Below are 57490 nucleotides of genomic sequence, written 5' to 3'. Positions count from 1 at the left end.
ACTGGCCGCTGCTCAACGCCCTGGTCAACACCTCCTCGGGCGCCACTTGGGTCTCCATCCACCACGGCGGAGGCGTCGGCATCGGCCGGTCCATCCATGCCGGGCAGGTCTCCGTGGCCGACGGCACCGAGCTGGCCGCGAAGAAGCTGGCGCGCCTGCTCACCAACGACCCGGGCATGGGGGTCATCCGCCACGTCGATGCCGGCTACGATCGCGCCACCGCGGTGGCCGAAGAACGCGGCCAGCGCGTGCCGATGATCCCCGAGCTCGACAAACGCGACGAGGAATCCGCCGCACAGTGAGTTGCGTCGACGGGCGCGCTCGCGGCTGAAGCGAGCACTTGGGTACACGCTGCTCTGAAATGCTCACGTTCCTCCGTGGGCAATTCAGAGAAAGGTGTACCGAACGCGGAATCTGCCGAGCAGTAAGGCCGCTGAATAGCTCACCGAAAGGCGGATAGCCAAGGATTGAAGCCGGCTATCCGCCTTTCAGCGTGTCACAGGGAGTTGCCGACCGCGACTCGCGGGTGGCCGCCGCTCTGCTTGTCGGCAGATCGCGCGCACTCGCGGTCATTCTCCTCGTACCAAGTAGCTGCTCCCGCCGACTGTCCGAAATGTCGGACGAATATCTGCCGGAGAGGTTCTGCCCCGCCATCGTGCAGTCCATACTGAGAGGGAACATCTCTCGATCGGAAAGGCCCGACCCGCCATGCAGCTCATCACCGGCATCAGCGAACTGGTCGTCAACGACCTCGATACGTTCGGCGAACTGGGCGTCATCAACGACGCGGCGCTGCTCATCGACGACGGTCGAATCGTCTGGTCGGGGCCGTCCGCTCAGGCGGACACCGCTGTGTCGAACCGCCTCGGCGAGGGTGGGGCGAGCCTCAACGACGATGACATCGCCAATGGCGAAGTCGCCTCGGCGAATGATCTCAGCGGATTCGAGACGATCGACCTCGGTGGAAAGGCCGTCATCCCCGGCTTCGTCGACAGCCACAATCACCTCATCTTCGCCGGTGACCGGTCCGAGGAATTCGCGGCCCGGATGGCCGGGCAGAAGTATTCGGCCGGTGGGATCGCCACGACAGTGGCCGCGACCCGCGCCGCCACCGAGGCCGAACTCGAAGCCAACCTCGTCCACCTCCTCGAACAGGCGAAGCGACAGGGCACGACGACATTCGAGATCAAGTCCGGCTACGGGCTGACCGTTGCCGATGAGATCCGGGCCCTCGACATCATCAACCGGCACACCGAGGAATCGACGCTCATCGCCGCGCACGTCGTCCCGCCGGAGTTCAAGGACGATCCGGAACGCTACGTCGATCTCGTCATCGACGAGATCATCCCGGCAGCGACAAGCAAGGCGAAGTGGATCGACGTGTTCTGCGAAACCGGGGCCTTCACCGAAGACCAGACGCGGCGGATCATCGAAGCCGGCAAGGCCGTCGGAATGAAACCTCGGCTGCATGCCAATCAGCTCACCGAGGGCGGGGCACTCAAGCTTGGGGCCGAACTCGGCTGCGTGTCCGTCGACCACGCCACCTTCGCCTCCGATGAGGACCTCGCCGTCCTCGCCGAGGCGGGCACCGTCGTCACCCTGCTGCCGAGCATCGAGTTCTCCACCCGTCAGCCCTACCCCGACGCCCGCCGCTACGTCGACGCCGGAGTGCGGCTTGCGATCGCCAGCGACTGCAACCCCGGCTCCGGGTTCTCCAACAGCATGCCTTTCGTCATCGCCATCGGCGTCCGGGACATGCACTTCACCGTCGAACAGGCGGTGTGGGCGGCGACCGCCGGCGGAGCCAACGCCCTGCAGCGCTCCGATGTCGGCCACCTCGGAGCGGGAGCCCGCGCCGATCTGGCCATCCTCGACGCCCCCAGTTACCGACACCTGGCGTACCGGCCCGGTGTGCAGCTGGTCGAACGCGTCTACTCCGGCGGCGAGCTCATCGTCGACAACCGACCCCGCGACTGAACTTCATCTACGACGAACACAAGGAAAGGCTCTTCATGACCACATTCATCGATCTCGACCCCGACACACTGACCTTCGCCGAGGTGGTCGACGTCGCCCGCCGCGACGCAAAGGTCTCCCTGTCCGAAGCCACCCTGGCCCGGGTGAATAAGTACCGCGAGGCCATCGACGCTCTCGCTCAGGCTGAGAAGCCCGTCTACGGCGTCTCCACCGGATTCGGAGCGCTCGCCCAGCGCCACATCCCCGCCGAACTGCGCACCCAGCTGCAGAAATCGCTCATCCGCTCCCACGCCGCCGGCGTCGGCGAGCCGGTCGAACGCGAAGTTGTGCGGGCGCTGATGCTGCTGCGCGCCCGGACACTCGCCACCGGTCGGGCCGGCGTCCGCGCCGAAGTCCTCCAGACCTACGTCGACCTGCTCAACGCCGGAATCACCCCGGTCGTCCACGAATACGGATCACTCGGCTGCTCCGGCGACCTCGCGCCCCTGTCGGCGTGTGCCCTCGTCGTCATGGGCGAAGGCGTGGCCGAAGGGCCCGACGGGGTGGCGGGACCGGCCGACGAGATCCTCGCAAAGGCCGGGATCACCCCGGTCACCCTGGCCGAGAAGGAAGGCCTCGCTCTCGTCAACGGCACCGACGGCATGCTGGGCATGCTCATCATGGCACTGACCGACCTGGAGAATCTGCTCACCGCCGTCGACGTGTCCGCAGCCATGAGCATCGAAGGACTCTTCGGCACCGACGCCGTCTTCGCCCCCGAGCTCCACTACGCGCTGCGCCCACACGACGGTCAGGCCGCATCGGCCGCGAACATGCTCGCCTCGCTCAACGACTCGGGCATCACGGCCAGCCACCGCGACTCCACCCACCTCGTCCAGGACGCGTACTCGATGCGCTGCGCCCCGCAGGTCAACGGTGCCGCCCGCGACGCCGTCGCCTTCGCCACCCAGGTCGCCGAACGCGAAATGCGAGCCGCCATCGACAACCCCGTCGTGCTCACGAACGGAATGGTGTCATCGAACGGCAACTTCCACGGCGCACCACTTGCCCACGCGTTGGACTTCCTCGCCATCGTCGCCGCGGACGTCGCCTCGATGTCCGAACGCCGCACTGACCGGATGATGGATGTCGCCCGCAACCAGAACCTCACCCCGTTCCTCGCCGATGACGCCGGCGTCGACTCGGGCCTGATGATCGCCCACTACACGCAGGCGGCCATGGTCTCCGAGGCCAAGCGGGGCGCGACACCGGCGTCGGTCGACTCGATCCCGTCCTCGGCCATGCAGGAAGATCACGTGTCCATGGGCTGGTCGGCCGCTCGCAAACTGCGCAAGGTCGTCGACAACCTCGCCTCCGTCGTCGGCATCGAACTCTACGCAGCTTCCCGTGCCTGCGATATGCGTGACGCCGCACCGGCACCGGTGACCGGAGCCGTGATCGCGAAGATCCGTGAGACCGTTCCCGGACCAGGCCCTGACCGGTTCCTCTCGCCCGAACTCGCCGAGACCATCGCGAAGGTCAAGGACGGAACGCTGGTCGCAACCGCCGAGTCGGTCGCACCGCTGACCCACACCGTCACCCCCGCTGCCGGAACCTGGCAGCCGGAAGACGGCGGACCGGCCGTCAACGATCCCGAGTTCACTGCGCTGGGCAACCTCGAGGCCGCCGCCGAGGCCTCTGGGACCGACGCCGCCACCACCCACCAGAACTGACCCAGGGCCCGGGCGACCGTCAGACCCCGAGCACAGGATCGGTGCATAACCGGTCCCACCCATCAGGACTCGGCTGCCGAGGTCGACCGACCATGGCACCGACGCATCACCGGACCCGACCGATTTCGAACGGAGTGAACAGCCAATGAGCGATGTCGTCTCGCTGCTGAGCCAGATCGAGGACACCGGCCGCGACACCCGCGGCCCGGGCTACCAGCGGCCCGGATTCTCGGCCACCGAACGGGAGCTGCGCGAGTGGTTCCTCGCCGAGGCGGACCGCCGCGGCCTCGACACGGAGATCGACGCCAACGGAATCACGTGGGCGTGGGCGACCGCACCGGGCACGAACGCCGTGGTCACCGGGTCCCACCTCGACTCCGTCCCCGGTGGCGGCGAGTTCGACGGCCCGCTCGGCGTTGCCTCGGCGCTGGCGGCCTTCGACGAGCTCAAGTCCTCCGGCGCGCTCGAGCAGTCCACCCGGCCCTTCGCGCTCGCCGTGTTCCCGAAGAGGAGGGGGCACGCTTCGGAGTCGCCTGCCTCGGTTCGCGGCTGCTCACCGGCGCCATCGACGCCGACCGCGCGCTCGGGCTCAAGGACGCTGCCGGTGACACCTTCGCCGACGTCGCCCGTGGCTATGGCCTCGATCCGAATCGGATCGGGCGTGACCAGTCTCGGCTGGCCGGAATCGGTTCCTTCATCGAACTCCATGTCGAACAAGGCATCGGTCTGGCAGGCACCGACCAGGCCGTCGCCATCGGCTCCTCGATCATCGGACACGGTCGCTGGCACTTCGCCTTCTCCGGTCAGGGCAATCACGCCGGAACGACGCCGATGAGCCATCGCGCCGACCCGGTGGTAGCCGCCTCCCAGGTGATCGGGGATATCCCGACGATAGCGGCCGGCACTGACGCGAGTGCCGTGGCGACCGTGGGCCGCACTCTCATCCATCCGGGCGGGACGAACGTGATCGCTTCGTCCATGAGCTTCTGGCTCGACATCCGCCACCCCGATGACTCAGTCGTCAATCAGGTGCTCGAGGCGATCAGCCGTCGCGCCCAGGAACTCGGCGGCGATTCCGGAGTCGAGGTGAGCATCTCGCAGGAGTCGTATTCGCCGACCACCCACTTCACCGCCGACCTCAATTCGCGACTGACCTCGGTGTTGCCGGACGCTCCGCTGCTGCCCTCGGGAGCAGGACACGATGCGGGAATCCTCGCACCCCATGTACCTTCGGCGATGCTCTACGTCCGCAATCCGACCGGCGTCTCCCATGCTCCTGAAGAGGACTGCGAGGTCGACGACCAGAGAGCCGGAGTCGACGCGCTCGTCAAGGTGCTCGCCCGCGAACTCGGTATCGAAAACGCGTTCGCCGAGGCCAGCGCGGGAGGCCCGGCGACGGGAGGTGCACGATGAGCACCCGTTATTGGTGTGAATCCGCTTGGATCGACGGAAGCGTTGCTCACGGAGTCCTGCTGAGCGCCGACGACACCGGAACGCTCACCGCCGTCGAGACCGGAATCGACACCGCACCGTCCGACGCCGAGGCCGTGCGCGGGTTCGTCCTGCCCGGCGGAGTCAATGCGCACTCCCATGCCTTCCACCGGATGCTGCGTGGACGCACCCATGGCGACGGCGGCACCTTCTGGACCTGGCGCGAAGTCATGTACTCCGTCGCCGCGAAACTCGACCCGCAGTCCTATGAGACCGTGGCGCGCGCAGTGTTCGCCGAGATGCTCGCCGGCGGCTACACCTCGGTGGGGGAGTTCCACTACGTCCACCACGCTCAGGACGGAACGCCCTACGGCGCCGAGCATCCCCACTACCACGACACGGAACCTCGTGCCGAGGCGGGCGACCGTCCCCACGCGGACGCGAACGGCGATTCCGGCCTACGCGCCCACGAGATGGAACGAGCGCTGGCACGGGCGGCCACCTCGGCGGGGATCCGGATTCGACTGCTCGACACCTGCTACCTCACCGGCGGCATCGACTCCGAGCTCTCGGCCGAACAGGCCCGCTTCGGCGACGGCACCATCGACGGATACCTGGACCGGCATGCCGGCCTCATCGACACCTTCACCGACGAATTCCCCGTCAACACCCCAGGTGAGAGCTTCGTCCACGTGGGAGCCGCGATCCACTCGATTCGCGCGGTCCCGGCAGCGAACCTGCCGCGATTCACCGAACTGTCCGGGCCCGTGCACGTGCACCTGTCCGAACAGCCGGCGGAGAACGAGGCCTCCAAAGCTGCCTACGGAGCCACCCCGACCGAAGTTCTCGCACGCTCGGGAGTCGTCGATAACCGGCTCTCGGCCGTCCACGCCACCCACTTGAGTGAGGAGGACATCGCGATCCTCGGCGGCTCCCGATCGACGATCGTCATGTGCCCTTGCACTGAGGCGGACCTCGCCGACGGCATCGGACCGGCCAGGGAACTCGCCGACGCCGGGGCCGTGATCTCGCTGGGGTCCGACCAGCACGTCGTCCTCGACGCACTGCGGGAGACCCAGGGGCTCGAAGCCGGGGAGCGGCTGCGCTCCGGTCAGCGCGGACGGTTCTCCCCGGCCGAACTCATCACCGCACTCACCGAAGGCGGGGCACGCAGCCTCGACCTGCCTGTCGGGGCTCTTGAGGTCGGGAAGGCGTGCGACTTCGTGGCTTTGCGCACCGACAGTAAGCGCACCATGGGGTCACTGGACGAGCAGATCATCCTCACGGCCACCTCGGCGGACCTGCATCTGACCGTCAGCGGCGGCAAGGTCCGCGTGCGCGACGGAGTGCACACCGAACTCGGCGATATCGCCGAACTCTACGCGCAGGCCTTCGCCGCGTTGGAGATGGAGGGCTGAGCCGTGGCTGAGGTTCCGGCACTGCGGCGAGCGATCGCGATCCTGCGGCATATGGCCTCGTCGAACCGGTCGATCACGGCCGGCGCGCTGGTCCGGTCGCTCGAGATCCCGCGGTCGAGCGCATATGACATCCTTGCCGTGCTCGAGGAGCTCGGGCTCGTGGCTCGCACCGAATCCGGGTATGTGCTCGGAGCTGGTGTGCACGAGCTCGGGGCCTCCTACCTGCGGACGAACCCATTGCAGCGGTTGGCGCAGCCGATCGTCCGCCAGCTTGCCGAGGATACTGCGACGACAGCACAGCTGGCCGTCATCCGCGGCTGGGAGACCGAATACGTGCTCAAAGAGCAGTCGCTGAAATCCGTTGCGGTCATCACCGCCACCGGAGTGCGCATGCCCAGCTATCTCACGGCGACCGGGCGGGCGATCCTCGCTCAGCTGCCGAAGTCCGAGGTGCTCGCGATGCTGCAGTCCGAGACCGAGTTCGTCACGCGCACGGGCAAGGGGCCGACCTCGGTGAAGGCGCTCAACGCGGTGCTCGCGCAGGAGCGACGGACCGGAAGCGCGATCGAACACGGCGAAGTCACGCCGGGAATCTCGACGCTCGCGGCGCCGGTTTTCGACGTCTTGGGCCGCCCGATCGCGGCCATCGGCCTCTCGTTCGTCACCGATACCCTGCCCGAGGACACCGATCCGATCGTCGACCGGGTCAAGGCCGCCGCCGCCGAGGTGACCGCGAAGCTGCGGTGAATGTGCCGATCGCTCACCTTGCTGTCGCTGTACCGAGTTATGCGGTGAGCGGTGGACGGTAGCGTGAGCGGCCGGCGTGATCGGACCGCGCGTCAGAGCCCGAGCACTCGCCGCTCGCGTGCGACCTCCTCGACGATCTGGTGATCGCTGAGCAGCTCCTTGATCAGCGCGATTCCGAGGACGACCACGATGACGGTGAACGGAACCGCTGAGAGCATCGCGGCCTGTTGCAGAGCCTCCAGTCCACCGACGAGAAGCAGGACCACCGCGCAGCTTCCGGTGAGGAGACCCCAGGTCGCGATGACCGGGCGCCGGGGAGCGAAAGATCCGCGTGAGGACAAGGAGCTGAGGACGAAGGTGTTCGAGTCTGCGGAGGAGACGAAGAACAGGATGACCATGATGATCGTGAAGACCGAGGAGAGCATGGACAGCGGCAGCTGGTCGAGGAGGTTGAAGAACGCAGTGTCGAGGTTGTTCTGAGTGGCCTCACCGATTCCGGCCCCACCCATGTCGAACTTGATCGCCGAACCGCCCATCACAGTGAACCAGATGAAGAACACGGCGCTGGGGACGAGAAGGACTCCGGCGACGAATTCTCGGATGGTCCGACCCTTCGAGATCTTGGCCAGGAAGATGCCGACGAAAGCACTCCAGGACAGCCACCAGGCCATCATGAAGTAGGTCCAACCGAGCATCCATTGGCTGCCTTCAGCATCCGTCGGGGTCATGAAGCTGAGTTCGACGAAGTCTCCGGCGAAAGCGCCGATGGAGCGGACGAACAGGTTAGTGACGAAGCCGCTGGGTCCGGTGATGCAGACGAAGAGTCCGAGCAGAGGACAACGGTCCCCATGTTTGGGTGTGCTCGGCCAGGAGGATATCGACATAGAACTGCGCCGAGGCGGCTGGATCGGCAGCGGCGACGATGGTGTGGTTGAAAGTTGCTGACATGATCAAGTTCCTTTTCAGAAGGTTTCTGATTCGCTGATCGCCCGAGGCGTTTTCGGGCATGGTGAACTGAGAATTGAGAAATGGGCTTCATCATGAGGTGGGCCGCGAGCAGAACGCTCGTGGCCTCTGCGGCTCAGCTGTCGACCGGGTTACCGATCCGTGAGCGGCTGTTCTCCTGTCCGGTCATCGCAAACGAGCATACAAGCCGTGAGATCAAAGCGGAACAACTTTCGCGAGCGCAGTCTGGGGGTCAGGCACCTTCAGGATTCGACTTACGTGCGCATTCACGCCGTCGGCCGTGCACTTGTGCTCCAGGTGACTTCTGTAAGAGGTATGGTGAGACCATGCGCATTTCCGGACTCAACTGGTGGTGGCTGCTCCTCACAGCAGCCGACTGACGCATACCCGCGGGCTGCATGGCAGCCCGCAATTTCTGTGGATCTTCTCCGTGCGACCCGTGCAACTCTGACCGCATCACCGCACAATCGGGAGATCACATATGGATTCCTATTCCGCCACCCTCCTACGGATGCCGCAGCTCCGCAGTGAAGTCGAAACACAACCGGACAAATTCAGAATGCTCACGGGCGAGCGTCCGACTGGCCCACTTCATCTCGGCCATCTGTTCGGCTCGATCCTCGAGAGAGTCAGCCTGCAGAATCGTGGAGTCGAGACCTTCATCGTCCTCGCCGACTACCAGGTGATCACGGACAGGGACACCTCGGCGAATGTGAAGAACAACGTCCGGGAGGCGATCATGGATTACGTCTCGGCCGGTATCGACCCCACACAGACAACCATCTTCACCCACTCGGCCGTACCTGCTTTGAATCAGCTCCTTCTGCCCTTCCTCAGTCTGGTCTCGGACAGCGAGCTTCGGCGCAACCCGACTGTGAAGTCAGAGCTTGCCGCCTCAGAGCGCCCTCTGAGCGGATTGCTGCTGACCTACCCTGTTCACCAAGCCGCGGACATCCTCTTCTGCAAAGGCAATCTGGTGCCGGTAGGAAAAGACAATCTTCCGCACGTCGAGATCACCCGGACTATCGCGCGCAGATTCAACGAACGATACGGAGGCGTATTCCGCGAACCGGAAGCAATGCTGACGCAGACTCCCGAGCTTCCCGGACTCGATGGAAGGAAGATGTCGAAGAGCTATGGAAATGCCATAGCGTTGGGAATGAGCGCTGACGAGACGGCCGCCGTCATTCGTAAGACGCAGACAGATTCTCAGCGACAGATCACCTTTGCCCCTGAGAGGCGGCCTGGAGTTTCGGCACTTTTAGCGACCGCGGCCGTCTGCACTGGCGCCGAGCCGGAAGACATAGCTTCGGAGGTAGGAGAATCTGGTGCGGGTGCGCTCAAGTCCTTAGCCACAGAGGCGGTGAATGAATACCTTGCAGACCATCGTGCGCGCCGTCGAGAACTTGAGTCGGACCCGACGACGGTTGATCGAATACTCGCGGATGGCAACGAGCGCGCCAATGTCATCGCAGATGCGACGTTAGCGGAGGTTCGTGCGGCTATGGGTATGGATTACTGAACGAAGTGGGACGCGAGTTCACCGCCGCTGGAGCAGGACCGCGACCTCGAGGTGCTTCGTGTGCGGGAACATGTCGAAGATCCGCGCCTGGGCCACTTCGTAGGCGGGCATTCGCACGAGATCCTTCGCCAGAGAGACGGGATTGCAGCTCGAATAGACGATGTGCTCGATGTCCGATTTCTCCAGTGCCGCCGCCAGCCGTGCACCGATCCCTCGCCGAGGCGGGTTGACGATCACGCAGTCCGGTCGTCCGCCGCCGGCTGATGCTGCCAAGTTCGCCTCGGCGAACTCCGTGGCATCGCCGGCGAGGAATCGGGCGTCGATGCCGAGCTCGGCGGCGCTGACCTTCGCGGACTCGATCGCCTGCTCGCTGACCTCCACGCCGGTGACCCGTTGCGCAGACCCCGCGCAGTACAGCGCGAACCCACCGACCCCGCAGTAGAGATCCCATAGGTCCGATGCGTCAACGGCGTCCACCCACTCGGCCACCTGGTTGTACAGCCCGATAGCCACGTGCGTGTTCGTCTGGAAGAAAGACTGCGGCCGCAGATGCAGATCCACCCGATCGAGGTTCATCCGCAGCGATTCGCCGCGGAGCATCTCCTCGCGACTGCCCTCGAGCACGGCCTTGTGCTCGGGCAGCAGATTCACCGACACCACGGAGGCGTCCGGGACGAGCGCAAACAGCCGATCCTTCCGCGACCGCATCACGTCCAGCCCATGCTGAGTGCGGACGACGAACCGGATCATCAGCTCACTCGACGGCGCCGCCGTGACATGCACGAACTTCAACTCACCTTTGCGGGCAGGGACATCATAGGGCTCGAGTCCGGTGGCATCGAGGAAGTCCGCAAGCACCGGGATCACCGTACGGATCGCCGGGGACTGAATTCCGCAGTCACGCAGATCGACCCCGTGGAACTCCTGGTCGAGGATGCCCAGGGTCACCTGTCCGGCTTCCCCGCTGACCGCGAGCTTCGCCCGGTTCCTGAAGTCCCGCACTCCGCCTGCCAAGGTCGGCAGCCACACTCGCGGAGCCGCCTCGGCGAGGGTCTCTCGGCACCAGGCTTCCTTGTCCGTGATCTGCTGCCCATAAGGGGTTTCGATGAGGGCGCAGGAGCGGCATTCCCCACGCTCGAAATACCCGCAGTGCAGGTGCCCATGATCTGCCGAGGCGGGGGAGAGCGGGAAGGTCGTCATTCCCTCATTCTAGACGGCGATCCGCCCCGGAAAATCGTTGACCCGGACCGTCCGACAACCGTAGACTGAACGTAGCCAAATCGATTTGGCCCAGCCCTCGAAGTGCGAAGGACCCCATGACTCAGCTGCGCAGCCTCCACCAGGCCCCTGCCCTCCTCGTTCCGGAGAAAGTGCTCCTGCCCGAAGGCGCGCAGACCGGCCATGCGGTGCTCGTCGACGACGGTCGGATCCTCGCCGTCGGTCCCCTCGCCGAGGTGGCCGCCACGGCCACATCGCTGCTGCACGATGCGAACGCCGCCGGTCCGAATCCCGAGGGCGACCGAGCAGTCACCGAACCTGTCCGCATCGATCTGCCCGGACGCCTGCTCATGCCCGGGTTCATCGACGCCCACCACCACCTGACTCAGACCTTCGGCAAGTCCCTCGTCTTCGGCGAACCCTCCGAGATCTTCCAACGCGTCTGGGTGCCGATGGAGTCGAACATGGACGCCGAAGCCATCGACGTCGCCACCCGACTGGCCGCTTGGGAATCCCTGCGCGGCGGCTTCACCACCGTCACCGACGCCGGCACCCGATCCAGCGTCGATGTCTCCGCGATCTCCGACGTCACCACCGACGTCGGACTGCGCTGCGTGCTCGGCGTCATCTGCAATGACCTGGGTGGGGGAGTGCGCACCTCGACTGTCGCCGAGGTGGTCGCTGCCGCCGAACGCCACCTGAGCCGGTGGGACGCTCAGCCCCTCGTCCACCCCTCCCTCGCGGTGTCCATTCCCGAGGTCGCCTCCGACGAAGCACTCGTGGCGATCACGCAGATGGCCCGGGACGCGGGAGTGCCCTTCCAGGCCCACCTCAACGAACACATCGTCGCTGTCGAACGCTCCCTCATCTCCGGTGGTGAGCGCCCGCTCGAACGTCTCGCCCGCCTCGGGGCGCTCGGTCCAGAGCTGCTCGCTGCGCACGCCACCCTGCTCACTCCGCGCGAGATCCGGCTGCTCCGCGACTCAGGAGGCGCGATCGCGTACAACCCGGTCGCGAGCTCATGGAAGGGCAACGCCGTGGCACCAGCACTGCTCATGCACGAACTGGGAATGCGCATCGGGCTCGGCACTGACGGTACCCGTTCGGATGCCTTCCGCCTCCTCGACGCGGCCGAGACCGCGCAGCGCCTCACCGGCGGCATGGACGTCATCGACTCCTCGGCCGGCGGCGGCTGGACCTGGCTCGAACAGGGTCTGCGCGGCGGCGCCGACGCCGTCGGGCTGGGCGGGCAGATCGGTGAGATCTCGCCCGGTGCCCGTGCCGACCTGCTCGTGCTCAACATCGACACCCCGGAATTCGTGCCCTCCTGGGATGTGCCGTGGGAACTCGTCCGCCTGGCCAACCGCGACCAGCTCGAAGCGGTCATCGTCGACGGCAGGCTGCGCCTCGAGCACGGCTGGCCGGTCGACTGGGACGGCCGGGCATTCCTCGAGCGGGCAAAGGACGTCTCCCGTCGCGTCGTCGAGAACTCCCCGATCACGCGCATCGACCCCTACGCGGCCGAGCATCGAGCACGGTGGATGACCGAGCACGGGAACACCTCGGTCAACGGCAGCCCCTCCTCGGTGAACGCGCCGCGAAACGGCGGCACCGCCTCGGCGAGGGACGACTTCTGATGTCGATGCTCGCCTTCGGGGTCATCGCCGCGGTCGTCCTCATCTCCGCATTCGTGCAGGGATCGACGGGGATGGGGTTCGCGATGATCCTCGCGCCGGTCGTGACGTTCATCGACCCGAGTCTCATCCCGGTGATGCTGCTCGTGCTGATGATCCCGCTCAATCTCTACATCGCCGCGCGCGAGCGTGAGCACATCGACTGGACCGGCGTGAAATGGATCAGCGTCGGACGATTCGCCGGCACGTTCGCGGGACTGTGGATCCTCGTCATCGTCAACCTGCACCAGCTCGCGCTGCTCATCGGCTGGTCGACGCTCATCGCCGCGGTCGTCGCACTGCTGGCGCCGAAGTTCACGCCGAACAAGCCGGTGCTCGCGACGGTCGGGCTGGTCACCGGTGTCACGGAGACCTCGACGGGCATCGGCGGCCCGCCCTATGCGCTGGCCTATCAGCACAGTCCCGGCCCGGAGCTGCGGTCGACGGTGGCCGTATGCTTCCTCGTCGGTGAGATCATCTCGCTCATCGTGCTCGCCTTCAGCGGGCAGGTCTCGGCGGACACGATGGTCACGACTGCTTGGATGCTGCCGTTCCTCGCGGTCGGTTCGTTCCTCTCCCGCTACGTCCACCACCGCCTCGACGGGCCCGTGCTGCGCTATATCGTCCTCGGCTTCGCCATCGTTTCCGGCATCATCGTCATCGTCCAAGCGTGAGGGCCGGGCGCGGCAAATTTAGGTCAGCATCGGATGCTTTCAGGGCTGAGAAATGTCCGATTGCGACCTGGGTTCTGTCGGCCCGCCTCCCGTCGCTGTGTGAAGTAGGGTGAGTCCATGACCGATCTCCCGCGCGCGCACCGCGTCACGATCGCCGATGTGGCGCGTGAGGCCGGAGTGTCGCGAACGACGGTCTCCCATGCGCTCAGCGGTCAGGGCAAGGTCAATGCCGACACCCGGGCGAAGGTCAAAGAGGTTGCCGAACGCCTGAACTATCGGCCCAGCGCCCGCGCCAGAAGTCTGCGCTCGGGCAAGTCGCAGACTCTCGCCCTGCTGTCCTCGATGCCTGCCGCCGTGTCAGCCGGGCCCTCTCAGCTGGGCTTCTTCACCGAACTGGCCATGGGATGTGCGCGCACTGCGCTGCTCGAAGGCTACGTCTTCGTCCTCGCCCCACCCACCGAGGCGGCCGACCCCGTCGATCTTCTCGACATCGACGGCGCGATCCTCCTGGAGCCGACCGGCGACGACCCCCTCGCCGAGGCGCTGCGTGACCGCGGCATCCCCTACGTCACTATCGACGGGCCGAGTTCGAGTGATTCGGCTGCGCCCGCGGGAGCAGCGGCGCCCGCCGGAGCCGATAGCACGTGGACCATCGACCTCCACCACCGAACAACCGCTCAGCTGCTGCTCGACCACCTTCTCGACCAGGGGGCCACACAGCCGGCGCTGCTGGTCAGCCGCAGCCGGCGCGGAGCACAGATCGCGGCCCGTGAGGTCTACGCCGAGACCGCCACGGCCCGCGGGTTCACACCGCTGATCGCCGAGGCGGATGAGACCTCCGGAGAAGACGGGGCCTTCGTCGCCGCAGAGAAGATGTTGGCCGAGCACCAGCACATCGATGCGGTCCTCGCCCCATCGACACCTTTGCCACCGGTGCGGTGAGAGCCGCACAGGAATCCGGTCGAACGGTCGGCGGCGACCTGCTCATCGCCACCCGCTACGACGGTCTGCGCGCACGCACGAGCAGACCGCCGCTGACCGCCGTTGACCTCGGCCTCGAGGCGATCTCGAGTGCGGCGGTCGAGATGCTCGTGGTTGTTCTCGACGAAGGCCATTCATCGAATGCGGGCGCCGCCGCGGATGGCCGGGACACGGAATCCGCCGCCGCGGATGGCCGCGACCCGGAGCCCGCCACGGCGGACGCGTCGGTGGCGGCCGCCCCGGCGGGGTCATCCGGTCCTGTCCTCGTCGTCAGGGAGTCGACGGCGGGGGTATCGCCGGACAGGGGCCGGGACTGAGCAGGATGCTCGGACCGGGGATCCGGCTCAATCCAGAACCTCAGATCCGGTAGTCGGCGGGCCTCTGGTCGAGCTTGCTCGGATCTGCGATCGGAGTCCGGGCCTTCGGGTGCCGATTGCGTTTGCCGGTGTGGTGGAAGAGCAGGTTGAGCAGTACCGAGACGAACGCGGCCATGGCAACACCGCTTCCCAACAGGGACGACGCCGACTGCGGCAGCTTCGCGTACATTCCGGGAAGGAGCACCGGCATGAGGCCGGCGGCCAGGCCGACGGTGGCGGTGATGAGGTTGCCCGTCTGATTGAAATCGATCTTCGCCAGCATCTGGATGCCGAGGACAGCGATGATGGCGAAGACGACTACCGCGGTGCCGCCGACGACGGCCGAAGGGACGCCGTTGAGGATGCGAGCGACGGGGCTGAGCCCGATGAGGATGAGGAGGATTCCGGCGATTGCGGTCACGTAACGACTGCGCACACCTGAGGCGCGCACGATTCCGACGTTCTCGCCGCTGGTGACCATCGCCGGGGTGCCGAAGAGGCCGCCGAGGATGGTGATGATGCCGTCGGAGCGGATGAGGCGGGGGACCGCACGGTGGGGTTCGACCTTCTGGCCGACGACCTCGCCGTTGATGATCGTCTGTCCGGTGGCCTCGGCCATCGATGCCAGAGCCCACAGCAGCATGGGGATTGCGGCGATGAGATCGAACTTCGGTGAGCCGAACGGGAAGAGAGTCGGGACGGCGAAGAGCGGGCCGTCGGTTTGGCCGGAGAAATCGGTGGCTCCCATGAACGCGCCGACGATGGTGCCGCCGACCAGGCCGACCGCCACGGAGAGTTTGCCGAGCATCCCTCGGAAGAACCGGAAGCACGCGATGGTGATGAGGATGGTGATGAGGCCGAGCAGCAGGTTCTGCGGGTCGCCGAAGTCCGGCGAATCCGGCTCGCCGACCATGAGTTTGCCGGTGACCTGGACGAGGTTGATGCCGATGACGATGACCATGATCCCGATGACCAGCGGCGGGAAGAACTTGAGCACCTTGACGAACAGCGTCACGGCGAGGATGTAGAAGACGCCGGTGAGCAGGACCGCGCCGACGGCTGTCTCGACGTCGGTGCCCTGCGAGATCGTGATGAACAGTATCGTCGCGGCCCCGCCGGGGAGCATGACGAACGGCAGCCGGACGCCGATCTTCCACACGCCTACCGACTGCAGGATCGACCCGAGACCGGAGAAGACGAAGACTGCCGACAGCACCGCCGAGGTGGTCCGCGCATCCAGCCCGAGCGCGGTGGCGATGAGGAACACCGATGAGATCGGGGTCGCCACCATGACGAGCACGTGCTGGATGGCGAACGGGACGAGATTGCGGATCGGCCGCAGCTGATCGACGGGGTGGACCGTCGTGCCGGATGCCGTGGTGTCCGCAGATGGGGTCGTGTCGGTGTCGACGGCGGCGTCGGCGTCGTTGCCGACCGTGCTGTCGGATTTGTCCGGATCGGGTGTTGCGGGCATGGCACTGCTCCTCGACGCGCATCGTGATCGGCCTGAAATACGGCGGCCAAATCGATTTGTTCAATCGTGCATCGAGGGAGAGGCGGTGTCAATAAGCGATTCGGAATTCGGACAGATGGCGCGGGGAGGTCGTGCACATCCGACGCCGAGAATATGGGAGGAGGGCGGGGAGGGGCCGTCAGCGTCGGGGGAGGCTCTCGCGGATGCGGAAGGGAAGGGCGGGGCTCAGGCGGCGATGAAGCTGAGGGCGATGAAGGTGCCGAACGAGACGAACGGAGCGATCGCTGCGACTGAGATGGCGATGTTGCCGGGAGTTCGGCCCCGCCCGGTGACGGCTGCCGTGATGCCGAGGATGATGCCCGTGATGCCCAAGCAGGTGCACAGCCCCTGGACTCCGACGAGCACGATCGCCAGGGTCTGATACCAGTCCGGAGTGTCGGTGAAGAAGTAGCCGGACGCGGCCTCGGAGGGGCCGACGGTGGCGCCCAGGATCACCGAGGCGGCCAGGCTGAGGACCATGGCGACGATCGACAGCGCCACGGCCGCCTTGCCCAGCGTCGGCGACTTCGCCGAAGCGGCGCTATCCGTTCGTGCGTCGGCGGTGTCATGCGCTTGAGCCAGGTCGTCGGATAGCGGTGTGGCATAGACAGGATGGGCGGGAGCTGCCGGGACCCGGGGCTGCTGTGCCGCGAGCTCATCATCGGTGGGCTGAGGGAACGAGAAGTCCGTCGAAGTCATGCCTCGACGCTATCGACGCGGACCGGCCGCGCCCCATCCTGCTATCCCACGAGCGGGGTCGGGAAAACCTCCCTGCGGGAACTGCCCGGCCAGCCGCCGCAAACGTAGGTCGCAAACGGATGCTTTCGAGCGTGAGAAACATCCGTTTGCGACCTATGTTCGGAGGTCAGCGCTTGCGGGCGACGATGAGGAACCGCTTCTGTGTGACCGTGATCGGGTCACTCGATTCGGCCAGTCGTCGGAGAACATCGAGGTTGGACCTCACAGTGAACCCGGGGACATCCCACGGAATATAGGCGAGGTACTCGATGACCGCCTCGACGTCGGTGAAGCGCATCGTGCCCTGCCATTTGCGTGCCGCCTCGATCGACAGCTCCTGACTCTCGGCATCGCTGAGGCAAGGTTCGAGCTGCTGGTGCAGATCGCCCACTCCGCCGCCGAAGAGGTCGCGGAACTCCTGCGCCTCCGTGCCGTCGACTTGCTGGGTGAGGAACAGTCCGCCCGGTGAGAGGACGCGGGCGACCTCGGCGAGGTCATAGCTTTCGTGGCGGTTCATCACAAGGTCGAACTCGTCGTCGCCCCACGGCATCTCCGGGTGGTGATCGCTGTCGTACCGGGAGACCTCGACGCCGTAGTCCTCCAGCATCGAGGCGGCCAAGGGCACGTTGGGCTCCCACCCCTCGGCTGCGGCGATCGTCGGCGACGGTTCGCCGGGCGGTCTGGCTTCGTCGAGGCGGTCGATGAGTTCGCTGAGGCGCTCGCCGCCTCCCGTGCCCATGTCGAGGCACCTGTGTGAGTCGGCCATCGCGTCGAGGCAGATCTGATCGAAGTCCCATGGCGGATCATCGGCGACGAGGCGACCGGACAGCGGGGAGAAATCCCACCCTGTCATCGACGCCGTCTCATGGATCCAGGCCCATCGCTCATGGCGTTCGTGGGGAGTCTCGTCGCGCGTGCGACTGCTGTCGGCATATTCGGGCATGTCCACACTCCTCTGCCGGGTGGCTCGGCGCCATCACCGAGCAGTTCTGCAACTCTGCCGGACGGCTCAGTGCCGTTGGGGCGCCGGTGCCGTACTTCGACTCTAGGCCAAAACAGGATCGAGGTGCGGGAAGCGGCGAAGAATTCTCCGGACTGAGACGTGGGCGCGTCTGCCGGGGCGTCCGGGGCGTGATCTCGGGCGTCTGATAGCTCGAGGGTGACAGCTTGATGCGTCGGCGCGACGATGGTCGCTGACGTGGCGGCAGTGGGCGCCTACACGACGAAGCAGAAGATGAGCACGGCGAGGCAGACGACGAGCATGCCCAGGCAATTCATCCAGAAATCCCGGCCGACATACTGGGCCCGCAGGTGAGCGGCCGCGGCACAGAGGAAGTAGACGACGAGGCCCGCCGCGGCGGAAGAAGGGTGAGCAGTCCGTCACCGAAGACGATGACCGCGAGAACGACGGTCGGCCAGACTGGATCGGGCAGCAGGATCATCGTGAACCCCTCACAGCGAGCTTCTGACGCGAGTGTGGAAGACGATGCTGGCCAGCATCGCCTCGACGGCGTCGTCGCGGCTCATCGTCGTCGCCGCCCACCGGAAGAGGATGCCCAGGTACGAGTCATAGAGTGCTGTGGCGCTGGCCTGCGCGTGGTCCTCGTTGATCCCGATCGAGACCAGCGATTCGCTCAGCCGGCTCTGCAGATCCACAGCGAGGGTGTTGAATACCTCGGGCTCGCCCTTGACTCGCATCATCGCCGCAGCGTAGTCCCGTGACAGGTCCTCGTGTTCGGCGAAGAACTCGAGGAATGGCAGGAAGAGTTCGAACAGATGACGCTGCACCGCCGAGGTCGGTCGCGGCGGACCTTTCTCTGCCCCGGTGTCCGTTCCTCGCCGCGACAGGCTCGTCCGCCGAGGCGGTGGTGTGTAAGTTCCGTTCTGGAGCTGCCCGATCCACCGATCGAAGCACCGGACGAGGACGGCGTCCTTGTCGCCGACCGCCATCACACGGCCCACCGACACCTCGGCGGCCTGCGCGACGGCACGGATGGTCGTGGCCCTGAAGCCGTGCTCGAGGAACAGCTTTGCGGCCGCGTCGATGATCCGGTCCTCGGTCTGACGGCGCTTGCCGGACCTGGGGTGAACGTGTTCACTGCGCATGCTCGAACCTTAAGTCCTTCCGTGTTCACTTTCGAGACCATGTGTCGTGTTGCTTCCGGCAAGAAAGTTAATGTACCTTAACTTTATGAACGTCGATCCCTCTGCATCGGTGCGCACCCGCGAAGGTGAGCCGAAGAAGAACAGCCGGAAGAAGATCTCCACCGCGGTCCTCCTCGGACCGGCCTTCGTCGCCGCCATCGCCTATGTCGATCCGGGCAACGTCGCGGCCAACCTCACCGCCGGTGCGGAATACGGGTACCTCCTCGTCTGGGTGCTCGTGGCCGCGAACCTCATCGCCGTTCTCGTCCAATACCTGTCCTCGAAGCTCGGGCTCGTCTCCGGGCAGTCGCTGCCGGGCCTCCTCGGCGACCGTCTCCGCAAGAGTAACCGCCTCGCGTACTGGGGCAGGCCGAGGTCGTCGCCATCGCCACCGACCTCGCCGAAGTCATCGGCGGCGCAATCGCCCTGAAGATCCTCTTCGATATCCCGCTCCTGCTCGGCGGCGTCATCGTCGGCGTCGTCTCGCTCTTCCTGCTCTCGATCCAGTCCACCCGGGGTCAGCGTCCCTTCGAGTTCGTCATCATCGGATTCCTGGTCATCATCGCCATCGGCTTTCTAGCAGGCTTGTTCGTTGGGGATGTGAATTGGGGGCAAGCCGCAGGTGGAATCGTGCCGCGGCTCGAGGGCACGAATTCCGTGGTGCTCGCCGCGAGCATGCTCGGTGCCACCGTCATGCCCCATGCGATCTATCTGCATTCGGCTCTCTCGGTCGACCGTCATCGCGGCAATTCGACCGCCTCGACCAGGCAGCTGCTGCGCGCCAGCCGTTGGGACGTCGTGCTCTCCCTCGTCGTCGCGGGCTCTGTGAACATCGCGATGCTGCTGCTGGCCGCCGCGGCACTGCGCGGTCAGACCGGCACGGACACCATCGAAGGTGCGCACGCTGTCGTCACGGCCAACCTCGGCGAGGTCGTCGGGCTCTTCTTCGGCATCGGTCTCCTCGCCTCAGGTCTGGCTTCGAGCGCAGTCGGATCGTACGCGGGCGCCTCGATCATGCAGGGGCTGCTGCGCGTGAACTTCCCGATCGTGTGGCAGCGCGCGTTCACGATGATCCCTGCACTGATCGTCCTCGCCATCGGCGTCGACCCGACCTGGGCGCTCGTGCTCAGCCAGGTCGTGCTCAGCCTCGGCATCCCGTTCGCGATGATCCCCCTGGTCAGGCTCACGAGCAGCCGTCGAGTGATGGGGGAGTTCGCGAACGCACGGTGGATCACGCTCGTCGCAGTGGCCGCCTCGGCGCTCATCATCGTCCTCAACGTCGTCCTCATCGTCCTGCTCGCGCTCGGGGTGGAGTGACCCTCGCCGAGGCGGTGCTCCGGGGATGTGTCGATCGCGAGCTCAGCCGTTTCGCACGTCGATGGGCTGGACAAGGATCCGCGGGTCCGAGCGCACCCACCACGGCTTCGGTTCTCCGGCAGCGACGGCCGCTCGGCGTTCGGCGCGGGTGGCATAGCGGTAGGTGCAGACACGGACGCGGATGAGCTCTGGTGCGGCACCGTCGAAGGGGTCGGGACCCATGAGGCGGCGGATCTGTGGGTCGCCGGAGCCGACCTTGCGCACGAGTTCGGTGAACCAGGTCTGCCGGTAGTCACCGAGAGCGGCGAACCACATGAGCCAATCGAGCCGCAGATGATAGGGCGCGATGACCGGCCCGCGGCGAAGAACGTCGCCGGGTTTGCCCTTGAACCGATACTCGCGCCAGCCTGCGTCGGCGTCATCGCGGCCGGGGCTGTCTGCGCTTGTGCCAGTGGCACCTGCGTCCTCGTCGTCGATCCACCCTTCGATGATGATCTCGTTGCGGGTCTCGGTCATCGACCCGAATGCGCCATAGGCATTGCCGAGCCCGAGCCGGTTGAAGCTCGCGTTCATCAGCTGATTCGGTGAGAAGAGGTTGCGCAGCGCTGGCACGTTCAACCATGCCTGCCACGCGACGAATACGAGGACGACGATCAGCCACCAGACAGGCAGGGCATCGACCGGATCGGGCACAGCGACGAAGTCGGCCGCCTCGGTGCCGGTGGGATCGGTGAATATTCCGACGACGGAATTCCACCCCCATCCGGGGAACGGGCCGCCGGCGATCCACCGGAAGAAAGTGTCGCTGATTCCGGAGCAGGCGAGCAGGATCGTCGCCCAGTTCAGCCACGCATAGTTGCCGGTGATGACGAGCGCGAGCTGGGTGAGGATGATGGCGACAGCCGCGAAAGAGGCGATCGGCTGGGGCAGGAACAGCAGCCACGGGGCGGCGAGTTGGACGATGTGGCTACCGAGCGTCTCACCCTTGTGCCACCAGCCGGGCATGAGGTGGGCGCGGCGGGAGACCGGGTTCGGCATCGGCTGGGTCTGATGGTGATAGTCCATCGCGGTGAGGTCGCGCCAGGAGGCGTCCCCGCGCATCTTGATCATTCCGGCGCCGAATTCGATGCGGATGACGAACCAGCGCAGCAGCAGGACCACAGGCAGGGACGGGGCCACCTCGTGGGAGCCGAGGAAGCCGATGAGGAATCCGGCTTCAAGCAGCAGCGATTCCCAGCCGAAGCCGTAGAAGCGCTGCCCGATCGACACGATCGAGAAGTACAGCCCCCACAGGCCTAAGAACACCGGGATCGGCACCCATGCGGGTCCGGCCTGAGGCAGACCGATGATCGCCGAGGCGGCCAGGGCCATTCCGATCACGCAGACGAGGCGCAGTCGTCGGTCCGAATACGCAAACCGCTTCCAGCGGAAGATCGTCGGAGCCTGCCGGGTCGAGGTCAGAGCGATGAAACGCGGAGCAGGGGTGAGCCCCCGTTCGCCGAGGAGCGCCGGGAACTGGTTGAGCGCGGAGGCGAAAGCGATGAGGAAGAGCACGCCGAAGCCGCGTTGGATGATCTCACGGGAGATCGTGTAGTCGCCGGCGGTGAGGAGAGCGACCACCTGGTCCATGGCTCAGTTCGCCTCCTGAGGCAGGTGCCCGGTGGTGGCGACGACGAGCGCCGACGAAACCGTGACGGGAAGACCGATGGCAAAGATCAGCAGACCGCCGTTCGGCCGATTGCTTCTGTGCATGTCCCTATCTTCGCAGGCGCAGTGAGGCTCCGAAAGAGCAGGCGCAGTGAGGCTCCGCGAGGACAAGGAGCGGTGACCCGACTGGTCACCGCTCCTTGCGCTCGCATGCTCTCAGTGCTTCGGTTCTTCGATCTCCTCGACGTCGTCGGCATCCTTGGGCACCGCCGGAATCGAATCCGTGGTCGGCGGTGTCGGTGGAGTGACGACCGACTGGAACGAATGCTCGTGCGAGTAGGCGAGGAACGACAGATGGTTCTCATACCGGTCGAGCACGTCATCGATGATCTGCTGAGAGCTCAGACCCATGAGGTCATAGCCTTCAGAACCGGTCTGTGTGAAGACCTCGATGCGGAAGTACTTGTCGTCACCACGTGGGGCGTTGCGGGCACCGAACGACGGCACATTGGCCTCGATGGCTGCGGCCTCGTAGTGGAAGTCGCGCTGCTCGCCCATGTCGACATTGAGCGTGTTCGTCGTGATCTCGGTGTCCTCGTCGAGGGTCCGGACGTGTTCGACGGTGTAGCCGAGCTCCCGGAATTCCTTGGCCACGGCTTCCAAAGACGGTCCGACGACCTCGGCGACGAAGCGTTCGACGGACTTCTTCGTGGGGTAGGAGCGAAGGGTGGCCAGGCGCTGACGCCAGGTCTTCTCCGGAGCACGTCCGCCGTGGGCGGCCGTGGTGCGGCGACGACGGATCCGGCCTTCGCGTTCGGCGCGCTCCATGCGCAGCACCTTCGAGAACGAAGCCATGACGAGGTAGGCGATGATCGTCACCGGCAGGGCGAAGATCAGGGTCGCGTACTCCATCGTCGTCACGCCTCCGGCGACGAGCATGGCAATTGTGAGCACTGCAGTGACCAGGGCCCAGAAGATGCGCAGCCACTTGGCTCCGTCCTCTTCCGGATTGGGAATCGAGGAGGAGAAGTTCGACATCACCATGGCACCGGAGTTCGCACTCGTGAGGTAGAACAGAAGGCCTGACAGCGTGGCCAGGCCGATGAGGAACGTCGCTCCCGGGAACATCTCGAGCAGGTCGTACCAGCCCTGTTCAGGGGAGGCGATGGCCTCACGTGCGAACTCGTCGTTGCCGTTGAACACCTCGGACAGGGCCGAGTTGCCGAAGATCGTGACGATGATGAAGTCGCAGATCACGGGAGCGGTGATCGCGGCGATGACGAACTCACGCAGTGTGCGGCCGCGGGAGATGCGGGCGAGGAACAGCCCGACGAAGGGACCCCAGGCCAGCCAGAAGGCCCAGAAGAACAAGGTCCAGCCGCCCATCCATTCGGATCCGCCGTCGACATAGGCGAACGTCGACAGCGTGCGTTCGGGCAGGGTGAAGATGAAGCGGCCGATGTTCTCGACCATAGCGTTGAGCAGGAAGGCGGTCTTGCCGGTGATGAGGATGTAGAGCATCATCGCCGCACAAGACCAGAGGTTGAGCTCGGAGACGAGGCGGATGCCCTTGTCCACGCCGGAGGTGCAGGCGGCCACAGTCATGACGACGGCCACGATGACGAGCGCGATCTGCAGGGCCAGTCCGGTTTCGAGACCGAAGAGAGTGGCGAACCCGACGTTGAGCAGGACGACGCCGATGCCCATCGAGGTGGCCACGCCGAAGACGGTGCCGACGAGGGCGAAGATGTCGATGACGTCACCGGTGGCACCGCGCACGCGCTTGCCCAGCAGCGGGTAGAGGACCGCGCGGATCGACAGGGGCATGCCCCAGCGGTAGGCGAAGTAGCCCATGGCCATGCCCAGCAGCGAGTACATCGACCAGCCGGCGATGCCGTAGTGGAACATCGTCCATACGACGGCGTCCTGCGCGGCCGCTGCCGATTCGGGGGAGGCGTTGACAGGGTGGAGGTACTGGGTGATCGGCCCGGTCACCGAGTAGAAGAGCATATCGATGCCGACGCCCGCGGCGAAGAGCATTGCGACCCAAGTGAAGAGGTTGTACTGCGGACGGGAGTGGTCCGGGCCGAGCCTGACGCTGCCTTCCTTGGACAGTGCCACCCAGAGGACGAAGCCGATGACGACGGTGACGGTGACGACATAGAACCAACCGAGGTTCTCTGCGATCCAGTCCACAGCCGTCTTCATCGTCGACTGAGCCGAGTCGGGCATCATCATCGCCCACACGGAGAATACGAGGATGATGAGGGAGGCGACGATGAAGACTCGCCAATTGACGCGGGAGCCGCGTTCGTCGGAGAGCTCCTCCGGGCCTTTGCTCATCTCCGTGCTGTCGATCGGAGCGCGCTTCTCAGGATCGACGTCCCTGCTGATTCTCGTGGCCCGGTCGGTTCCGCCGAATCGTTCGCGTTCGACGACTGGGCGCTTCAACGTCTCTTCGTTCGGATCCTGCACGCATCGACCTCCGGTAGACAATAAGGACTGGGCCCGAAATCGGGCCCGACCTATTGTATGAGTGGAGGATTCTCACAAATTCAGCACCCCCTCTTTTCAGGAAACGGACTGAGCCGCTGGGGTGTCCAGGTCAGGCGCGGAAGTAGATGGGGTCACGCCCGGGCATCGGGGTGGACCGGGATGTGGTGCGGTCAGGTCCGTGAGCGGACGGCCACCTCGTTGAGAATGTCGACGAAACGCTGTGCATCGGCGGGGGTGGTCTCCTCCAGCCGCATCGATGATCCGACGTGCAGCTCCACGGTCACGGTCGCGCGTCCGCGGAATTCCTCTGCTCGGACGACGCCGACCTGCCGAGCAGCGGCCTCCGAGAGCTGGGCGATGGAGCCCTGGGCATCGGTGTGCACCCGCATGATCCGCAGGTTGGTGACGATGAGCAGATCGGTGTCGAAGGGCGGCAGGCTCCGCAGCCGCGCATATTCGATCTCTCCGGGGCGAAACGGGCCGGCTGCATTGATCCGCTCTGATCGTGCTCGCGGGTTGTCCGGGGCGGGCGATTCCCGACGTGCTGTTGGTCGGGAGGCCGTCGTGAGGGTCCTGGCCCAGCGGCGGAACGCACGGAACGGGGGCCAGCCGTCTGCGGGGGAGGGATCGTGGGGAACGGCGGGCCGCACCGACCCTGGTCGGTCGGCGTCCTCGGCTGGGTGAGCCGAGTCGGAGGGGAGGGAATGGGAGGTCATGATTGAGATTCTGGCAGGGCCGCCTCGGCGAGGGGAGGGTGCGCAGGTAATCGTTTGGGAACATCTGTGCTCGATCACTCACTTCGAGTGAAGTGAAGGAGCGGGCGGCGATGCGTCCATGGGATACTGGGGGCATGCGTGCAGGTGAAGTCTCCGAGGTCAGTCAGGACTACCTCAAGGCCATCTGGTCGGCCCAGGAATGGGGTGGGGACCCGATGACGGCCACCGAACTTGCGAACCGATTCGGCACGACGAAGGCCAATGTCACCGAGGTGCTCAAGCGTCTCGATGAGCTCGGACTCATCACTCGCGTGCCCTACCGTCCGCCGGTTCTCACCGAGCAGGGCAAGGCGATCGCGCTGTCGATGGTGCGCAGGCACCGGCTCATCGAGACGTTCCTCGTGGAGTCGCTCGGCTATGGCTGGGACGAGGTCCATGACGAGGCCGAGATCCTCGAGCATGCCGCCTCCGATCGGCTCATCGACCGCATCGACTCGTTCCTCGGCCACCCGACGTCCGACCCGCACGGGGATCCGATCCCGGGTGCCGACGGTGCCGTCGATTCCCATATTCCGACCCTCCTCGCCGAGGCGGCCGCCGGGTCCTATGCCGTGCTGAGGGTCTCCGACGCCGATCCTGTGGTTCTCGGGAAGCTCGCCGAGACGGGGGTGCTTCCGGGTGCTTCTCTCGAGGTCGTCGATCGCACCGATGACGAGGTGACCGTGGGCATCGGAGGGACGCGGGTGGCGATCGCTTCCGCGCTTGCCGCGGCCGTGTACCTGGATGCGGCCGGCTGAGTCGGGGCTGCGAGGCAGAACGAGTCCTTCTTCATCGGCGTCGGAAGCCGATGACCAGAATCGGGGGTCGTGGTCCTCGACGGTTTCTCCGCAGTCGACGCAGGCGCGGAACTCGATGGTCCCGTCGGCGTTGAGTCGCCCCGGTGTCAGACTGCTGCTCTCTTCGCAGTCAGGACACCAGCCGTTGATGAAGCGTCTGATGTGAGTGCCGTGATCCTTGTCCATTCCAGCTGCCCTCTCGACCGAATGTGCAGTGCGTGGACGTGCCGTTTTCTGTCTGCGAGCGCCGGCAGGCGGTGAAGATGAACTTCCGGAGAAGATGACAGTGCCCCGGTCAGACGGGGAAACGTCGGACCGGGGCACTGGAGACTCACCTGCGCGGCAGGTTCCACCGCGGCTGAGGCTGCTGCGGTTTCTGATGCTGATTCATGAAACCACGCTCGGCCTGCAGATGGCCCTTGTCATGGCTCTTCGCCTTCGGATCGGTGCCCGGGATGGAAGCCTGCAGCTTTTCGGTCGCCGGTTTGGCGCCGACGATGGGCATCTCCCCGGTGATCAACGGTGTCTGCGGGGCCGCCTCGGTGATGAGGTTCTTCTTTCCTTTGCTGTTGCGCATGGTCGTTCCCTTCTTCGCATTCTTCGGTTGGTTCGCGGTCTTCGAGTTCTTCTGGTCGTAATCTGTGGCCAGTTCGGTGAACAGTCCGGTCCACTGGTCGGGGGTGAGGTCTTTGGGCAAGGTGTCTCCTCTGATGTCATTGCGGTCCATGGTCGATTGCAGAGTCCGGTGATCGGTGATGCTCATCTTCGTCAGAACTCCTTTCATTCCTCGCCCGCGACCGGTGAAGACCGAACGGACGAACTGTTGGTAATCGGATCGATCACGAGCCGGAATCGATCCAGTGGGACAGCGGTCGATGGTGAGGATGCCGCCATCGACGCTGGGTTTCGGGGCGAACGCGTCGGCGGGGACCCGGGTGACGAGGTGGAAGTCGAACCAGGGGGCCCATTGCGCGGTCATCATGGTCGATCCGCCGATTCCTGCGCGTTTGCGGGCGACCTCCCATTGGGTGAGCAGGATCGCCTGCTGCCAGCGCCCGGAGCGCAGGAGCCTGCGGAGGATGGGAGTGGTGAGATGGAACGGCAGATTGCCGACGATGACCGGCCGATCGAGCCGGGTGGTCAGGATGTCGGCGTGCCGGATCTCGGCCCGCGGGAACGTGTCTTCAAGGTGATCCAACCTCGTTTCGTCGATCTCGACGAGTGTGAGCTCTCGCCCGAGCCGGTAGAGCTCGGCGGTGACTGCTCCATCGCCGGGGCCGATCTCCATGATCGGTCCAGAGGTGGAACGAGCCAGGCTCGCAATCTTTGAGATGGTGGTGGGTGAGCGCAGAAAGTTCTGGCCGAGTTCATGCCGCCCGCCGTGCTGTGACCGCGGGGCTGAGCGTGAATGGGACTGACCGCGTGTCGAACGGTTTCGTGAGTAGTCGGGTCGCAATGGGATGTGCTCCAAAAAGACGATGGAGGCACCCGAGGCAGCGCAATGATGGTGAGTCAGAACGATTCGCGATGACCTGGTCGATCGTTGAGATCGAGATGGTCAGGGAATCGGACAGGGATCAGCCGATTGTCGCATCGCCCGGATGCCGTTGGCTCTCCGGGAGGACAACGCGCTTGCAGGGGAGATCAGGGTGACCGTCGTCGGTCAGCCGATCGCAGAAGAATTCGTCAGGCGCGCTGTCAGGCGCTGCGGTGACGAATGTAGAAGCAAGGCGCAGTCATTGCGCTGCTGTTCAATGTTCCCATGCCGAACAAGATAGCACAGGGACCTTTGCCGACACCAGGGTTCGGACGAAGAACGCCCCGCCGACTTCGTGTGGAAGTCGGCGGGGCGGAGGGTCGGATGAGTTCGAAGCGATCCCTCGAACGTGGTCCGGTGAGCGCTTGTGCAGCATCCGTGTCTGCGGGTCAGCCCATCATGGTGCGCAGGGCGATGACGCCGACCGAACCGATGACCGCGGCGGCCGGAAGGGTGATGATCCATGCCAGTGCGATCGGCTTCATGAGCTTCCAGTTCGCCGAGCGGTTGACCAGTCCGACGCCGATGATCGCACCGATGAGGATGTGCGTCGACGACACCGGCAGGCCACTCACTGAGGCGGCCAAGACGATACCCGCGGCGGCGAGCTCGGCGGCGAATCCGGAGGCCGGGTGGATCTCGGTGAGATTCGTGCCGACTGTCGCAATGACCTTGCGGCCGATGAACCAGAGACCGACGATGAGGGCGATGCCGCAGGTGAGCATGGCCGCGAACGGCACGGTCGCCTCGCCGTGCATGTTGCCGGTGCGGAGCACATCGAGGACGGCGGCGAAGGGGCCGACGGCGTTTGCGATGTCGTTCGAACCGTGGCTGAAGGCGAATGCGGAGGCGGTGAACACCTGCATCCAGGAGAACAGGATGTACGTTGCACGGGGAACCGTCTGCTTGCGCAGAGTCTTGGCGAAGACGAACACAGCCAGCCACACGGCCGCGCCGATCATCGCCATGATGAGCAGGCCGCCGACGGTGGACACGCTCATGTCGAGGTTCTTCAGACCCTTGAACAGCAGCATCGCGGTGATGATGACCGCACCGGCGGCGGCGATGAGGGGAACCCACCGCTGCAGGGCCGAATGGGTGCCGATCGATCCGCCTTCGGTGGGGGCATCCTCGGTGGCGGCGTCGATCTGTGCGTCGACGGATCCCTCGGCCGCGGAGACCGGAGCGAGCATGTGCGGCTTGAGCGTATGCGAGAGCGACTTGCCGAGCACGTACTTCTTGATCACGCCGTAGATGACGAACGCGGCGAGTCCGCCGAGGGCGGGGGAGAGCACCCAGGAGATCGCGATCTGGCCGACCTCGGACCACTGCACCATGGCGAATCCGCCGGTGCCGGTGACGAAGCCGATGGTCAGGGAGGCACCGATGATGCCGCCGATGATGGCGTGCGTCGTCGACACCGGCCAGCCCATCCGAGTCGCAACGAGCAGCCACACTGCCGCGCCGAGGAGTGCCGCCATCATGATGAACGCGAAGTCCATCGGGTTGATCGCCAGCCCGCTGAGGTCGACGATTCCGCTCTTGATCGTGTCGGTGACGTCGCCGCCGGCGAGCAGGGCGCCGCTGACCTCGAAGACTGCGGCGATGAGCAAGGCCTGCTTCATCGTCAGGGTGCCGGCACCGACGGAGGTGCCGAAGGCGTTGGCGACGTCGTTGCCGCCGATGTTGAAGGCCATGAAGGCACCGAAGATGACCGTGGTGATGAGCACCATGCGGGGTGCGTCGCGGCCCACGAAGTCGAAGGACCACAGAGTGAAGGCGATGAGGGTGATCGCCAGCAGGCCGCCGAAGGCCAGATGCCAGAGGCGGTCGTTGCTGCGGCCGACGGCCGGCGGTGGAGTGTGGCGCTCCGGTGCCAGAACCTGGGTCATTCGTTCTCCTAGCGAGTTTCAGTCGATGAGGCAGTGTCTGTCTGTCTCCATGATTCGCAGGCCGAATGACCGCCAGGTTACGGGGAAGATGAATGGACGGTTAACTCCGATTCCGAGGCTCGCGAAATGCTCATGCACAATCGGTGCTTTTCGCTTTCCGTTCACGCAATGTTCCAGGTCAGGTGCTATGTGAGCGGGCTTTCGCCGGAGGGGTCACAAGTTGGTTCCGTGGGCTGAAAGTCGTGTTGTGACAATGACCACTTCGGTGCGAAACGTGGGTATGGCTGAGCCCGGATCCGCGCATCTGCGGATCCGGGCTCAGGTGAAGTGGGAAAAGCTCGTCGAGGCGGCCGGGATCAGTCGATGATCTCCCCGCGGATGACATCGCCGCCGCCATCGTCGGGACCATTGCGGTGCGGGTCGGTTCTCATCTGCCGATCGACCTTGCGCAGGCGACGGCCGAGGGCGATGAGGGCGATGCCGACGAGGATGATGAACCCGGCGAGGGTGAAGATAAGCGCGGTCACTCCGGCGCCCGGAGCGAAGAGGAAGAATCCGCCGAGGACGATGCCGAGGACCCCGATGACGGTGAGCACCCACCAGGATCTGACGCCCATTCGGCGCGTGAAGAAGGACATGGTGAGGGCGAGGAAGCTGAAGAAGATGATCGCGAACCCGGTGAGCACCGTGACCATGGATGCGAAGAGCATCGGGGTGAAGAAGATGAGCACGCCGAGGAGGATGAGCAGAACCGCGCGTGTGACCATGCTGCCGGTGCGACCTCCCCGCGGTGCGAACACGAGGGAGGAGATAGCGATGACGGCGAGCCAGCAGGCGAAGATCCGCACCACCACCTCGGCGGAGGTGCCTGGCCAGACCATCATCAGCGCACCCATCACGAGGGCGATGACGCCGTTGACGATGACTGTTCTTCCCGTGCGCTTGAGGTCCATGAGCCTAGCCTAGTCCTCCGGATTGGACAGACGCTGAAGACAGCGGACGGGGTCCGTCGCCCTGGGAAGTGAGGTTCGTCAACGGTAGGAGCGAAGCGGTTCAGGCGTGTCCGAAGTGCTCCTCCTGTTCGGTCGAGCCCGACCTTTCGGCCGAATCCGATGTGGTTCGCTCCTGCTCCGGCATGTCCGAGGTGACGCGCTCCTGCTCGGGCATCAGCCCGGTGAGCTTGAGCGATTCGGACATGGCCCGGACGATGGCGTCGAGGTCGGCGGGTGCTTTCGACGTCGTGTCTGATTCGGACCGAGAGGCCGCCTCGGTGGGGGTGTCCGTGGTGGGCGTGCCCCTGCTGCCGCGGTTGGCTTCGCTCCCGCCTCGGTGGTGGGAGGAGCGGCCGGGGTGTTGTTCTCGAGGAAGCGCAGCAGCTCGACGGGGAAAGGCAGGACCAGGGTCGAGTTCCGTTCCGCGGCCACCTCGACGATGGTCTGGAGCAGGCGCAGCTGCAGGGCGGACGGGGCGTGGGCCATGGCCTCGGACGCCTGGGCGAGCTTGTTCGACGCCTGCAGCTCACCATCGGCGATGATGACGCGGGACCGACGTTCGCGTTCGGCTTCGGCCTGGCGCGACATCGAGCGTTTCATCGACTCCGGCAGGGCCACGTCCTTGATCTCGACGCGGTCGATGTGCACGCCCCAGTCGACGGCGGGACTGTCGATCATGATCGCCAGCCCTTGGTTGAGGCGTTCGCGGTTGGTGAGCAGATCGTCGAGCTCGCTCTGGCCGATGATCGACCGCAATGACGTCTGAGCAACCTGACCGACGGCGAGCTGATAGTCCTCGACGTCGACGACGGCCTTGCGCGGGTCGACGACCTTGAAGTAGATGACTGCGTCGACGCGGACTGTGACATTGTCGCGGGTGATGCCCTCCTGAGCGGGGATCGGCATCGTTACGATCTGGAGATTGACCTTCTGGAGTCTGTCGACGAACGGGACGATCGCGGTCATTCCGGGCGGACGGGGCTCGGAATTGACCCTGCCGAGGCGGAAGACCACCCCACGCTCATACTGCTTGACGATCTTCAGGCTGTTTCCCAGCGTGATTGCTCCGAGTGCGACAAGTGCGGCGAGGATACTGAGCGCCAACATGTCGAATCGCCTCCTCTGACGATTGACTGTCTGATCTATTTTACGCCTGTATGGCGCGGAAAGACACGGCTCGGAGGGAACGTGGAGGGGGCTTGCTCAGGCCTCTCGGGCCTCTCGGGCCAGCAGTCGTTTGCCGGCCGGATACGCGGCGAGGGCCTGTGGGAGGCTGACGCGTCGGCCAGAGGCGAAGGTCGCGAGCACGCGACCCGTGCCCGTGTGGTCCTCACCGACTCCGGCGGGTTCGAGGCCGATGCGACGCAGCGTCTGTTTGGCCACCGGCATGGGGGAGTCGAAGACGGTCAGCGCCCCGGCTCGGGCGGCCATGATCCGGTCGGCGACGAGTCCGTAGTGGGTGCAGCCGAGCACCACGGTCTCCATTCCGGGTCCCATCTGGGTGAAGGCATCCTCGATGGCGGTGTCGATCTGGTCCAGGTCGGCGACGTTGATGGCCTCGGCCAGTCCCGGGCAGGCGACCTTGGCTACGTGCAGGTCGGCGGCGAAGGAGTCGATGAGGTGCTGCTGATACTCGCTGCCCGTGGTCGCAGGTGTCGCCCAGATCGCGAAGTCCTGGCCGGTGCCGGCGGCCATCTTCACCGCGGGCACAGTGCCGATGACGGGGATGTTCGGTTCGTAGCGGGCGCGAACGGCTTCGAGGGCCTGCACCGAGGCGGTGTTGCAGGCGATGACGATGGCGTCGGGTTCCCATTCGGCGAGCACCCCGGCCGAATGCAGGGCCCGCTGTTCGAGGGTGTCGGTGCTCAGGCTGCCGTAGGGGGTGAAGTCCGGATCCATCGCGAGGACGAGGTCGGCGTCGGGGGCGAGATTGAACAGCGCGTCGGCAGTGCCGAGGAGTCCGAGTCCGGAATCGAGCAGGCCGATGCGCGTCATGAAGTTCCCTTCTTCACGGATGTCGTTGATTCGCCGTTCATTGGGCCTTTGGGCTCAGCGTCGCCGATCTTCGAGTGGCTTGTCTTCGCATCGCCGGACTTTGTTTCACCGGTCTTCGTTTCGCCGGGTTTCGGATAGGCGAAGTCCCGGATCTCCTTGAGGTGGGCCTTCGTCAGACCGTGGGCGAAGTCCGGGGCGATGAGTTTGAGGCGGTTGGGTGAGTAGTGCTCGAGGAAGTACTCGCGGGTGGCAGGCCAGGCCAGGTCGTCGTCGATCCAGATCGCGCGCCCGTGCTCGTGCGCGGACAGCCAGTCCTCCATGGCACGGGCCTTCCACCACTGCCTCGGATCGTGAGCAAAGCGATTGTGGGTCTCGTCGGGCATTTCGATGACGTCGAAAGAGTTGCGCAGACCGAACTTCGGTTCGAGTTCGGACTTGCACCGCTGCGACCAGGTCGAGAGCCATACGACGTCGACCTCATGGGTCTCGACGATGCGGTCGAAGAATTCGACGACGGAAGGTCGGTAGTGGAGTTCGTAGTGCCACGCATGCAGCTTCTTCCGACCCTCGGCCATGCTGCGCAGTTTGGGCACCGGGTAGGAATTGAGGACGCCGTCGACGTCGAGGAAGACAGTGACATGGCGAGCCTGCCTGCGCGCCGACACCGGCGCCGAGAATGCTGCAGCCATCATTCCTTCTCATGAGCTTGGGCGTTCGACCCTCTACTGGGGCCATTCGCGCGTTTTTCTGGGGACAGATCGAGCAGCCCGCACCAGATGAACACAGACGAGTTTACCGCCGAGAGCGTCAGGAGGCCGAGTCCGTGTATCGACAGACCCGAATCCCACGCCTGCGAGCGAGCCTGTGGGTCTCCGTTCCCGACAAGGACGATTCCCTCGTCGAGGCGGGTGATTCCGACCGTCGCAGCCTTGCCTTCGGGCCGGACTCCGCGCATGCTGCGGCCCCCTCGCTCATCGTTCCCGACGGGTGCATGGACCTCATCGTCATCGATTCGCAGATCCTCATCGCCGGCGCCGATTCCACGGCGCGGATGTTCCACGGTTCGGCCTCTCCGACTGTGGGTCTGCGCTTGGACTCGCGTATTCGCCGCGGCAGCTGCGCCGGATGAGCGCGGAATGGTTCGGCTATGGACCCAAACACATGGCGAAGATCCTGCGCTGGCCGGCCGCGCGAGACTTCATCGATTCGGGCCGGTCACGCACCTCGGCCCGTATGTCCGCCCCTCCCAGAACTACCTGATGGCGGCCCAGCAACCTCGCGCCAGGTTGCTGGGCAGCCATCAGGTAGTTCTGGGAGGGGCGGGTGGCGAAGAGGTCGATCGTGTTGCAGTCGGGGTCGGAGACCACGGCGTAGCGCTGACCCCAGAACGCGTCCCAGGGTTCAGGGACGACTCCGGCCACGGGATCGCCTCCCGCATCGCCGGACCCGGTGAGCTGAACGAATGTCGCATCGACCGCCTCGGCGGTGGAGCAGTCGAAGGCCAAGGACGTCTTGCGCCCTCCCGTCGGGCGGGTCCATTCGGGGTCCATGCCGAGAACGACCGCCTCGGTGTCGAGGTGGATCCGCAGGGGCCCGGAGACGAATTCGGTGTGCGGGGCGTCCGGGCCGCCGTCGGCGAGTTCGAGGCCGAGCGCGGTGTAGAAGCTGATGGCGGCGGGCATATCTGAGGTGATGATGGAGATCGCGTCGAGTGTCATGACTTCAGGCTCTGCGGACGGGCAGTGAATCGGCTTGAACGAATCGGCCATGATCGCGGCTCGCGCCTCAGTTCTGCAGATAAGGTTCGAAGACCGACCGCAGCTCGGGGGTGAGTGGGGTCGGCTTCTGAGTGTTCCGGTCGATGTGGACGAGCACGCAATCGTGGTCGAAGACCTGGCGTCCGTCCTGGTCACCGCGGGTGTTGACGGTGAACGAGGAGTTGCCGAGCTTCTTCACCGTCACGGTCATCTTCAGCTCGGGGCCGTACATGACGGGAATGAGGTAATCGATGGTCTGGCGGGCGACGAGCAGCCCGCCCCCGGTGATGTGACCGGCCCGGATCTCATGCATCCAACGCACTCGGCATTCCTCGATGAGCGTGATCATCCGTGCGTTGTTGACGTGGCCGAGCAGATCCTGGTCCGACCAACGCACTTCGGGTGAGAGTTCGAATGTGGCCATGACTGCCTCCGTGAGCTGATTGGGAACAATGTCTGAACGATCGTTCCATAGTTAATCAGGTGGCCGGGGCCAATGGAAATTGTCAATGGATCGGTGCGGTCCGGAGTGGTCTTGGTGGAGCCTGGGCCGAACTGCGCTCAGCTCCGACGGCGGACGATCTCCTCATTGACTGCCGCGACCACCTCATGGAGGTCGCCGATGATCGCGTAGTCGGCCCGCTGGACCATCGTCGACTCCGCGTCGGTGTTGATCGCCACGAGCGTCTTCGCCCCTTCGATTCCGGCCATGTGCTGGATCGCTCCGGAGATCCCGCAGGCGATGTAGACGTCGGGGGAGATGCGGCTGCCGGTCTGTCCGACCTGCTCGGAGTGCGGGCGCCACCCGAGGCCCGTGACGACACGAGAGACGCCCAGGGCTCCACCGAGGTGATCGACGAGTTCGAGGACCTCGGCGAATCCGTTCTCCGAACCGACCCCGCGCCCGGCGCCGACCACGGCCCTGGCCGAGGTCAGCCCGGATGCATCATCGGCGGCCTCGACCTCGGTGCGCTGGACACGGGTGGCCAGGTCAGCCTCGGCGACGGTGAGATCATAGGCGATGATGTCCGGGACGGTCGTCGTCGTCTCCTCAGGTGTGCAGGCGTGGCCAGCGATCGTGAGCACCTGCAGACCCCCGTCGAGGCGGAGGCGTTCGAAGGCGGTGCCGCCGTGGACCTGTCGCAGCAGGCCCTCCTCGTCGACGGCGATGACATTGGCCGCCATCCGGGCACCCGTGCGGACCGCGGCGTGGGCCATGAGCTCCATTCCCCGCGGGGTGCCCGAGGCCAGCAACGTGCCGGATTCCGGGGTGATGTCGACGATCGCCTGCGCCCAGGCCGCCGCGGAGTACTCCGCGAGGTCGGGGTGCTCCAAGTGGTGGATGACGCTCACCCCGAGTCGCCCCAGCGCCTCGACGGCGGAATCGTTGAGCCGGCCGATCACCACCCCCTCAGGACTACCTGGCGGCGGCCCAGATACCTCGCGCGAGGTTGCTGCGCCGCCGTCAGGTAGTAATTGGGGGTTTTTGCGGGCGAAGGTGAGGGCTTCGGCTGAGGTGAGTGTGACCTCTCCAGCCGGGTCGGTTTCGACGAAGACCACAGTCATGGCCGGATCACTCCGATCTCTTCGAGCACATCGACCAGGGCAGGAGCGGCGTCGGGGCCCTCGCCGAGGATGGTCACCGAACTCGCCTTCACCTCGGGCAGTTCGAGCCGGGCGCGGGGGCTGCCCGTCCCGGGTTCGGGGGCGTCGTATTCGACGACCTGCGCCTTCTTCGCCTTCATCCGTCCGGTGATCGAGGGATAGCGCGGATCGACTCCGCCCTCGTGGATGGCGATGACGGCGGGCACGTCGAGTGAGAAGATCTCCGTGCCTGCCGGTCCGATCCCGCGGGCTTCGATGTGACCGGAGCCGCGCTCGCCGCCTCTCCCGCCCTCATCCGACCCACAGACACTGATCGTCTGGATGTTCGTGAGCACCGGGTAGTCGAGGTCGTAGGCCAGGCGGATCCCGACCTGGAAGTCACCGGTATCGGCGGCATCGTCGCCGGTGAGGACGAGATCGAAGAGCTGCCCCGCCTCGGCGCGATCACGGATGACATCACCGATGACCTGCGCAATATCCTCGGGGGCGAACACGGACGGGTCGGCCGCCTCGACGAGGATGCCGTCGTTCGCGCCCACCGCCACGGCCGCACGCAGCTGCTCGACCGCCTCGGCGGGACCGAGAGTGAGCACGGTGACGGTCCCACCGGCCTGGGCCGCGGTCTGAATCGCAAGCTCGACAGCGCACTCCTCGTGCGAGGACATGGTGTGGCCGAGCCCGGATTCGTCGATCCCGGTGCCGGTGGCATCAAGGGTGACGGAACCGGCGATATCGGGGACGCGTTTGATGCAGACGAGGATGTTCACGGCTACCTCCGGATGCACTCGTTGTCGGGGTCGAACAGCGGCGTCGAATCGATCGACGCCACCGTGACCGGGTAGAACTCCTCCATGTACACGACTTGCAGCCGGTTGCCCAGCACAGCCTCGGCGGGCGGGAGGAACGCCATGAGCACATGCTTGCCCAGGCTGGGAGCCGACCCCGCCGAGGTGACATACGCGCGTCGACCGTGCCCATCGATCAGCGCATCGCCGTCCGCGGACACGATGGGCTCCCCGCCGAGCATGTACCGCTTCTCCCCGCTGGCACTCGTGTGATCGTCGACAGTGAGCGAGCACAGCACCGTCTTCGGGTCCTCCTCGCGGTGGCGCAAGTGTGCGGCCCTGCCGATGAAATCCTGGGATTTCACCTTCGGTCGGCTCATCCCGACCTCGACGACGCTGCGTTCGGAATCGAGCTCGGTCCCGAATGCGCGGTAGCCCTTCTCGATCCGGCCGGTGGTGCCGTAGACGCCGAGACCGACGGGAACCAGCCCGTGCTCGTTTCCGGCGTCCATGACCATGTCCCACAGCTTCAGCCCCGATTCCATCGGCACGTAGAGTTCCCAGCCGAGGTCGCCGACATAGGAGATGCGGGAGGCGAGCACGTCGAGCGAACCGATCTCGATCGCCCGGGCAGTGCCGAACTTGAACCCCTCATGGGAGACATCAGCACTGGTGAGACCGCCGAGGATGTCGCGGGCTCGCGGTCCCCACAACCCGATCGTCGTCCACGAACTCGTGAGATCGGCGATCTGCGCCCCCGTATCCGGCAGTCGGTCGGCGAACCATTTCAGATCAACCATTCCGTGGGCGGCGCCCGTGACGACGCGGAACCGGTCATGCGCCAGTTGCATGATCGTCAGGTCCGTACGGAAGCCGCCGTTCTCATCGAGGATCGGGGTGTAGACGACCCGACCGACGGCCACATCCATCTGAGCCAGGGCGATGTGCTGGACGGCGTCGAGGGCGGCGGGACCGAAGACGTCGAAGATGACGAAGCTGGAGAGGTCGACGAGCCCGGCCCGCTGTCGCATCGCCAGGTGCTCGGCGTTGATGATCGGGGACCACCAGCGGGAATCCCATTCGGCAGTGCGGTCCATGACCGCGTCACCGAACTCCTCGACCAGACCGGCATTCGACTCATACCACTGCGGTCGCTCCCACCCGCCGGCTTCGAAGAAGACCGCCCCGAGCTCAGCCTCGCGCTGCCACATCGGGCAGCGGCGGACATTGCGATCGGAACTCCACTGCTCGCCGGGATGGACGATCCCATAGGTCTTGTTGAACGCTTCAGAGGTGCGGGCCTTGACGTGGGCACGGGTCCGCTGGTGAGAGTGGAAGCGCGCGATATCGGCGCCTTGCACATCGATCTCGGGACACCCGTTCGTCATCCATTCGGCCACGGCCCGGCCGACTCCCGGCCCTTCCTTCACCCACACGGCAGCCGCCGACCACAGGCCCCTCACCTGCGGTGATTCGCCGAGAATGGGCGCCCCGTCCGGGGTCAGGGAAAGCAGGCCGTTGATGGCATAGCGGATCTCGACGTCCGGGTTCGACAGCACCTCGGGCATGAGTTCGACGGCCTGTTCGAGCTGCGGGTCGAAGTCTTCGTCCGTGAACGGCATCTCCGTGGGCGAGAGCTTCGCTGCCTCGATCGAGGGGATCTCGTCGGGGTCGTGGAGGATCGGCCGGTGGGCGTAGGAGCCGATCTCCATATCGGATCCGTGCTGCCGTTCGTAGCAGAAGGTGTCCATGTCCCGCACGATCGGGAACGAGATCTCACCCGGTCGTTCCGCGAGCTGGGGGACGGGTCCGACGCTGATCATCTGGTGGACCGCCGGAGTCAGCGGGATCGCGGCTCCGGCCATCGCAGCAATCCGCGGGGACCAGACACCGCAGGCGACGAGGATGCGATTCGTCGCGATCTCCCCCTTCGTCGTGTGCACGGCTGCGATCTGCCCGTCCTCGACATCGATGCCGGTCACCTCGGTGTTGGATGAAACGCTGAGCGCTCCCTTGGCTTCGGCGGATTCGCGCATCATCGTGCCCGCACGCACGGAATCGACGACTCCGACCGTCGGGGTCCAGAAAGCGCCGAGGATGATCTCGGGATCTAGGAACGGAACCTTCTCCGCAACCTCGGCGGGGGTGACGAGGGAGGACTCGATGCCCCACGCGCGTGCCGAGGCCATCCGCCGCCGCAGCTCCTCCATGCGTTCGTCGGTGCGGGCGACCTCGAAGCCCTCGGACTCGGTGAAGACGCCGAGTTCCTTGTACTGGCGCATGCTGTCGAGGGTGAGGTCGGTGATCTCACGCGAGTGGTCGACCGGAAAGATGAAGTTCGAGGCGTGCCCGGTCGAACCGCCCGGATTCGGCAGCGGGCCTTTGTCGACCTGGACGATATCGGTCCAGCCGAGCTCGGCAAGATGCTGGACCAGACTGTTGCCGACGATGCCGGCTCCGACAACGACGACGCTGGCCTGGGCGGGGACGGAAGCCATGAGCAGGCTCCTCTCTGAAGGCATCTTCACCTTCACCGACATTGTTGCGAACTATGCAACGATGCGCGCTATGTGGAACTGCGTACGACGATCGTCCTCCGCCGAGGCGGGTGTGTCAAGAGGAAGTCTGCGCAGGAGTGCTTCCCTTAGCCCTCGCTTGTGCTTAGGCTCGCAGCAGACGAGCACACCAACGAGACGAGGAGACACCATGAAGGTACTCATCATCGGAGCCACGGGACACGTCGGAGCTGCGGCAGTCCGGGCGCTCGAAGGCAAGCATGAACTCATCCGGGTCGGGCGCAGCACGAATCCGTCTGTCGACCTCGATGACCCGGCGACGATCGAGGCCCTGTTCACAGAGGTCGGCGACGTCGATGCCATCATCTGCACAGCCGGACACGTCCCATTCAAGCCCGTCACCGAACTGACCCGGGAGGACTTCGAGTCCGGGTTCTACGGCAAAACTCTCGCCCAGTTGGATCTCGTGCGCATCGGCCTGCCCCACGTCAGGGAGGGCGGATCGATCACCCTGACGACGGGAGTGACGGCCCGCGCCGCGATCCCCACCGGTTCGGCGGCCGCTATGGCCAGCGGGGCCATCGAATCATTCGTCATGGCCGCTGCCGGTGAGATGCCGCGCGGCATCCGCATCAACGTCGCCAGCCCGACCGTCCTCGAGTCCGCCACGCACTTCCACGACTTCTTCCCCGGATTCCCTCCCGCTTCCGATGAGGCGGTCGGCAATCTCTACCGTCGCGCCGTCGAGAGCATCGACAACGGCACCACGTACGTCCTCGACTGACCACCGCACCGAGGCGGATGATCACACCCACGCTGAGGCGGATCCCCCGTCAGCGCGTCCGTGCCGAGGTCGCGTGGCGACCAATTCGCGGGGATCAGTGTTCGCGCCAGCCGAGGCGAGCCGAGATGTCGGCGGCGGCCTGAGTGAGCAGATCTCTGGCGGAGGCGGCCTTAGCCGCTGTGAACCGGAAGCTCGGTCCCGAGGCCGAGATCGAGGCGATGACGTCCCCGTGGGCATTGCGCACGGGAGCGGACACTGCGGTCAGCCCGACCTCGAGCTCATCGATGACGAGCGAGAAACCGGTGGCGGCCACCTCGGCGACCTGGGTGACCAGCTGCGCAACCGAGGTCACCGTGTGCGGAGTGTAGCGGGTCAGCTTCGCACCCAGGGTCTCACGGATGCCGGTCTCGCTCAGCCCGGAGAGCAGGACCTTGCCGTTGGAGGTCGCGTGCAGCGGAATGCGCTGGCCGACCCAGTTGTGGCTCTGCACCGAGGAGGTCGAAGAAGCCTGATCGAGGTAGAGGGCGGCGCCGTCGGAGAGGACGGCGACGTTGATCGTCTCACCGGTCGCCTCGGCGAGCATCTTGGTGATCGGGCGGGCCTCCTGGACGATGTCGAGGCGTGCTGTCGTGGCTCCGGCGAGGCGGAGGATGGACAGGCCCAAGCGGTACCTGCCGCGGTGGTGGTCCTGTTCGACGAGTCCGCGGGCCTCGAGTGTGGAGACGATGCGTGAAGCAGTCGACTTGTGCACGCCGAGTTCACCGGCGATCTCGGTGATCCCGGCGAGCCCCGTGCGGGCGATGATCTCGAGGATCGTCACGGCTCGATCCACGGATTGGACGCCGCCCGAGCCCGCATCTTTGTTGCTCATTTCGAAACTGTAACTCACGACGCGCAACCCGGCCAGAGTCTGAGAGCGTGGGGTAGGGTGAGTGCGGTCGGTGGGCCTCGATTCCGCCGACCCCCTTTCCCCGACGGAGCTGAGCACGATGAGCAATGGGACCCAGTCGATCGACCGGGCGGCAGAGATATTGTCGTTGGTCGTCAGGTCGGATGACCCGATCTCCTACACCGAGGTGGTCGAAGAGACCGCATTGGCTCGATCGACGGTCTCCCGCCTGCTCTCCGCTCTCGAGCGCAACGGACTGGTCGAACGCGACGGGGAGGGCCTCTACCGCGGCGGATCGCTGTTCGCGACCTATGCTTCCCGCTTCGACCGCGTGGAGAACCTCGTCGCCGCAGCGGATCCGACCCTGCAGCGCCTCAGCGAGGAGACCGGTGAGACGGTCAACCTCGCCATGCCGGGCCCCAAAGGAGTCGTCCAAGTCGCTCAGGTCGATTCGACCTTCGTCCTCGGCGCCACGAACTGGGCCGATGTCGAGGTGCCGCCGCACTGCTCGGCTCTGGGCAAGGTCATGTTCGCCTATGACGTGATTCCGCTGCCGACGGGTCGGCTCGAGCGTCGCACCGAGAAGACCCTGGGCTCACGCAAGGAGCTCACCGATGACCTCGAGTCGGTGCGCGAGCGCGGATTCGCCATCGTCCACGAGGAATTCGAGATCGGCCTCGACGCTCTGGCCGCACCGGTGTTCGGCGTCGACGGAGGCGTCGTCGCGGCCGTGGGAATCTCCGGGCCGACGATGCGCATCGCCGAACACCACGACCGCCTCGGTGCGCTGCTCGTCGACGAGGCCGGACTGCTCTCGCGCAGCCTCAAGCGCAAGGTCACCCATCGGTAGGGGGACCACAACGGCAGGAACGGACGGCCGTCGGGAATGGGCGACCATCTGCTGTCAGGGCGCGGGGCCGTCACGGCGCGTGTTCGCTGCGCACTCGTTCCAGTTTGTCCGGATTGTTCACTTGCTGCAGGCCCGCCACGTGGCCTGCGTCGTCGACCTCGATGGCGAGGATGCGCAGATCTCCGTCCTTGACGATTCCGATGGTTGCATCGTCTGCCAGCAGCAGGCGCAGCGTGGAGTTCTGGTCGCCGGAGCGAATCGCGTCGACGAGGCGGTCGATCACCTGTCTGGTGCCGATGCGCGATATGTGTCTGCCGAGGTTGAGCCGACGTTCGGCTCGGGAGATCATCCGCCGGACAGGGGCGGCGGACTTGTCCAAGATCACCGAGATCTCGTTTCAACGCAGAATCCGCAGCCATTGACGATGGAGGCGCGCAGCTTCACGAAGTCATAGAGTTCGGTGCCGAGCGCTCGCCTGCAGTACGAGTCCATATGTGCGACGGAGGCATAGGCCTTCTTGTCCATCTGGTCGAGGCTGATACGTGCCATGGGGCCCTTTCGTGTGGTGTGTCTGTGGCGGGCGGCTCTGAAGCCCGCCACCCTCTCCGTCGGACTGGGACCCATTGTGTGACATCGGCGTGAGAGATGGCATCCGAATTTGACGAAGCGGCGCCTCTCACCACGCAGTCGAGACCTCTTCGGCGCCGCCGAGCGCGGCGAGCTGCTTGCGGCGCCAGACCTCCGTGTCCTTGATCTGATTGAACGTATAGACGTGCAGACCGGCGACGCCCATATCCGGGTCGTCGAGGACCGGGCCGATCTTGTCGAGGAACTTCCGAGGGTTGTAACCGCCGGGCTTGGCCATCCGCGTGAACGTCGCCGTGTTCTTGCGCAGGAACCGCGTGGATTCGCCCACCCCGATCTTCGTCGCGACTCGGGCGAGCTTTCCCAACTCCACCTTGCCGGCGATGCCGAGGACCAGCGGCAGTTCGATGCCGCGCGATCGCACCCTGCCCACCCACGAGGCGATGAGGGCCGGGTCGAAGCACAGGTTCGACACCAGGTGTGTGGCGTAGTCGCGTTTGTCCCACATGGCCTGGACTGTCACATCGTCGGGGATGATCGGATGCGATTCCGGGTAGGCGCTGACGCCGATATGGCGGAACGGTGCGGCCATGGATGAGAGATCGACGAGGAGGTCGTGCGCTCCGACGTACCCGCCGGCCGGGGGAGTGGCGTCCCCCGCGGGGACGAAGATCCGGTCCACGGCCGCCTCGGCGAGGCGATCGACGACCTCCGTGAGCTCGGGTCTGCCGTGGATCATCCGCGCGGCCAGGTGGGGCACGGCGCGGAAGCCCAGAGCTTGGAGCTGCTCGGCTGTGGACAGCGTCGCCTCGAGAGTCAGCCCCGTCGACGCTGTCACCGTGATCTCGCGGCCGGGTGCCACGTACTCCTCGATGCGTTCGACGATCCCGGCCGTGGGCAGAACTTCGTAGCGGGCGGTGCTCAACAGCCTGCGCAGCGTTGACTGTGACATCCTCGTCTCCTTCTCGGAGGTCGATTCATGAAACTCGCATGTGCGAGTTCCTTGCGTCCCGGGATCTTCGATCCTACACTCATTGTACCCATGATATGGGAATTGAGTTCCATAATATAAAACTGTGTGAGCAGGGGGAGCACCATGGACAAGAACGTCCCCACAGTGGACCAAAGTGACAGGCAGGTCCCGATCAACCTACGTCAGTCCGGCCCGACCCCGGTCGAAATGCTCATCGACACCCGTGTCCGCAAGTCCCCTTACTGGGAGCTGTCCATGCAGCAGGGCTGCTGGCGGGCGTCGATCTACAACCGGATGTACCACCCGCGCGGCTACATCCCCCGCGACGAGGGCGGGATGATGGCCGAGTACCAGTCCCTCGTCAACGATGTGACCCTGTGGAACGTCGCCGTCGAACGGCAGATCCAGGTCAAGGGTCCCGACGCCGAGGCTTTCGTCAACTTCGTCATCACCCGTGACGCAACGAAGATCCCGGTGATGCGTGCCCGCTACGTCATCCTGTGCAACGAGGCGGGCGGCATCCTCAACGATCCGATCCTGCTGCGGGTCGGCATCGACGAGTTCTGGTTCAGCCTCTCCGACACCGACCTCATGCTCTGGCTGCAGGGGGTCAACGTGGGCGGCCGATTCGACGTCACGATCAGCGAGATCGACGTCGCCCCCGTGCAGGTCCAGGGCCCGAAGTCCGTCGACGTCATCGCCGACCTCGTCGGGGAGGAGGGGCGCACACTGCCGAGCTTCGGACTCATGGAGGCTCAGGTCGGCGGCCGCGACGTCATCATCTCCCAGACCGGATTCACCGGAGAGAAGGGCTACGAGATCTATCTCAAGGATGCGACGAAGTACGCCGAGGATATGTGGAACGCCGTCCTGGCCGCCGGCGAACCCTACAACCTCAAGGTCGTTGCCCCCAGCCACCACCGCAGGATCGCCGCGGGCATCCTCTCGTGGGGCCAGGACATGGACTTCGAGACGCTCCCGTTCCAGGTCAACCTGTCGTATCAGGTGCCGCGGAAGAAGGAGGTCGACTATATCGGCAAGGCCAGGCTCGAGGAGGTGCGCGGGCTGATCGAAGCCGGAACCCCGCCGTATCGCACGCAGCTGGTGGGACTGCTGGTCGGCGGGAAGCCGATCACAGACTATGCACCCGACTTCTGGCTCGTTTCCGCTTCCGCCCACGGAGAGGCAGTCGGGTACGTGACCTCGCCGTGGTATTCGCCGGAACTCGAAGCGAATATCGCGATGGCGCACGTGCCGGTCTCGGCGACCGAGCTCGGCACCGAATACTGGGTGCATCTGCCGGAGCCGTTCGCAGATACTCCTGGAGTCCCGGTTCGCGCCGAGGTGGTCGAGATGCCGTTCCGCCCGAGTGTGAACCCCAACCAGCGTGAGCGTCTGAAGATGCGCGGCCTCGACGCCGCTGTCTGAGGCGACTCCCGCTGCCCCAGGACCGAGCGCGGTCGCCGTTGCGCAGCACCGGCGGCCGCGTTCGCATGTCGGCATCACGCACCGGCAGTATCAAAACGTCTCGTTGGGATTGGAGGCATCCCTCACCCCTCAGCGGCTTTTCCTGCAGACAGTGCAGCACCCCGCACTCTTCGCGGCTCACCACCTCGGTGCAAAGGGGTGATGTGTCGCTGAGGTTGCGGGGTGCCGGCGTCGGTGCGGAGCGCGATCAAGGGTGAGGGATGCGCGACCAGCAGCGCGAAGCAGGGGATCCCGCAATCACCTGCCGCGGAGGGCACGCACCTTCGCGAGGAGCTCGTTCTCCGCGTTCGGGCCGGCTTTGACGCCGCGCGGCAGCCGGAACATGAACACGATGCCGATGGCCAGCCACAGTCCGAACATCGCCCACGACTGCCACGCCAGCTGCGCAGAGACCGGGGTGATCGGCAGGTAGAGGACGAAGAGGACGAGCGTGAGCACTGCCGAGACGACACCGATGGCGAAACCGGAGTTGCCCTTGCCGCCGATGCGCAGCGGACGGTCCATCGCCGGTTCGCGCTTGCGCAAGACGAGGAAAGCGACGCTGACGAGGAAGTAGGCGATGACGATCGCCGGCGAACCCGCATCGACGATCCAGCCTAGTGCCGCAGAGCCCAGGAACGGTGCCAGAGCCGAGAGCGCACCGATGAAGAGGATCGAGTTGACGGGGGTGCGGTAGCGCGGGTGCAGCTTGCCGAACCAGGCCGGGATCATTCCGGCCACGGCCATCGCCCACATGAGGCGAGACGACCCCATGAGGAAGGCATTCCACGAGGTGATGATGCCGGCCAGACCACCGGCGATGACGAGTTTGCCCCAGATGGCGGAGTTGAACATGGCTGTGAGCGCATCTGCGGTGACGAGGTCGTGGGTGGCCAGTTCCGAGGCAGGCATGGCCAGCGAGGTCATCCAGATGATGATTACGTAGAAGGCGATTGCCAAGAACACCGAGGCGACGACGAGTTTGCCGATCTTCGCCGGAGGCAGGTTGATCTCCTCTGCCGACTGCGGGATGACGTCGAAGCCGACGAAGAGGAACGGGACGACCGCGACGACGGCGATGAAACCGGACCCGCCCCCGGTGAACAGCGGCTCGGCATTGGCCGCGTCGCCGCCGGTGAGACCGCCGGCCAAGAGCATGAGGGCGACGATGATGAGGAAGGAGACGACGAAGGTCTGCACGAGTGAGGCGACCTTCACACCGCGGATGTTGATCCAGGAGATGATGATCGCGGTGACCGTGCCGACGAGGGCCCAGGTCAGGTACACATCGAAGTCGGCGATCGTCCACAGTTTGACGAATTCGAGGTCAGGGAACAGGTAGAGGGCCGTCTTCGGCACGGCCACAGCTTCGAACATGACGACGCTGATGTAGCCGCCGGTGATCGCCCATGAGCCGAAGAGGGAGACTTGTGGCCCCATCGCACGGATGAGGTAGTTGTGCTCACCTCCGGCATGCGGCATGGCGGCCACGAGCTCGGAGTACACGGTGCCGACGAAGCACATGATGATGCCGCCGACGACGAATGCGAGGATGGCGCCCATGGTGCCGGCGCCGGACAGCCATTCACCGGTGAGGACGACCCAGCCGAAGCCGATCATGGCACCGAAGCCGATGAAGAGCGCATCGATCGAGCCGAGGGCTTTGACGAAGCCGTGATCTCGATCTGTTGTTGCCGTCTGCGGTTGACTCATGGTTTCCTCGACACTTCTCTGTGGATGGACGATCAGATGCGGGTCGTGCTGCGGGCACGTGTGGTCCCGCGGTGTTCCGATAAGGCAGAGTAGCAGGATTCTGACCGTTACCGGTGAGTTGACTGCGGATGGTTTCATTCCGGTCCGATGGTGCTACATTGCGTGAGTGCACAGCTCACATCGCTCAGCGATCGTCCGCGTCATCGCGGGCTACCTGGCAGCACTGGTCACCGGTACCACTCTGCTCATGACTCCGGCGGCCACCGTCGCTGACGGCGGCATCTCGCTGCTCAAGGCCCTGTTCACCGCCACCTCGGCGCTCAGCGTCACCGGGCTCGTCGTCCTCGACACCGGTCAGGACTACACTCTCTTCGGCCAGATCGTCATCATCTGCCTCATCCAGGTCGGCGGTCTCGGCGTGCTCCTGCTCACCGCTCTGCTCGCCTTGCTGCTGGCGGGTAAGGCCGGCCTGCGGCTCCGCCAATCCGTGGCTTCAGAGACGAAGAGCGACGCGATCGGCGGTGTCAAACCGCTCGTGCTGCGCATCACGGCACTGACCGTCGGGGCGGAGCTCGTGGTCGCCTCGGTGCTGTTCTGCCGGTTCTTCTTCCACTACGACGAACCCGTCACGGCGGCACTCTGGGATGCGATCTTCCACGCGATCTCCGCGTTCAACAACGCCGGCTTCGGGCTGCGCCAGGACAGCCTCGTCGACTATGTGGCCGACCCACTCATCTGCGGTCCGATCGGGCTGGCGGTCATCCTCGGCGGGCTCGGCTATCCCGTCCTCATCGAACTCGTCCGGCGGTACCGGACCCCGCTGAAATGGGGTCTGACGACGCGGATCATGGTCGTGCTCACCCCGGTTCTGCTTATCGGCGGCACCGTCTTCATCGCCGTGATCGAGTGGAACAACGCCGCGACGACGGGCGACCTCGATGCGTGGGGGAAGGTCCAGGCGGCGGCGTTCCAATCGACGATCACGCGCACGGCCGGGTTCAACTCGATCGACATCAGCCAGATGCACACCGCGACGTGGTTCGGGATGGACGTCCTCATGTTCATCGGCGGCGGACCGGCGGGCACGGCGGGCGGCGTGAAGATCACGACGATGGCCGTGCTCGCGGCGACGACCTGGACGGAGGTCAGCGGCGGCCGGTCCGTCACCCTGTTCGGTCGTCGCATCTCCCGAGACGTGCACCGGCAGGCGACGACGGTCATCGTCCTGGCCCTGGGGTGGGTGCTGCTCGCGACGATGGTCATCCTGCTCTTCGACCCGAGATTCGGCCTCAGCCGGGTCCTCTTCGAAGTCATCTCCGGCTTCGGAACGGTCGGCCTGTCGACCGGGATCACCGCGGATCTGTCCGCCCCCAGCCAGATCGTCCTCATCCTCACCATGGCGCTCGGCAGGTTGGGACCGGTGACCGTGGCATCCGGCCTGGCCCTGCGCGAGCGCCCCATCCGCTACGAACTGCCGAAGGAGCGTCCGCTGATCGGCTGATTTCCGCACCATCGAGAGCCGAAACATCGACCGCTGAGACCCTCGCCGAGGCGGTCCCGACGTCATATCGGGACGCGGAATGAGATCTGCGGCCCAGAAAGGACACGACCATGAACGAGAAGAAGAACTGGATGGCGCGGTCAGCGTCGTTCTTCACCGGCGACCCCTCGCCGTTGGCGAAGGACGGAGCGGTGGCCGTGATCGGGCTCGGCCGCTTCGGCGGATCCCTGGCGCGTGAACTCGCCGAACACGGGGTCGAGGTCATCGGCGTCGACCACGACGATTCGGTCGTGGCCGAATTCGCCGACATCCTCGCTCATGCCTCCCGCGCCGATGCCACCGATGAGGTGGTGCTGCGACAGCTGGGCATCGACGAGGTCTCCCGCGTCGTCATCGCCATCGGCAGCGACCTCGAGGCGAGTATCCTCGTGGCTTCGCGGATCCTCAAACTCGGCAATCGGCACATCTGGGCGAAGGCGATCAGCGAAACCCACGCCGAGATCCTCCACCAGCTGGGCATCGGCAACGTCATCAGCCCCGAGAACGATATGGGTCGCAGGCTGGCCCACCTCATCCGGGGGCATATCTCGGACTTCCTGCCCATCGACGAGGATTTCGTCCTGGCCCGCACCACTCCGCCGGTGCGCACAGCCGACGTGCCCTTGGCCTCCTTGGGACTGCGCACGACGTACGATGTCACGATCGTCGCGTTCAAACGTCGCGGCGGCAGCCGCTGGGACATCGCCGATCGGGACGTCACCCTCTATGCCGACGATGAGATCCTCGTGGCCGGCAGTCCGAAGAAGGTCGAAGCGTTCAGTGAATTGGACAAGGACGCCGACGCATAGGTCGACGTCCTCGGACGATTGGCATTCCCTCGCCGAGGCGGCGCTTGAGGTCCCAAAGGTCCCTCACCGCGGCGGCCCCGTAGTCGGGGTGTCAGGTCGGGGCGCTGGTGCGGGCTTCAGTCGCCGAGGTCGACGACCTCGAACTCGAGGAGGTTCGCCTGTTCGGAGACCGGCTGCTTTCCGCCGGACTCGTGGGCGGATGAGCGGTTTGCCCGCCAATTCTCGAAGTCCTCCCGGGTCGCCCACTGGGTGTAGACGAAGTACTGGTCTCCGCCGGCGACCGGTCGCAGCAGCTGGAAGCCTTCGAAGCCGGGAGCCCCGTCGACCGAATGCTTGCGCTGAGCGAAGCGCTTCTCGAGCTCTTCCCGAGCTGGTTCGGCAACGGTGAGGGCGTTGATGGCGACGACTGACATGATGGCTCCTTTTCGGATTGGACAGTAGAGTCACTTCGACCCTACGGCTTCGACCCGAGTGGTGTCTGGGCAGTCCGAGTCTTCGCCCGGAGAGTCTCACGGCCGGTCGCAGAATTCTCGTCAGAAGTCCTGCCGGCGCAGCCGCCACGTTGCCAGCAGTGCGCCACCGGCCGTCCAGGCGACGAGGACGACGATGGCCGGGAGGACGCCGATGTACTCGGTCCCTCCCGCCTCGGCGACTCCGCTGATATTGTGCACGGCGCCCAGGGGCAGGAGCGGTCGGAGCACGGACGCGAGTCCGTCCGGCAGCCAGCCGGCGAGCATGGACCCGACCAGCAGGGTCAGCGGGGTGAGCACTCCGCCGGTGACCGAGCGGAAGGCGACCGCACCGAAGACCGCGAGGAGCGAATAGATCACGGGCAGGAGGGTGCTGCCGAAGGCCAGCCGCAGATGGTCCGAGCTGCCGGCCGCGGCGAGGACCTCCGACCAGTCAGCCCCGGCGGCAGTCCCTGCGAGGAGGCTGCCGCTGATCGTGACGATGACGGCCGTGATGACTGCGGTGACGGCGGCGGCCGCGGCGATGACGACGGTCTTCGCCGTGACGATGCCTGATCGCCTGCGAGCGCGCAGCAATGCCTCGGTGATCGCGCCGGTTCTGAACTCGACCCCGGTGAACCAGGCGGCGAGGACGACGAGGACGGCCGCGGCGGCATCGACGCCGAGGACGCTGGCCGAGAGCACATCCTCGGGGCTGGTCACCGACAGCGGTGTACCGCGGGTGGCGGGGATGGTGAGTACGAGCAGGACGGCCGCGACCGTGCCCAGTGCGAGCGCGACGCCGAGCAGCTGGCGCGGCCGCTTCGGGTCACGGAACTTCACCCATTCGGCACCCGTCCACCGGGGGCGGGCAGTGATCGGTGAGGACGGTGCAGTCGGAGAGCCTGGTGTGGTCGGTGGTGCCGTGGTCATGCCGTCGCCGTCTCAATCGGGTGTGTGAGAGTGTGCCGGTGCCGATCGTCGCCGGTGTCGGTGAGTCCGAGGAAGGCGTCTTCGAGGTCGGGTTCCTCGGCGGCGAGCCCCGTGAGTTCGACTCCGAGCCGAACACAGAGCCTGAAGATCTCGCCGGGGTCGATTCCGGTGATCGCGGCGTGAGCGCCCATCTCGTCGGCGTCGACTGTCCAGCCTTCGGCCCGCAGGTGATCGAGCAGCGGTGCGAGATCAGTTCCTTGGACCTGCACCCGGGTTGAGGATTCGCGTCGCAGCGCGTCGAGGGGGCGGTCGGCGATGAGCAGGCCGTCGCGGATGATGATGACGTGGTGGGCGATGAGCTCCATCTCCCGCAGCAGGTGGCTCGAGAGCAGCACCGTTCTGCCCGTGCTCGCGACGTCTGTGAGGAGGGTTCGCAGCCAAGTGATTCCGGCGGGGTCGAGGCCGTTGAGCGGTTCGTCGAGGATGAGCACGTCGGGGTCGGTGAGCAGGGCGGCGGCGATTCCGAGACGCTGACGCATGCCCAGGGACAGTTGGGAGATGCGGCGGGAGCGTGCGCGAGTGAGGTCCACGAGCTCGAGCATCTCGTCGATCCTGGCGGGTTCGGTTCCCGTCGCCGTGGCGATCCAGTCGAGGTGTCCTCGTGCCGTGAGTCCCGGCAGCATGTGTTCAGCACCGAGGAATGCTCCGGCGATTCGTGCGGGTTCGGCGTGCTCGGGCAGGGGGCGGCCGTGGATGGCTGCGGTGCCGGAATCCGGCGAGGTGAGTCCGAGGATCATCTGCAGCGTCGTTGATTTGCCCGCGCCGTTGGGGCCGAGGAACCCCGTGACCTGGCCCGGCTCCACATCGAAGCTGAGATCGTCGACGACGCGGAGTCCGCCGTAGCTCTTCGTCAGACCGCGGACCGAGATGCCTTCATCGCTCGATGACGATACATTCATACTGCAATAATGATGCAAGTTTATCGTATTGTAAAGTGGGGGGATGCCGAAGATCGTCGATCATGCCCAGCGCCGCACCGAGATGGTCCACGCCCTATGGCAGGTCATCTATCTCAAGGGGATCGACGGGGTGTCGTTCCGGTCCGTCGCCGAGGCGGCCGGAATCTCCGTCGGTCGCGTGCAGCATTACTTCCCCTCGCGCAGTGAGCTCATCCTCGAGGGCTGTCGACAGATCGTCGACGGCGCCGAGGCGGCGGGGCCCGAGGATGCCGATGAGTCGACCCGCACCGGTTCCGCTGATGCGGTGAGTGCGCTCCGTCGGTTCTGCTTCGCGTTCATTCCCGCAGGTGAGACGATGCGCATCGGCGCATCCGTGTGGTACACCTACGTCGCCCGGGCCGTGATGGACGAGCAGATCGCCGGTATCATCCGTGCCAGCGATCGGGCGACCCTCGACCTCGGGATCCGCCTCTATAGGGCGGCCGTCGGCATGGACGGCACCGTCGGCGAGGTGGGCGATGGTGAGGCCGGCGATGACAATGCTGCCGCCCGCATGTGGGCGATGCGGATGATCGCCCTGGGCAAGGGGCTGGCTCAGGAAGTCATGCTCGATGAGCGCAGCGCCGCCTCGGCGAAGGAGATCCTCGAAGCGGAACTGGCGCCTCTGGTCGCGCACTGACCGGACGATTCAGCCGATCGACGCGGCGGCGGACTGGTCGCCGTCGACGACCTCGAGCTCGGTGAACGCCAGTCCGGGGGAGTGGATGTCAGCGGCACGGCGGATGCGCTCCGCGGTGAGATCGCTGATCGACGGGAACTCGGCGTCGCCGCCGATGTCGGCGCTGCCGGCCCGGTCCGTTCCGCCGCCGACCACCACGGCCTTGGCATTCTTCGACAGGAGCGGCTCCGGGGTCTGCACGAGCACGAACGACCGCGACCCCTGATCCCTTTCGTTCGCGGCCATCACGGCCTGCGCGGTGGTCCCGGACCCGGCGAAGAAGTCGAGGACGATGGCATCGGGGTCGAAGAACGTCTGCGAGGCCACGAGAGCCCTGACCAGCTCGACCGGCTTCGGATAGCTGAACACCCCGCCCAGGCCCAGCGGCTCAAGATCGTTCTGCCCGCCGAGCGCCTTGATGATCGAGTACATCTTCGAACTCGCCTTCTCCGCCGGCGTCACCCGCACCACCGCATGCTTGCCCTCGGTTCCCCAGGGCCGCAGGATGTACTCGCCCGTCGCCAGCTTCGCGTCCACCTCGGCGAGCTTCCTCTCGCCCTTGACCGCGACGATGTCCTCATACATCAGCCGCCGCTCCGAGCCGCGCGCATACCGGCCGAACCCGGCGCGCAGCACATCGGTCTCTACGAGCATCCGCCTGCCGTCGATGACCTCGAGCTTCGCCGGCGACTTCTTCTCCGTGAGGAACGGCCCCACCCGGCCGGCCTCCCGGGCCCACACGTGCACATAGTCGTGCCCGCGCACGAACGATCTCGCATTGCCCCCGCCCTTGGCGCGCTGATGGATGAGCGTGCCCAGTGAATTGCCCTCACCGAAGATCTCGTGGCCGAGCAGCTGCGCCCAGGCGCTCTCCTTGTCATCGAGGTGGAGGAAGATCACCCCGTCCTCGCGCATGAGCTCGCGCGCCAGCATCAGCCGCGGCGTCATGAACGACAGCCAGCTCGCGTGATCGTGGCCGTGATCCTTGTACGTGTGCGCATTGCCCGTGTTGTACGGCGGGTCGATGTAGACGACCTTGACCTGCCCACGATGCGTGGCCAGCAGCGCCGACAGCGCAGGCAGGTTGTCCCCGACGATGAGCAGATTCTCGTGCGGATCGGGGACATGATCGCCACCCTCGACGTCTCGCAGATGCGGACGACCCTCACCGAGGCGGGGCTCCCGTCCAGGGAGGCCCTCGTCGAGGCCGGACCGAGGTTCCCGTTCGCTCCCACCCGGGCGGGGCCCGGAATCGGATTCCGCGATGAGGCGACGACCGAGGGCGAAGGCGGCGGCCTTGCCCGGCCACTCCAAGACGGTCGTCATCCTTCTCCTTCACCTCGAACGGTGCCAAGATTGCTGTATGAGTATTTCACGAGTGGCCGTCGTCGGTGCCGGCATCCTCGGAGTCGCCGCCGCCCGCGAGGCCACCATGCGGTTTCCCGACGCCGAGGTCACCGTCTTCGACAAGGCCGATGCCGTCGCCGCGCACCAGAGCGGTCACACCTCCGGCATCGTCGACTCCGGACTCGAGCAGAAACCTGGGTCGGCGGAAGCGAAACTCACCAAGCGGGGCCTTCAGCTGCTCATTCCCTATATGGCCGACACGGGCGTGCCCTACCGAGAATGCGGGCAGCTGCTCATCGCCCAGAACACCGACGAAGCCGAACGCCTCGAAGAGATCTTCGCCCGCGCCGAAGACAATGGGATCCCTGGCGCGAGACTGCTCGAGCGCCACGAGATCGGCGCCGTCGAACCCGCTGTCAGGGGTGTGCTCGGGCTCTTCTCGCCCTATGCGGCCATCGCCGACTTCTCGGCGCTCACGACGGCGCTCGCCTCCGATGTGCGTGCCGCCGGAGGGGCATTCCGCTTCGGCACCGAGGTCACCGGCTTCGATGCCATGAGCAACGAAGTCCGCCTGCGCGGGCGCCCCGTCCCGGAAGATGACCCGCCGACGGGGCAGGAGGCAGCGGCGGGGGATGACGGTGATGATGGCCGCGACGAACAGGTCCGGGATCGTCCGCGCACTTATCACGGGGAGGAGAGCCGCGAGCCCGTCATCGGCCTCGGCGATGAGCTGCGCGATCGCTTCGGGCAGCAGGACTGGTTCAAACAGGCCGAATCGACGATCGGCGAGTGGACGCAGAAACTCTCGGACTCCTGGTCGCGTCGAGACGACCCGCACCGAGGCGGCTCCCGCCGCGACGGCTCACCCCGAGGCGGCCCGGCCCGGGACGCCAACGCCGACGAGGTGCTCGGCACCTTCGACATCGTCATCGTCTGCGCCGGCCTCCAGGCCGATCGCCTCGCGACCGCCGCCGGACTGGACGCCGAACCGCGGATCGTGCCCTTCACCAGCGACTACTACCGGATCCCGGCCACCGACACCGAGGTGGTCCGCGGCATCATCGGATCCGTTCCCGACCCACAGGCTCCCTTCGCCGACACCTCGATCATCCGCGGACTCGACGACGGGCTCACCCTCGGACCGAACACCTTCGTCGCACTCGGCCGCGAAACCTACGACCGGCAAGGATTCGACCTCTCCGACATCGGCTCGACCGCCCGCTCCAAAGGATTCTGGAAGTTCGCCGCCCAGACCGCGAAGACAGCTGCCCGCGGAGCCAGACCACTGGTGAGCAGGACCGCCTTCGTCGACGGAATCCGCCGCTTCGTCCCCGAACTCGACCCGACCACAGTGGTCCCCGGGACCCGCGGAGTCCGAGCACAGGCGATGACCGCCGACGGGGAGCTCATCGACGAGCTCACCATGACCCGGCGCGGCAGACTGACCATGGTCCGGTCCGTGCCGAAGTGGGCGGCCACCTCGGCGCTGGCGATCGCCGAAACGATCGTCGATCGGGCCTTCGAGCGCACGGCCCGCTGAGACCCCTCCGCCGAACACCCGAAGTGGGGGAGCCGCCTCGGCGAGGGAATCCTGCACCGTCGATCGGTGCCGACGATCAGCCGGAATGGCGTTCGAGGAACTCGTAGACCTCGGTGTCGTCGACGCCGGGCACCGCGCCGGGTGGAACCGCGGCCAGCAGCGAGGCGTGCATGCGGGCCGACGGCAGCGCCTGGTCCTCCCATTTCTCTGCCAGGTCATCAGGAGCCTGCCGGCAGCAGGACGGATCCGGGCATCCGGACTGCGATCGGATCTGCGATTCCCGACCTTCGAACCAGCGGACGTGGGAGAACGGGACGCCGACGCTGATGGCGAAATCGCCGCCGGGCAGCACGCGAGCGGTGCACCAGAATGATCCCTGCGGGGTGTCGGTGTACTGGTAGTACGGGCTGAACCGGTCGGCGACGCGGAAGACGGTACGCGAGGTGAAGCGCTTGCATGCGAACTGGCCCTCGATCGCGCCGAGCGGATCGGTGGGGAACGGCAGCCCGTCGTTCGAGTACGCCTTGTGGATCGTGCCGGAGTTGTGGACCTTCATGAAGTGCACGGGCAGTCCGAGGTGCTCGGTGGCGAGGTTCGTGAACCGGTGGGCGGCCATCTCGTAGCCGACGCCGAACATATCGCGCAGATGCTCGACGGAGAGCACTCGCTTCTTCTTCTCCTCCTCGAGCATCGGCACAGCCGAGGACTCGGGCAGCAGGATCGCGGCAGCCAGATAGTTGGCCTCGACGCGCTGCTGGAGGAACTCGTGGAAGTCCTTCGGGGAGTCATAGCCGAGCACGTGCGGAGCCAGGCTCATGAGCAGGTGCGACCGCGGATCGAAGGCGGCATCGGCATTAGGCAGATACAGCCGCTTATTCGCGGTGTCCGAGATGGACCGAGTCGATTCGGGTAAGTCAGAGACGTAGTGGAGGCTGAAGCCGAGCTTCTCCGCGATGAGCGCCGTCTGCCGCTGCGAGACCGTTCCGGATTCGTAGCCGACGAGGTCGAGCAGCTCCGCAGCGGTGTCTTCCAGTTCGGCGAAGTAGTTGTTCTTCTCCTTCATCCGGTCCCGCAGCTCCCGGTTAGCTCGCCGTGCCTCCTCCGGGGTCGCTGCACGCCGTTCCAGGGCCTCACCGAGCTGCCGCTGGAGCCCCACGATCGCCTCTAGGGCATCGGCCGGCAGGGACTTGATCCGCACTTGCGGCAGGCCGAGAGACGAATACATGGGGGAGGCCTGATTGCGTTCTGCTTCGAGCTCGAGAGCCTGCCGCTCGTCGATCGGAGCAGGGTCGATGAGCTCGGAGACATCTGTCTTCAGAGCCTTCGCAATCGCAGCCAAGAGCGTGACAGAAGTTTCTCGCTTGCCGTTTTCGATCGTCGAGATCTGAGAGGCTGCACGCCCCACTTCCTGCCCCAGGTCATTGAGGGTCAAACCACACTTCTTGCGAAAAAAGCGGATTCTTCTGCCGATGCTCAGCGGATCGGTCTGCTGTTCTTCGCTCTCAACTTCCGCGCCAACGCTGATCAAGGCGCCTCCCTCAGTTTTTGTGGGCTGGTTCACATACTCGAAAAACAGTATGACAGAAGCGCTGAATTTCTGAAACCGGAAATATCGAGATTATTCATCCAGAAATTCAATGCGAGAGCCCTTGCGGCCCCCGCAGACTGGATACATCAACAACCCCGAGAGATCGAGAAAGAGAAGGACAATGACTGAGAACACCACGCAGAACAGCCTGCACGATGCTGAAGCCATCCGTCGCGACTGGGCCACCAACGCCCGTTGGTCGGGAGTCGCTCGCGACTACGAGCCCGAGGATGTCGTCAAACTGCGCGGTTCGCTGATCGAGGAGCACACGCTGGCCCGTCACGGAGCCGAGCGCCTCTGGAACCAGATCACCGCCGGTGACATCCACTCCGGTGACTACGTCAACGCACTCGGTGCACTGACCGGCAACCAGGCAGTCGAGCAGGTCAAGGCCGGCCTCAACGCCATCTACCTCTCCGGTTGGCAGGTCGCCGCCGACGCGAACGCCGCCGGCCAGACTTACCCCGACCAGTCGATCTACCCGGCCAACTCGGTGCCGCAGGTCGTCCGTCGCATCAACAACGCTCTGATGCGTGCCGACCAGATCGAGACCTCGGAAGGCAACAAGCAGGTCGATGACTGGTTCGCTCCGATCGTCGCTGACGCGGAAGCAGGCTTCGGCGGCTCGATCAACGTCTACGAGCTCATGCGTTCGATGATCGCCGCCGGCGCTGCCGGTGTGCACTTCGAGGATCAGCTCGGTTCCGAGAAGAAATGCGGCCACCTCGGCGGCAAGGTCCTCGTTCCGACCTCGCAGCACATCCGCACCCTCAACGCCGCCCGCCTTGCAGCCGACGTCGAGAACGTGCCCAGCCTCGTCATCGCCCGCACCGACGCCGAGGCGGCCACGCTGATGACCTCGGACATCGACGAGCGCGACCAGCAGTTCGTCACCGGTGAGCGCACTGCCGAAGGCTTCTACAAGGTTCGCAACGGCATCGAAGCGGGAATCGCCCGCGGACTGTCCTTCGCTCCCTATGCGGACATGCTGTGGATGGAGACTTCCACACCTGACCTCGAGGCAGCCAAGAAGTTCGCCGATGCGATCCACGCCGAGTACCCGGACCAGATGCTGTCCTACAACTGCTCGCCGTCGTTCAACTGGCGCAAGCACCTCGACGATGCCACCATCGCGAAGTTCCAGCGCGAGCTCGGAGCCATGGGCTACAAGTTCCAGTTCATCA

50 protein-coding genes and 3 pseudogenes (2 of these 53 running past the window's edge) are annotated in these 57490 nt (G+C 65.5%); 22 read left to right on the top strand and 31 right to left on the bottom strand.

The window, feature by feature from the left end; all coding sequences use genetic code 11:
* The 6 genes and pseudogenes from hutU to BLU88_RS00940 all read left to right on the top strand — a co-directional run.
* A protein-coding gene (gene hutU, locus BLU88_RS00965; RefSeq protein ID WP_092009204.1) for a urocanate hydratase crosses the window boundary here: on the top strand, positions 1–302 show its 3' end. The gene continues 1420 nt to the left of window position 1, outside the view; only the last 302 of its 1722 coding nucleotides appear in the window; the start codon falls outside the window, past its left edge; the stop codon is at positions 300–302.
* A 406-nt stretch (positions 303–708) separates the two neighbouring features.
* Positions 709–1977 carry an imidazolonepropionase gene (gene hutI / locus BLU88_RS00960; RefSeq protein WP_092009202.1) on the top strand — a complete coding sequence of 423 codons (1269 nt, stop codon included), beginning with the start codon at positions 709–711 and terminating at the stop codon, positions 1975–1977.
* A 35-nt stretch (positions 1978–2012) separates the two neighbouring features.
* Positions 2013–3689 (top strand): histidine ammonia-lyase, encoded by a 1677-nt coding sequence (gene hutH, locus BLU88_RS00955; protein ID WP_092009200.1) that lies wholly within the window; start codon positions 2013–2015, stop codon positions 3687–3689.
* Positions 3690–3834: 145 nt separating this feature from the next.
* Positions 3835–5102: pseudogene (locus BLU88_RS00950) on the top strand (allantoate amidohydrolase).
* A complete protein-coding gene (locus tag BLU88_RS00945; RefSeq protein WP_092009198.1) occupies positions 5099–6538 on the top strand; it encodes a formimidoylglutamate deiminase in 1440 nt (479 codons plus the stop codon). Before BLU88_RS00950 ends, BLU88_RS00945 begins: the two are co-directional and overlap by 4 nt.
* A gap of 3 nt (positions 6539–6541) precedes the next feature.
* Positions 6542–7285 (top strand): IclR family transcriptional regulator, encoded by a 744-nt coding sequence (locus BLU88_RS00940; RefSeq protein ID WP_092009196.1) that lies wholly within the window; start codon positions 6542–6544, stop codon positions 7283–7285.
* A gap of 92 nt (positions 7286–7377) precedes the next feature.
* On the opposite strand, the gene BLU88_RS00935 is transcribed toward BLU88_RS00940, so the two are convergent.
* A complete protein-coding gene (locus BLU88_RS00935; protein WP_231939516.1) occupies positions 7378–8169 on the bottom strand; it encodes a BCCT family transporter in 792 nt (263 codons plus the stop codon).
* A 563-nt stretch (positions 8170–8732) separates the two neighbouring features.
* Here BLU88_RS00935 and trpS point away from each other — a divergent pair.
* Positions 8733–9773, top strand: coding sequence for a tryptophan--tRNA ligase (gene trpS / locus BLU88_RS00925; protein ID WP_092009193.1), 1041 nt, complete (start codon positions 8733–8735; stop codon positions 9771–9773).
* A gap of 18 nt (positions 9774–9791) precedes the next feature.
* Here the strand turns inward: trpS and BLU88_RS00920 are convergent, their stop codons facing one another.
* A complete protein-coding gene (locus tag BLU88_RS00920) occupies positions 9792–10973 on the bottom strand; it encodes a methyltransferase domain-containing protein (protein ID WP_197678162.1) in 1182 nt (393 codons plus the stop codon).
* A gap of 116 nt (positions 10974–11089) precedes the next feature.
* Between BLU88_RS00920 and BLU88_RS00915 the strand changes: the two genes are divergently transcribed.
* The 4 genes from BLU88_RS00915 to BLU88_RS18325 all read left to right on the top strand — a co-directional run bounded on the left by BLU88_RS00915 (position 11090) and on the right by BLU88_RS18325 (position 14636).
* Positions 11090–12628, top strand: coding sequence for an amidohydrolase family protein (locus BLU88_RS00915; protein WP_092009191.1), 1539 nt, complete (start codon positions 11090–11092; stop codon positions 12626–12628).
* On the top strand, positions 12628–13338 hold the full coding sequence (locus tag BLU88_RS00910) for a sulfite exporter TauE/SafE family protein (RefSeq protein WP_092009189.1): 711 nt from the start codon (positions 12628–12630) through the stop codon (positions 13336–13338). The genes BLU88_RS00915 and BLU88_RS00910 overlap by 1 nt, the downstream gene beginning before the upstream one ends.
* Before the next feature lie 117 nt (positions 13339–13455).
* Complete coding sequence (locus BLU88_RS00905) at positions 13456–14280, top strand: LacI family DNA-binding transcriptional regulator (RefSeq protein ID WP_197678161.1); 825 nt, start codon at positions 13456–13458, stop codon at positions 14278–14280.
* Positions 14277–14636: a substrate-binding domain-containing protein gene (locus BLU88_RS18325; protein WP_197678160.1), complete on the top strand. Its 360-nt coding sequence runs from the start codon at positions 14277–14279 to the stop codon at positions 14634–14636. The genes BLU88_RS00905 and BLU88_RS18325 overlap by 4 nt, the downstream gene beginning before the upstream one ends.
* 40 nt (positions 14637–14676) lie before the next feature.
* Here the strand turns inward: BLU88_RS18325 and BLU88_RS00900 are convergent, their stop codons facing one another.
* From BLU88_RS00900 to BLU88_RS00880, 4 genes are all read right to left on the bottom strand, one after another.
* On the bottom strand, positions 14677–16149 hold the full coding sequence (locus BLU88_RS00900) for a uracil-xanthine permease family protein (RefSeq protein WP_092009187.1): 1473 nt from the start codon (positions 16147–16149) through the stop codon (positions 14677–14679).
* A gap of 225 nt (positions 16150–16374) precedes the next feature.
* Positions 16375–16887 carry a hypothetical protein gene (locus BLU88_RS00895; RefSeq protein ID WP_092009185.1) on the bottom strand — a complete coding sequence of 171 codons (513 nt, stop codon included), beginning with the start codon at positions 16885–16887 and terminating at the stop codon, positions 16375–16377.
* 166 nt (positions 16888–17053) lie between these two features.
* A complete protein-coding gene (locus BLU88_RS00890; protein ID WP_092009183.1) occupies positions 17054–17869 on the bottom strand; it encodes a class I SAM-dependent methyltransferase in 816 nt (271 codons plus the stop codon).
* Positions 17870–18378: 509 nt separating this feature from the next.
* Positions 18379–19032 carry a TetR/AcrR family transcriptional regulator gene (locus BLU88_RS00880; RefSeq protein WP_092009181.1) on the bottom strand — a complete coding sequence of 218 codons (654 nt, stop codon included), beginning with the start codon at positions 19030–19032 and terminating at the stop codon, positions 18379–18381.
* A gap of 85 nt (positions 19033–19117) precedes the next feature.
* On the opposite strand from BLU88_RS00880, the pseudogene BLU88_RS00875 reads away from it, so the two are divergent.
* Positions 19118–20388 (top strand): annotated as a pseudogene (locus tag BLU88_RS00875) (Nramp family divalent metal transporter).
* Between the two features lie 42 nt (positions 20389–20430).
* On the opposite strand, the gene BLU88_RS00870 reads toward BLU88_RS00875, so the two are convergent.
* The 3 genes from BLU88_RS00870 to BLU88_RS00860 form a co-directional block, all read right to left on the bottom strand.
* Positions 20431–22017, bottom strand: a complete 1587-nt coding sequence (locus BLU88_RS00870) for a lipase maturation factor family protein (RefSeq protein ID WP_092009179.1) — start codon at positions 22015–22017, stop codon at positions 20431–20433.
* Positions 22018–22251: 234 nt separating this feature from the next.
* Complete coding sequence (gene betT, locus BLU88_RS00865; protein WP_197678159.1) at positions 22252–24510, bottom strand: choline BCCT transporter BetT; 2259 nt, start codon at positions 24508–24510, stop codon at positions 22252–22254.
* A gap of 191 nt (positions 24511–24701) precedes the next feature.
* Complete coding sequence (locus tag BLU88_RS00860; protein WP_092009177.1) at positions 24702–25247, bottom strand: hypothetical protein; 546 nt, start codon at positions 25245–25247, stop codon at positions 24702–24704.
* A 134-nt stretch (positions 25248–25381) separates the two neighbouring features.
* Here BLU88_RS00860 and BLU88_RS00855 point away from each other — a divergent pair, with 134 nt between their 5' ends.
* Entirely contained in the window at positions 25382–26044 is a 663-nt protein-coding gene (locus tag BLU88_RS00855) for a metal-dependent transcriptional regulator (protein WP_092009175.1), read from the top strand.
* Positions 26045–26738: 694 nt separating this feature from the next.
* Here BLU88_RS00855 and erm read toward each other — a convergent pair.
* The 7 genes and pseudogenes from erm to BLU88_RS00825 form a co-directional block, all read right to left on the bottom strand.
* Positions 26739–27539: pseudogene (gene erm, locus BLU88_RS00850) on the bottom strand (23S ribosomal RNA methyltransferase Erm); the annotation flags it as partial.
* A 470-nt stretch (positions 27540–28009) separates the two neighbouring features.
* The gene (locus tag BLU88_RS00845) at positions 28010–29512 is read right to left on the bottom strand and encodes an inorganic phosphate transporter (RefSeq protein WP_092009171.1); all 1503 of its coding nucleotides are present in this window, start codon (positions 29510–29512) and stop codon (positions 28010–28012) included.
* A 356-nt stretch (positions 29513–29868) separates the two neighbouring features.
* Entirely contained in the window at positions 29869–30465 is a 597-nt protein-coding gene (locus tag BLU88_RS00840; RefSeq protein WP_092009169.1) for an HdeD family acid-resistance protein, read from the bottom strand.
* Between the two features lie 100 nt (positions 30466–30565).
* Positions 30566–30709, bottom strand: coding sequence for a hypothetical protein (locus BLU88_RS18045; RefSeq protein WP_157688912.1), 144 nt, complete (start codon positions 30707–30709; stop codon positions 30566–30568).
* Complete coding sequence (locus BLU88_RS00835) at positions 30679–31611, bottom strand: slipin family protein (RefSeq protein WP_092009167.1); 933 nt, start codon at positions 31609–31611, stop codon at positions 30679–30681. The genes BLU88_RS18045 and BLU88_RS00835 overlap by 31 nt, the downstream gene beginning before the upstream one ends.
* Before the next feature lie 96 nt (positions 31612–31707).
* Complete coding sequence (locus BLU88_RS00830) at positions 31708–32499, bottom strand: glutamate racemase (protein WP_092009165.1); 792 nt, start codon at positions 32497–32499, stop codon at positions 31708–31710.
* The gene (locus BLU88_RS00825; protein WP_167356842.1) at positions 32496–33188 is read right to left on the bottom strand and encodes an HAD domain-containing protein; all 693 of its coding nucleotides are present in this window, start codon (positions 33186–33188) and stop codon (positions 32496–32498) included. The genes BLU88_RS00830 and BLU88_RS00825 overlap by 4 nt, the downstream gene beginning before the upstream one ends.
* 134 nt (positions 33189–33322) lie before the next feature.
* On the opposite strand from BLU88_RS00825, the gene BLU88_RS00820 reads away from it, so the two are divergent.
* Entirely contained in the window at positions 33323–33628 is a 306-nt protein-coding gene (locus tag BLU88_RS00820) for a hypothetical protein (protein WP_092009163.1), read from the top strand.
* 16 nt (positions 33629–33644) lie between these two features.
* Here the strand turns inward: BLU88_RS00820 and BLU88_RS00815 are convergent, their stop codons facing one another.
* The 5 genes from BLU88_RS00815 to BLU88_RS00795 all read right to left on the bottom strand — a co-directional run bounded on the left by BLU88_RS00815 (position 33645) and on the right by BLU88_RS00795 (position 39144).
* On the bottom strand, positions 33645–34217 hold the full coding sequence (locus BLU88_RS00815; protein ID WP_092016985.1) for a VOC family protein: 573 nt from the start codon (positions 34215–34217) through the stop codon (positions 33645–33647).
* A gap of 67 nt (positions 34218–34284) precedes the next feature.
* Complete coding sequence (locus tag BLU88_RS00810) at positions 34285–34680, bottom strand: acyl-CoA thioesterase (protein ID WP_092009160.1); 396 nt, start codon at positions 34678–34680, stop codon at positions 34285–34287.
* A 137-nt stretch (positions 34681–34817) separates the two neighbouring features.
* The gene (locus BLU88_RS00805; RefSeq protein WP_092009158.1) at positions 34818–35822 is read right to left on the bottom strand and encodes an electron transfer flavoprotein subunit alpha/FixB family protein; all 1005 of its coding nucleotides are present in this window, start codon (positions 35820–35822) and stop codon (positions 34818–34820) included.
* Positions 35819–36628 carry an electron transfer flavoprotein subunit beta/FixA family protein gene (locus BLU88_RS00800; RefSeq protein ID WP_092009156.1) on the bottom strand — a complete coding sequence of 270 codons (810 nt, stop codon included), beginning with the start codon at positions 36626–36628 and terminating at the stop codon, positions 35819–35821. Before BLU88_RS00800 ends, BLU88_RS00805 begins: the two co-directional genes overlap by 4 nt.
* A gap of 2 nt (positions 36629–36630) precedes the next feature.
* Positions 36631–39144, bottom strand: coding sequence for a GcvT family protein (locus BLU88_RS00795; protein ID WP_092009154.1), 2514 nt, complete (start codon positions 39142–39144; stop codon positions 36631–36633).
* A gap of 208 nt (positions 39145–39352) precedes the next feature.
* Here BLU88_RS00795 and BLU88_RS00790 point away from each other — a divergent pair, with 208 nt between their 5' ends.
* On the top strand, positions 39353–39946 hold the full coding sequence (locus tag BLU88_RS00790; protein WP_092009153.1) for a short chain dehydrogenase: 594 nt from the start codon (positions 39353–39355) through the stop codon (positions 39944–39946).
* 94 nt (positions 39947–40040) lie between these two features.
* Here BLU88_RS00790 and BLU88_RS00785 read toward each other — a convergent pair whose 3' ends face one another.
* Positions 40041–40817 carry an IclR family transcriptional regulator gene (locus tag BLU88_RS00785; protein WP_092009150.1) on the bottom strand — a complete coding sequence of 259 codons (777 nt, stop codon included), beginning with the start codon at positions 40815–40817 and terminating at the stop codon, positions 40041–40043.
* Positions 40818–40935: 118 nt separating this feature from the next.
* Between BLU88_RS00785 and BLU88_RS00780 the strand changes: the two genes are divergently transcribed.
* Positions 40936–41685: an IclR family transcriptional regulator gene (locus BLU88_RS00780; RefSeq protein ID WP_092016984.1), complete on the top strand. Its 750-nt coding sequence runs from the start codon at positions 40936–40938 to the stop codon at positions 41683–41685.
* A gap of 70 nt (positions 41686–41755) precedes the next feature.
* Here BLU88_RS00780 and BLU88_RS00775 read toward each other — a convergent pair whose 3' ends face one another.
* The 3 genes from BLU88_RS00775 to BLU88_RS00770 form a co-directional block, all read right to left on the bottom strand.
* Entirely contained in the window at positions 41756–42070 is a 315-nt protein-coding gene (locus BLU88_RS00775; protein ID WP_092009148.1) for a sigma-70 family RNA polymerase sigma factor family protein, read from the bottom strand.
* Complete coding sequence (locus BLU88_RS18040) at positions 42067–42234, bottom strand: carboxymuconolactone decarboxylase family protein (RefSeq protein ID WP_157688910.1); 168 nt, start codon at positions 42232–42234, stop codon at positions 42067–42069. Before BLU88_RS18040 ends, BLU88_RS00775 begins: the two co-directional genes overlap by 4 nt.
* 127 nt (positions 42235–42361) lie before the next feature.
* Entirely contained in the window at positions 42362–43222 is an 861-nt protein-coding gene (locus BLU88_RS00770) for a methylenetetrahydrofolate reductase (protein WP_092009146.1), read from the bottom strand.
* A 144-nt stretch (positions 43223–43366) separates the two neighbouring features.
* Here BLU88_RS00770 and BLU88_RS00765 point away from each other — a divergent pair, with 144 nt between their 5' ends.
* Positions 43367–44671 carry a glycine cleavage T C-terminal barrel domain-containing protein gene (locus BLU88_RS00765; protein WP_092009144.1) on the top strand — a complete coding sequence of 435 codons (1305 nt, stop codon included), beginning with the start codon at positions 43367–43369 and terminating at the stop codon, positions 44669–44671.
* Between the two features lie 297 nt (positions 44672–44968).
* Here BLU88_RS00765 and BLU88_RS00760 read toward each other — a convergent pair whose 3' ends face one another.
* Entirely contained in the window at positions 44969–46423 is a 1455-nt protein-coding gene (locus BLU88_RS00760) for an APC family permease (protein ID WP_092009142.1), read from the bottom strand.
* 166 nt (positions 46424–46589) lie between these two features.
* On the opposite strand from BLU88_RS00760, the gene BLU88_RS00755 reads away from it, so the two are divergent.
* Together BLU88_RS00755 and BLU88_RS00750 are read left to right on the top strand one after the other, a co-directional pair.
* Positions 46590–47924: a TrkH family potassium uptake protein gene (locus BLU88_RS00755; protein WP_231939515.1), complete on the top strand. Its 1335-nt coding sequence runs from the start codon at positions 46590–46592 to the stop codon at positions 47922–47924.
* Positions 47925–48034: 110 nt separating this feature from the next.
* Entirely contained in the window at positions 48035–48772 is a 738-nt protein-coding gene (locus BLU88_RS00750; protein ID WP_092009140.1) for a potassium channel family protein, read from the top strand.
* Between the two features lie 116 nt (positions 48773–48888).
* On the opposite strand, the gene BLU88_RS00745 is transcribed toward BLU88_RS00750, so the two are convergent.
* The 3 genes from BLU88_RS00745 to BLU88_RS00735 form a co-directional block, all read right to left on the bottom strand.
* Entirely contained in the window at positions 48889–49185 is a 297-nt protein-coding gene (locus BLU88_RS00745; protein ID WP_092009137.1) for an antibiotic biosynthesis monooxygenase family protein, read from the bottom strand.
* Positions 49186–49305: 120 nt separating this feature from the next.
* Entirely contained in the window at positions 49306–50154 is an 849-nt protein-coding gene (locus BLU88_RS00740; protein WP_092009135.1) for a hypothetical protein, read from the bottom strand.
* Positions 50151–51113: an ABC transporter ATP-binding protein gene (locus BLU88_RS00735; protein WP_092009133.1), complete on the bottom strand. Its 963-nt coding sequence runs from the start codon at positions 51111–51113 to the stop codon at positions 50151–50153. Before BLU88_RS00735 ends, BLU88_RS00740 begins: the two co-directional genes overlap by 4 nt.
* Before the next feature lie 43 nt (positions 51114–51156).
* Between BLU88_RS00735 and BLU88_RS00730 the strand changes: the two genes are divergently transcribed.
* Entirely contained in the window at positions 51157–51792 is a 636-nt protein-coding gene (locus tag BLU88_RS00730; RefSeq protein ID WP_092009131.1) for a TetR/AcrR family transcriptional regulator, read from the top strand.
* Between the two features lie 9 nt (positions 51793–51801).
* On the opposite strand, the gene BLU88_RS00725 is transcribed toward BLU88_RS00730, so the two are convergent.
* Positions 51802–53157, bottom strand: a complete 1356-nt coding sequence (locus tag BLU88_RS00725) for a site-specific DNA-methyltransferase (protein WP_092009129.1) — start codon at positions 53155–53157, stop codon at positions 51802–51804.
* A gap of 37 nt (positions 53158–53194) precedes the next feature.
* Here BLU88_RS00725 and BLU88_RS00720 point away from each other — a divergent pair, with 37 nt between their 5' ends.
* Entirely contained in the window at positions 53195–54718 is a 1524-nt protein-coding gene (locus BLU88_RS00720) for an FAD-dependent oxidoreductase (protein WP_231939514.1), read from the top strand.
* A 76-nt stretch (positions 54719–54794) separates the two neighbouring features.
* On the opposite strand, the gene BLU88_RS00715 is transcribed toward BLU88_RS00720, so the two are convergent.
* Positions 54795–56243, bottom strand: coding sequence for a helix-turn-helix domain-containing protein (locus BLU88_RS00715; protein WP_092016981.1), 1449 nt, complete (start codon positions 56241–56243; stop codon positions 54795–54797).
* A 184-nt stretch (positions 56244–56427) separates the two neighbouring features.
* Between BLU88_RS00715 and aceA the strand changes: the two genes are divergently transcribed.
* Positions 56428–57490 carry the 5' portion of an isocitrate lyase gene (aceA, locus tag BLU88_RS00710; protein WP_092009125.1) on the top strand. It continues 248 nt past the right edge of the window, so only the first 1063 of its 1311 coding nucleotides appear in the window; the start codon lies at positions 56428–56430; its stop codon lies off the right edge, out of view.

It is taken from the genome of Brevibacterium siliguriense, assembly GCF_900105315.1.
In the GTDB taxonomy this organism is placed as follows: Bacteria; Actinomycetota; Actinomycetes; order Actinomycetales; family Brevibacteriaceae; genus Brevibacterium; species Brevibacterium siliguriense.
Note: the sequence above shows the minus strand (reverse complement) of the source record. Positions and strands in the feature narration are given on the sequence as shown.

Excerpts from the sequence above, each read along its gene's own strand:
- hutI (WP_092009202.1), top strand. The coding sequence starts at position 709 with ATGCAGCTCATCACCGGCATCAGCGAACTGGTCGTCAACGACCTCGAT.
- hutH (WP_092009200.1), top strand. The coding sequence starts at position 2,013 with ATGACCACATTCATCGATCTCGACCCCGACACACTGACCTTCGCCGAG.
- BLU88_RS00945 (WP_092009198.1), top strand. The coding sequence starts at position 5,099 with ATGAGCACCCGTTATTGGTGTGAATCCGCTTGGATCGACGGAAGCGTT.
- BLU88_RS00935 (WP_231939516.1), bottom strand. The coding sequence starts at position 8,169 with ATGTCGATATCCTCCTGGCCGAGCACACCCAAACATGGGGACCGTTGT.
- trpS (WP_092009193.1), top strand. The coding sequence starts at position 8,733 with ATGGATTCCTATTCCGCCACCCTCCTACGGATGCCGCAGCTCCGCAGT.
- BLU88_RS00920 (WP_197678162.1), bottom strand. The coding sequence starts at position 10,973 with ATGACGACCTTCCCGCTCTCCCCCGCCTCGGCAGATCATGGGCACCTG.
- BLU88_RS00915 (WP_092009191.1), top strand. The coding sequence starts at position 11,090 with ATGACTCAGCTGCGCAGCCTCCACCAGGCCCCTGCCCTCCTCGTTCCG.
- BLU88_RS00910 (WP_092009189.1), top strand. The coding sequence starts at position 12,628 with ATGTCGATGCTCGCCTTCGGGGTCATCGCCGCGGTCGTCCTCATCTCC.
- BLU88_RS00905 (WP_197678161.1), top strand. The coding sequence starts at position 13,456 with ATGACCGATCTCCCGCGCGCGCACCGCGTCACGATCGCCGATGTGGCG.
- BLU88_RS00900 (WP_092009187.1), bottom strand. The coding sequence starts at position 16,149 with ATGCCCGCAACACCCGATCCGGACAAATCCGACAGCACGGTCGGCAAC.
- BLU88_RS00895 (WP_092009185.1), bottom strand. The coding sequence starts at position 16,887 with ATGACTTCGACGGACTTCTCGTTCCCTCAGCCCACCGATGATGAGCTC.
- BLU88_RS00890 (WP_092009183.1), bottom strand. The coding sequence starts at position 17,869 with ATGCCCGAATATGCCGACAGCAGTCGCACGCGCGACGAGACTCCCCAC.
- BLU88_RS00880 (WP_092009181.1), bottom strand. The coding sequence starts at position 19,032 with ATGCGCAGTGAACACGTTCACCCCAGGTCCGGCAAGCGCCGTCAGACC.
- BLU88_RS00870 (WP_092009179.1), bottom strand. The coding sequence starts at position 22,017 with ATGGACCAGGTGGTCGCTCTCCTCACCGCCGGCGACTACACGATCTCC.
- BLU88_RS00860 (WP_092009177.1), bottom strand. The coding sequence starts at position 25,247 with ATGACCTCCCATTCCCTCCCCTCCGACTCGGCTCACCCAGCCGAGGAC.
- BLU88_RS00855 (WP_092009175.1), top strand. The coding sequence starts at position 25,382 with ATGCGTGCAGGTGAAGTCTCCGAGGTCAGTCAGGACTACCTCAAGGCC.
- BLU88_RS00845 (WP_092009171.1), bottom strand. The coding sequence starts at position 29,512 with ATGACCCAGGTTCTGGCACCGGAGCGCCACACTCCACCGCCGGCCGTC.
- BLU88_RS00840 (WP_092009169.1), bottom strand. The coding sequence starts at position 30,465 with ATGGACCTCAAGCGCACGGGAAGAACAGTCATCGTCAACGGCGTCATC.
- BLU88_RS18045 (WP_157688912.1), bottom strand. The coding sequence starts at position 30,709 with ATGTCCGAATCGCTCAAGCTCACCGGGCTGATGCCCGAGCAGGAGCGC.
- BLU88_RS00835 (WP_092009167.1), bottom strand. The coding sequence starts at position 31,611 with ATGTTGGCGCTCAGTATCCTCGCCGCACTTGTCGCACTCGGAGCAATC.
- BLU88_RS00830 (WP_092009165.1), bottom strand. The coding sequence starts at position 32,499 with ATGACGCGCATCGGCCTGCTCGATTCCGGACTCGGACTCCTCGGCACT.
- BLU88_RS00825 (WP_167356842.1), bottom strand. The coding sequence starts at position 33,188 with ATGGCTGCAGCATTCTCGGCGCCGGTGTCGGCGCGCAGGCAGGCTCGC.
- BLU88_RS00815 (WP_092016985.1), bottom strand. The coding sequence starts at position 34,217 with ATGACACTCGACGCGATCTCCATCATCACCTCAGATATGCCCGCCGCC.
- BLU88_RS00810 (WP_092009160.1), bottom strand. The coding sequence starts at position 34,680 with ATGGCCACATTCGAACTCTCACCCGAAGTGCGTTGGTCGGACCAGGAT.
- BLU88_RS00805 (WP_092009158.1), bottom strand. The coding sequence starts at position 35,822 with ATGACTGTGGTCTTCGTCGAAACCGACCCGGCTGGAGAGGTCACACTC.
- BLU88_RS00795 (WP_092009154.1), bottom strand. The coding sequence starts at position 39,144 with ATGGCTTCCGTCCCCGCCCAGGCCAGCGTCGTCGTTGTCGGAGCCGGC.
- BLU88_RS00790 (WP_092009153.1), top strand. The coding sequence starts at position 39,353 with ATGAAGGTACTCATCATCGGAGCCACGGGACACGTCGGAGCTGCGGCA.
- BLU88_RS00785 (WP_092009150.1), bottom strand. The coding sequence starts at position 40,817 with ATGAGCAACAAAGATGCGGGCTCGGGCGGCGTCCAATCCGTGGATCGA.
- BLU88_RS00780 (WP_092016984.1), top strand. The coding sequence starts at position 40,936 with ATGAGCAATGGGACCCAGTCGATCGACCGGGCGGCAGAGATATTGTCG.
- BLU88_RS18040 (WP_157688910.1), bottom strand. The coding sequence starts at position 42,234 with ATGGCACGTATCAGCCTCGACCAGATGGACAAGAAGGCCTATGCCTCC.
- BLU88_RS00770 (WP_092009146.1), bottom strand. The coding sequence starts at position 43,222 with ATGTCACAGTCAACGCTGCGCAGGCTGTTGAGCACCGCCCGCTACGAA.
- BLU88_RS00765 (WP_092009144.1), top strand. The coding sequence starts at position 43,367 with ATGGACAAGAACGTCCCCACAGTGGACCAAAGTGACAGGCAGGTCCCG.
- BLU88_RS00760 (WP_092009142.1), bottom strand. The coding sequence starts at position 46,423 with ATGAGTCAACCGCAGACGGCAACAACAGATCGAGATCACGGCTTCGTC.
- BLU88_RS00750 (WP_092009140.1), top strand. The coding sequence starts at position 48,035 with ATGAACGAGAAGAAGAACTGGATGGCGCGGTCAGCGTCGTTCTTCACC.
- BLU88_RS00745 (WP_092009137.1), bottom strand. The coding sequence starts at position 49,185 with ATGTCAGTCGTCGCCATCAACGCCCTCACCGTTGCCGAACCAGCTCGG.
- BLU88_RS00740 (WP_092009135.1), bottom strand. The coding sequence starts at position 50,154 with ATGACCACGGCACCACCGACCACACCAGGCTCTCCGACTGCACCGTCC.
- BLU88_RS00735 (WP_092009133.1), bottom strand. The coding sequence starts at position 51,113 with ATGAATGTATCGTCATCGAGCGATGAAGGCATCTCGGTCCGCGGTCTG.
- BLU88_RS00730 (WP_092009131.1), top strand. The coding sequence starts at position 51,157 with ATGCCGAAGATCGTCGATCATGCCCAGCGCCGCACCGAGATGGTCCAC.
- BLU88_RS00725 (WP_092009129.1), bottom strand. The coding sequence starts at position 53,157 with ATGACGACCGTCTTGGAGTGGCCGGGCAAGGCCGCCGCCTTCGCCCTC.
- BLU88_RS00720 (WP_231939514.1), top strand. The coding sequence starts at position 53,195 with ATGAGTATTTCACGAGTGGCCGTCGTCGGTGCCGGCATCCTCGGAGTC.